46 protein-coding genes and 1 pseudogene (1 of these 47 running past the window's edge) are annotated in these 57671 nt (G+C 58.1%); 34 read left to right on the top strand and 13 right to left on the bottom strand.

Going from position 1 to position 57671, the window contains the following annotated elements:
* From ftsL to BMZ01_RS03820, 10 genes and pseudogenes are all read left to right on the top strand, one after another.
* Positions 1-131, top strand: the 3' end of a protein-coding gene (gene ftsL / locus BMZ01_RS03865; protein ID WP_177180048.1) for a cell division protein FtsL. 619 nt of this gene lie to the left of the window's left edge; only the last 131 of its 750 coding nucleotides appear in the window; its start codon lies beyond the left edge, outside the window; the stop codon is at positions 129-131.
* A 358-nt stretch (positions 132-489) separates the two neighbouring features.
* A complete protein-coding gene (locus BMZ01_RS03860; RefSeq protein ID WP_092284735.1) occupies positions 490-2346 on the top strand; it encodes a peptidoglycan D,D-transpeptidase FtsI family protein in 1857 nt (618 codons plus the stop codon).
* Between the two features lie 13 nt (positions 2347-2359).
* On the top strand, positions 2360-3838 hold the full coding sequence (locus BMZ01_RS03855; protein ID WP_092284611.1) for a UDP-N-acetylmuramoyl-L-alanyl-D-glutamate--2,6-diaminopimelate ligase: 1479 nt from the start codon (positions 2360-2362) through the stop codon (positions 3836-3838).
* Positions 3835-5301, top strand: coding sequence for a UDP-N-acetylmuramoyl-tripeptide--D-alanyl-D-alanine ligase (locus BMZ01_RS03850; RefSeq protein ID WP_092284609.1), 1467 nt, complete (start codon positions 3835-3837; stop codon positions 5299-5301). Before BMZ01_RS03855 ends, BMZ01_RS03850 begins: the two co-directional genes overlap by 4 nt.
* Complete coding sequence (gene mraY, locus BMZ01_RS03845; protein ID WP_092284607.1) at positions 5298-6395, top strand: phospho-N-acetylmuramoyl-pentapeptide-transferase; 1098 nt, start codon at positions 5298-5300, stop codon at positions 6393-6395. Before BMZ01_RS03850 ends, mraY begins: the two co-directional genes overlap by 4 nt.
* 12 nt (positions 6396-6407) lie before the next feature.
* Complete coding sequence (gene murD / locus BMZ01_RS03840) at positions 6408-7736, top strand: UDP-N-acetylmuramoyl-L-alanine--D-glutamate ligase (protein WP_092284605.1); 1329 nt, start codon at positions 6408-6410, stop codon at positions 7734-7736.
* Positions 7723-8946, top strand: a pseudogene (locus BMZ01_RS03835) (peptidoglycan glycosyltransferase FtsW); the annotation flags it as partial. The gene murD and the pseudogene BMZ01_RS03835, both read left to right, overlap by 14 nt.
* 83 nt (positions 8947-9029) lie before the next feature.
* Positions 9030-10115: an undecaprenyldiphospho-muramoylpentapeptide beta-N-acetylglucosaminyltransferase gene (gene murG, locus BMZ01_RS03830; protein ID WP_177180047.1), complete on the top strand. Its 1086-nt coding sequence runs from the start codon at positions 9030-9032 to the stop codon at positions 10113-10115.
* 30 nt (positions 10116-10145) lie between these two features.
* Complete coding sequence (gene murC, locus BMZ01_RS03825) at positions 10146-11597, top strand: UDP-N-acetylmuramate--L-alanine ligase (RefSeq protein ID WP_092284590.1); 1452 nt, start codon at positions 10146-10148, stop codon at positions 11595-11597.
* Positions 11594-12244 (top strand): cell division protein FtsQ/DivIB, encoded by a 651-nt coding sequence (locus BMZ01_RS03820; RefSeq protein ID WP_177180046.1) that lies wholly within the window; start codon positions 11594-11596, stop codon positions 12242-12244. Before murC ends, BMZ01_RS03820 begins: the two co-directional genes overlap by 4 nt.
* On the opposite strand, the gene BMZ01_RS03815 is transcribed toward BMZ01_RS03820, so the two are convergent.
* The gene (locus tag BMZ01_RS03815) at positions 12241-13482 is read right to left on the bottom strand and encodes an HNH endonuclease signature motif containing protein (protein WP_092284586.1); all 1242 of its coding nucleotides are present in this window, start codon (positions 13480-13482) and stop codon (positions 12241-12243) included. The two genes, BMZ01_RS03820 and BMZ01_RS03815, sit on opposite strands and share 4 nt — an antisense overlap.
* A gap of 412 nt (positions 13483-13894) precedes the next feature.
* On the opposite strand from BMZ01_RS03815, the gene ftsZ reads away from it, so the two are divergent.
* From ftsZ to BMZ01_RS03770, 10 genes are all read left to right on the top strand, one after another.
* Positions 13895-15061: a cell division protein FtsZ gene (gene ftsZ, locus BMZ01_RS03810; RefSeq protein ID WP_092284584.1), complete on the top strand. Its 1167-nt coding sequence runs from the start codon at positions 13895-13897 to the stop codon at positions 15059-15061.
* A 7-nt stretch (positions 15062-15068) separates the two neighbouring features.
* The gene (gene pgeF, locus BMZ01_RS03805; protein WP_395890773.1) at positions 15069-15782 is read left to right on the top strand and encodes a peptidoglycan editing factor PgeF; all 714 of its coding nucleotides are present in this window, start codon (positions 15069-15071) and stop codon (positions 15780-15782) included.
* On the top strand, positions 15770-16435 hold the full coding sequence (locus tag BMZ01_RS03800) for a YggS family pyridoxal phosphate-dependent enzyme (RefSeq protein WP_092284580.1): 666 nt from the start codon (positions 15770-15772) through the stop codon (positions 16433-16435). The genes pgeF and BMZ01_RS03800 overlap by 13 nt, the downstream gene beginning before the upstream one ends.
* A 44-nt stretch (positions 16436-16479) precedes the next feature.
* Positions 16480-16890, top strand: a complete 411-nt coding sequence (locus BMZ01_RS03795) for a cell division protein SepF (RefSeq protein WP_092284578.1) — start codon at positions 16480-16482, stop codon at positions 16888-16890.
* Positions 16891-16974: 84 nt separating this feature from the next.
* Positions 16975-17265: a YggT family protein gene (locus BMZ01_RS03790; protein WP_092284576.1), complete on the top strand. Its 291-nt coding sequence runs from the start codon at positions 16975-16977 to the stop codon at positions 17263-17265.
* Positions 17266-17502: 237 nt separating this feature from the next.
* On the top strand, positions 17503-18462 hold the full coding sequence (locus tag BMZ01_RS03785; RefSeq protein ID WP_092284574.1) for a DivIVA domain-containing protein: 960 nt from the start codon (positions 17503-17505) through the stop codon (positions 18460-18462).
* A gap of 68 nt (positions 18463-18530) precedes the next feature.
* On the top strand, positions 18531-18695 hold the full coding sequence (locus tag BMZ01_RS11120; protein ID WP_177180045.1) for a hypothetical protein: 165 nt from the start codon (positions 18531-18533) through the stop codon (positions 18693-18695).
* Positions 18696-18934: 239 nt separating this feature from the next.
* The gene (gene ileS / locus BMZ01_RS03780) at positions 18935-22132 is read left to right on the top strand and encodes an isoleucine--tRNA ligase (protein WP_092284572.1); all 3198 of its coding nucleotides are present in this window, start codon (positions 18935-18937) and stop codon (positions 22130-22132) included.
* The gene (locus tag BMZ01_RS03775; RefSeq protein ID WP_223845866.1) at positions 22133-23083 is read left to right on the top strand and encodes an EamA family transporter; all 951 of its coding nucleotides are present in this window, start codon (positions 22133-22135) and stop codon (positions 23081-23083) included.
* Positions 23080-24480 (top strand): DNA polymerase IV, encoded by a 1401-nt coding sequence (locus tag BMZ01_RS03770; RefSeq protein WP_092284570.1) that lies wholly within the window; start codon positions 23080-23082, stop codon positions 24478-24480. Before BMZ01_RS03775 ends, BMZ01_RS03770 begins: the two co-directional genes overlap by 4 nt.
* On the opposite strand, the gene BMZ01_RS03765 is transcribed toward BMZ01_RS03770, so the two are convergent.
* The gene (locus BMZ01_RS03765) at positions 24466-25365 is read right to left on the bottom strand and encodes an asparaginase (RefSeq protein WP_092284568.1); all 900 of its coding nucleotides are present in this window, start codon (positions 25363-25365) and stop codon (positions 24466-24468) included. The two genes, BMZ01_RS03770 and BMZ01_RS03765, sit on opposite strands and share 15 nt — an antisense overlap.
* Before the next feature lie 106 nt (positions 25366-25471).
* Here BMZ01_RS03765 and BMZ01_RS03760 point away from each other — a divergent pair, with 106 nt between their 5' ends.
* A complete protein-coding gene (locus BMZ01_RS03760) occupies positions 25472-26056 on the top strand; it encodes a WKL family lipoprotein (RefSeq protein WP_395890767.1) in 585 nt (194 codons plus the stop codon).
* A gap of 6 nt (positions 26057-26062) precedes the next feature.
* On the opposite strand, the gene BMZ01_RS03755 is transcribed toward BMZ01_RS03760, so the two are convergent.
* Positions 26063-27715, bottom strand: coding sequence for an ABC-F family ATP-binding cassette domain-containing protein (locus BMZ01_RS03755; protein ID WP_092284564.1), 1653 nt, complete (start codon positions 27713-27715; stop codon positions 26063-26065).
* Positions 27716-27833: 118 nt separating this feature from the next.
* On the opposite strand from BMZ01_RS03755, the gene lspA reads away from it, so the two are divergent.
* From lspA to BMZ01_RS03730, 5 genes are all read left to right on the top strand, one after another.
* Positions 27834-28331: a signal peptidase II gene (lspA, locus tag BMZ01_RS03750; protein WP_395890762.1), complete on the top strand. Its 498-nt coding sequence runs from the start codon at positions 27834-27836 to the stop codon at positions 28329-28331.
* Entirely contained in the window at positions 28328-29254 is a 927-nt protein-coding gene (locus tag BMZ01_RS03745; RefSeq protein ID WP_092284562.1) for an RluA family pseudouridine synthase, read from the top strand. Before lspA ends, BMZ01_RS03745 begins: the two co-directional genes overlap by 4 nt.
* 5 nt (positions 29255-29259) lie before the next feature.
* Positions 29260-29808: a hypothetical protein gene (locus BMZ01_RS03740; protein ID WP_177180044.1), complete on the top strand. Its 549-nt coding sequence runs from the start codon at positions 29260-29262 to the stop codon at positions 29806-29808.
* Positions 29809-29869: 61 nt separating this feature from the next.
* A complete protein-coding gene (locus BMZ01_RS03735; protein ID WP_092284729.1) occupies positions 29870-30841 on the top strand; it encodes a lactate/malate family dehydrogenase in 972 nt (323 codons plus the stop codon).
* Entirely contained in the window at positions 30838-32124 is a 1287-nt protein-coding gene (locus BMZ01_RS03730) for an alpha-amylase family protein (protein ID WP_092284558.1), read from the top strand. The genes BMZ01_RS03735 and BMZ01_RS03730 overlap by 4 nt, the downstream gene beginning before the upstream one ends.
* Here the strand turns inward: BMZ01_RS03730 and rarD are convergent.
* On the bottom strand, positions 32121-33044 hold the full coding sequence (rarD, locus tag BMZ01_RS03725; RefSeq protein ID WP_092284556.1) for an EamA family transporter RarD: 924 nt from the start codon (positions 33042-33044) through the stop codon (positions 32121-32123). The two genes, BMZ01_RS03730 and rarD, sit on opposite strands and share 4 nt — an antisense overlap.
* Positions 33045-33131: 87 nt before the next feature.
* Between rarD and dnaE the strand changes: the two genes are divergently transcribed.
* On the top strand, positions 33132-36689 hold the full coding sequence (dnaE, locus tag BMZ01_RS03720; protein ID WP_092284727.1) for a DNA polymerase III subunit alpha: 3558 nt from the start codon (positions 33132-33134) through the stop codon (positions 36687-36689).
* Here dnaE and BMZ01_RS03715 read toward each other — a convergent pair.
* The gene (locus BMZ01_RS03715) at positions 36686-37828 is read right to left on the bottom strand and encodes an ABC transporter substrate-binding protein (RefSeq protein WP_177180043.1); all 1143 of its coding nucleotides are present in this window, start codon (positions 37826-37828) and stop codon (positions 36686-36688) included. The genes dnaE and BMZ01_RS03715 overlap by 4 nt on opposite strands.
* Before the next feature lie 227 nt (positions 37829-38055).
* Between BMZ01_RS03715 and ilvA the strand changes: the two genes are divergently transcribed.
* Positions 38056-39375: a threonine ammonia-lyase IlvA gene (ilvA, locus tag BMZ01_RS03710; protein WP_092284552.1), complete on the top strand. Its 1320-nt coding sequence runs from the start codon at positions 38056-38058 to the stop codon at positions 39373-39375.
* Positions 39376-39386: 11 nt separating this feature from the next.
* On the opposite strand, the gene treZ is transcribed toward ilvA, so the two are convergent.
* Positions 39387-41156, bottom strand: coding sequence for a malto-oligosyltrehalose trehalohydrolase (gene treZ / locus BMZ01_RS03705; protein WP_092284550.1), 1770 nt, complete (start codon positions 41154-41156; stop codon positions 39387-39389).
* Between the two features lie 66 nt (positions 41157-41222).
* On the opposite strand from treZ, the gene BMZ01_RS03700 reads away from it, so the two are divergent.
* The 3 genes from BMZ01_RS03700 to BMZ01_RS03690 are packed head-to-tail and all read left to right on the top strand — an operon-like array spanning position 41223 to position 42514.
* Positions 41223-41861: a YigZ family protein gene (locus BMZ01_RS03700; protein ID WP_092284548.1), complete on the top strand. Its 639-nt coding sequence runs from the start codon at positions 41223-41225 to the stop codon at positions 41859-41861.
* 23 nt (positions 41862-41884) lie between these two features.
* Positions 41885-42118 (top strand): hypothetical protein, encoded by a 234-nt coding sequence (locus tag BMZ01_RS03695; RefSeq protein ID WP_092284546.1) that lies wholly within the window; start codon positions 41885-41887, stop codon positions 42116-42118.
* A gap of 6 nt (positions 42119-42124) precedes the next feature.
* Positions 42125-42514 (top strand): RNA-binding S4 domain-containing protein, encoded by a 390-nt coding sequence (locus BMZ01_RS03690; protein WP_092284544.1) that lies wholly within the window; start codon positions 42125-42127, stop codon positions 42512-42514.
* A gap of 215 nt (positions 42515-42729) precedes the next feature.
* On the opposite strand, the gene BMZ01_RS03685 is transcribed toward BMZ01_RS03690, so the two are convergent.
* The 4 genes from BMZ01_RS03685 to BMZ01_RS03670 all read right to left on the bottom strand — a co-directional run bounded on the left by BMZ01_RS03685 (position 42730) and on the right by BMZ01_RS03670 (position 48203).
* Positions 42730-43809: a GTP pyrophosphokinase gene (locus BMZ01_RS03685; protein ID WP_092284542.1), complete on the bottom strand. Its 1080-nt coding sequence runs from the start codon at positions 43807-43809 to the stop codon at positions 42730-42732.
* A gap of 13 nt (positions 43810-43822) precedes the next feature.
* A complete protein-coding gene (gene treY / locus BMZ01_RS03680) occupies positions 43823-46327 on the bottom strand; it encodes a malto-oligosyltrehalose synthase (protein WP_092284540.1) in 2505 nt (834 codons plus the stop codon).
* Positions 46328-46396: 69 nt separating this feature from the next.
* Positions 46397-46936: a hypothetical protein gene (locus tag BMZ01_RS03675; protein ID WP_092284538.1), complete on the bottom strand. Its 540-nt coding sequence runs from the start codon at positions 46934-46936 to the stop codon at positions 46397-46399.
* 85 nt (positions 46937-47021) lie between these two features.
* Positions 47022-48203, bottom strand: coding sequence for an MFS transporter (locus BMZ01_RS03670; RefSeq protein ID WP_177180042.1), 1182 nt, complete (start codon positions 48201-48203; stop codon positions 47022-47024).
* 64 nt (positions 48204-48267) lie between these two features.
* Here BMZ01_RS03670 and BMZ01_RS03665 point away from each other — a divergent pair, with 64 nt between their 5' ends.
* Positions 48268-50970, top strand: a complete 2703-nt coding sequence (locus BMZ01_RS03665) for a multicopper oxidase domain-containing protein (protein WP_092284534.1) — start codon at positions 48268-48270, stop codon at positions 50968-50970.
* 8 nt (positions 50971-50978) lie between these two features.
* Here BMZ01_RS03665 and BMZ01_RS03660 read toward each other — a convergent pair whose 3' ends face one another.
* The 3 genes from BMZ01_RS03660 to BMZ01_RS03650 all read right to left on the bottom strand — a co-directional run bounded on the left by BMZ01_RS03660 (position 50979) and on the right by BMZ01_RS03650 (position 55458).
* A complete protein-coding gene (locus tag BMZ01_RS03660; protein ID WP_092284532.1) occupies positions 50979-52376 on the bottom strand; it encodes a hypothetical protein in 1398 nt (465 codons plus the stop codon).
* A gap of 108 nt (positions 52377-52484) precedes the next feature.
* A complete protein-coding gene (gene glgX, locus BMZ01_RS03655) occupies positions 52485-54809 on the bottom strand; it encodes a glycogen debranching protein GlgX (protein ID WP_092284530.1) in 2325 nt (774 codons plus the stop codon).
* A gap of 67 nt (positions 54810-54876) precedes the next feature.
* Positions 54877-55458 carry a TetR family transcriptional regulator gene (locus BMZ01_RS03650; protein WP_092284528.1) on the bottom strand — a complete coding sequence of 194 codons (582 nt, stop codon included), beginning with the start codon at positions 55456-55458 and terminating at the stop codon, positions 54877-54879.
* Positions 55459-55649: 191 nt separating this feature from the next.
* Here BMZ01_RS03650 and BMZ01_RS03645 point away from each other — a divergent pair, with 191 nt between their 5' ends.
* Together BMZ01_RS03645 and BMZ01_RS03640 are read left to right on the top strand one after the other, a co-directional pair.
* Entirely contained in the window at positions 55650-56330 is a 681-nt protein-coding gene (locus tag BMZ01_RS03645) for an Rv0361 family membrane protein (protein WP_092284526.1), read from the top strand.
* Between the two features lie 382 nt (positions 56331-56712).
* Complete coding sequence (locus BMZ01_RS03640) at positions 56713-57366, top strand: hypothetical protein (RefSeq protein ID WP_092284524.1); 654 nt, start codon at positions 56713-56715, stop codon at positions 57364-57366.
* Positions 57367-57671 lie beyond the last annotated feature (305 nt).

Here is a 57671-nt window from a genome sequence, read left to right as displayed (position 1 = left end):
GTAACCCGGAGAAAACCCGGGAGCTCGATGGCAACGTCTCAGCGGTACCGCATCTGGGCATGCCGAACAATGATGCCGGGGTAGCGCCCTATGCCCCCAATGTTCCGGCCGCGCCCAGCCCTGGCCGATAACTGAGCAATCCCTGTGATTAGGCTCCGCATCGGCGGGGCATAGAAGCTCAACAGCCCCTGTCGCGGTAGCGTGTGACAGGGGCGCACTGCGCCTGTGAAAGCACTCGACACGAAAAGGATGGTGAGGATGTCCTCCTCGGGCCGCGCGAATAATCGTCGCGCACCTCGACGCCGTGTCAGCAGCGACCACCAGCCTGCCCCTCGAGGCAGCTCCTCGCGAAACTACCGCGCGCAACAAGCCAGAAGGCAACAAGTCACCAGGCCACACCCCACCCGCGAGCACCCTGCCCGCGAGCACCCCATCACACGGCCAGAACCCGCACCGCGGGAAACCCCCACCCAATTGCAGCGCAACACCATGCGCCGCCGCATCCAATGGATCGTGGTCGGGGCCATCGTCATCGCCGTGGCTCTCATTGCGCGCCTCGGTTGGGTACAGGTGGTGTGGGGCCCAGATCTTGCCGAAAAGGCCGAAGCCCAGCGCGCCCGCGTCTATGTGGACCCCGCCCGCCGCGGCACCATCTCTGATCGTGATGGCCGCGACCTCGCCTACACCATGCAGGCCCGCTCGCTGACCGTCTCCCCCATCCAGCTGCGCAAGGAACTTCGCCAGCAGCAGGAATATGAGGTCACCATCCGCGGCGATGAGGAAGCCCGCAACCGCGAGCTGGATAAACGCGTCGGCGCGATCCTCAAAGACATGTCCACCGGCATCCCACGGATGATCAAGGAACATGGCAACCCCACCGACGAGGTTGACCCCAAGGAAATCCTCGAGAAGCTCAAAGCCGATACACACTATGAGCTCCTAGTCCGCAATGTGGACCCAGACATTGCGGTAGAGATCGCCTCTACCTACCACGGTGTCGCCGCCGATCACCAAGACATCCGCCAATACCCCAATGGCGCGATTGCCGAAAATATTATTGGCAAGGTCTCCATGGATGGCCAAGGCCAATTCGGTTTCGAAGCCTCTGGTGATTCCGTCCTCGCCGGCATTAATGGCCGCTCCACCGAAGATGTCTCCACCAATGGCCAAGTCATCCCCGGCACCTTGCGCGACCAGGTCCCCGCAGTCAATGGCAAAAACGTCACGCTTACCCTCGACCTGGACACCCAAACCTTCGTCCAACAAAAAATCGAGCAAGCCAAAGCCAACTCCGGGGCACATAATGCTTCCGCGGTGGTACTAGACGCCAAAACCGGCGAGATCATCGCCATGGCCAATACCGGCACCATCGACCCCAATGGGGATATCGCTAAACAATTAGAAACCGGCCGCGACTTCGATAACCGCGCTGTCTCGCACCCCTTCGAACCCGGCTCGGTCGCCAAAATCATTACCGCCGCCGGCATCATCGAAGAAGGCCTGAGCACCCCCGATGAGGTCCTCACCGTCCCCGGCTCCATCCACATGTCCGGAGTGACGGTGCGCGATGCTTGGCAACACGGCGACCTCGCGCTTACCACCACCGGTATTTTCGGTAAATCCTCCAACGTGGGCACCCTCATGCTTGCCCAACGCCTCGGTGAGGATAAATACGCCGACTACCTGCGCCGCTTCGGCATTGGCCAACCCACCGGCGTGGAATTGCCCAATGAATCCGCAGGCCTACTTCCGCCGCGGGAACAATGGTCCGGCGGCACCTTCGCCAACCTGCCCATCGGCCAGGGCATGAGCTGGACGGCCCTGCAGCTGGCCAGTGTTTACCAAACCCTCGCCAATGGTGGGGAACGCATCGAACCCCGCATTATCTCCAAGGTCCAAAGCGCCGATGGTTCCTTAGAAGAACAACCCGCCCCGACCCGCACCCGCGTGGTCAGCGAACATACCGCCCGCACCATCGTCGATATGTTCCGCGGCGTCTTCCAAACCGATCCCACTGGCTTAAATTCCGGTACCGCCGCCGGTAATGGCATTGAGAGCTACCAGCTCGCCGGTAAAACCGGTACCGCGCAGCAGGTTGACCCCGATACCGGCGCGTATTCTAATTCCGATTATTGGATTACCTTCGGCGGCATCGCCCCCGCGGATGATCCGCGCTTTGTCATTGCCGTCATGTTGGACGCTCCGGAGCGCGGCCCCAACCCCGATGGTGGTGGGGGAGCTTCCGCCGCCCCGGTTTTCCACGATATTGCCTCCTGGCTGTTGGATCGACACAATGTGCCGCTCTCTCCACCCCAAGAAGGCCAACTCATCCTCCAGCACAACTAGCAAGGACGCGCGTATGAGCAGTACACTTCGCAGACTCTCGGAACTCGCCAACGGTACTCTGCATAACTCCAAGGACCTGGAGATTTCCGACATTGGTTTAAATTCTGCAGAGCTTCCCGAGAACGGGTTATTCGCTGCACTCCCCGGCACCCGTACGCACGGGGCAAGCTATGCCGCGGCAACTCCCGCCTCCGCTATTTTGACTGATAAAAACGGGTGGGAATACCTGCACAACCATGGTGAAACCCGGCCGGTCATTGAAGTTGAGGATGTACGCGCCATCCTCGGCCAGGTGTCCGCCGAGATCTATGGTCATGCCTCCAAAGAACTCACCCTCATCGGCGTGACCGGCACCGCCGGCAAAACCACCATCACCTACCTGCTGGAAGCTGGACTTGCCCATCTTGGGGTGCCTACCGGCGTGATTGGCACCACCGGCACCCACATCAAGGGCCAAAAAGTCGACACTCCCTTAACCACCCCGGAAGCCCCCATGCTTCAAGAGCTCTTCCGCGAGATGGTCAAGCAAGGAGTCAGCCATGTGGTGATGGAAGTCTCCTCCCATGCCTTAAGCCTGGGCCGCGTTAACGCCTGTGATTTTGATGTTGCTGGGTTTAGCAACCTCTCCCAAGACCACCTGGATTATCACCCCACCATGGAGGATTATTTCCAGGCCAAGGCCACCTTTTTCCGCCCTGGAAGCCCCGTGGAGGCACACCAATCCATCATCTGCATTGATGATAAATGGGGCCAACGCATGGCCACCGAGGTCGCCGAACACCCCATTACTGTCAGCATCGACGGCCACCCTGCCGATATCCAGGCCAGCGATATTCACGTGGATGAAGCCGGCATCCACCACGCCACCATCACCTTGCCGAATACCGCCCCCATCGACTTAAGCCTCGCCATCCCGGGCCGCTTCAATATCGCCAATGCCGCCATCGCCCTAGGCCTAGCCCAAGCAGCCGGCCTTAACCCAGTACAGGTCGCCGAGGGTATTGCCCAGGTCAATGTGCCAGGGCGCATGGAAAAAGTACAAGAAGGCCAAGATTTCCTTGCGGTGGTGGACTATGCCCATAAACCCGCCGCGGTAGCTGCCGTTTTAGATACCTTGCGCTCCCAGATCACTGGGCGCCTTGGGGTGGTCATTGGTGCTGGCGGTAACCGTGATCATTCCAAACGCCCCATTATGGGAGCTGAAGCGGCGAAGCGCTGCGAGCTGGTCATCATCACCGATGACAATCCCCGCGATGAAGATCCCGCCAGCATCCGCCAGGAACTACTAGCGGGTATTGATACCGACACCGAAGTCCGCGAAATTGCAGACCGCCGCGCAGCTATCCGCGCCGCAGTGGCCTGGGCCCAACCCGGGGATGCCATTGTGGTGGCCGGCAAGGGCCATGAAACCGGACAACTCATTGCAGGGGTCACGCACCCCTTTGATGATCGCGAGGAACTCCGCGCCGCCCTCAAGGAGCGTAAAGGATGATCCAGCTCAGCTTAAAAGAGATCGCCGAGATCACCGGCGGCAGCATCTACCATGCCGACCCGGACACCATCGTCAGCGGCAGCGTGGAATTTGATTCCCGCAAGATCAGCAACGGTGGGATCTTCCTCTGCCTACCCGGTGCCCGCGTGGATGGCCATGATTTCGCACAGACCGCCATTAATGCCGGCGCGGTAGCGGTGCTCGCCGCCCGCGATGTCGGGGTGCCCGCCATTGTGGTGCAACCCCAAGGTAAATCCGATTCCACCGGCTACGCCCTGGAATTCGATGATGAACACGGCAGCGGCGCCGCAGTACTCAAGGCCCTTTCCGCACTCGCGCATGCCGTAGCCACCCGCCTGGATATGCAGATCGTGGGCATTACCGGCTCCGCAGGAAAAACCTCCACCAAAGATCTAGCCGCCACGGTGCTGACCAAAGCCGGCGAAGTAATCGCCCCACCCGGAAGCTTCAATAATGAGATCGGGCACCCCTACACCGTGCTGCGCTGTAGCACATCCACCGATTTCCTAGTCGCCGAAATGTCGGCCCGCCGCATCGGCAATATCGCCGAGCTCGCCGCCATCGCCCCACCCACCGTCGGAGCGGTCTTAAATGTGGGCTCCGCGCACCTAGGGGAATTCGGTTCCCGCGAAGGCATTGCCCAAGCCAAAGGTGAGCTGGTTGAGGCACTCCCGCCGCAGGGCACTGCGATCCTCAACCTCGATAATGACCTGGTTGCGCCCATGAAGTCCCGCACCCACGCCAAGGTGCTCTACTTCTCCGCTGAACAACCAGCAGATATTTATGCCACCGATATTCACCTCGATGAACAAAGCCGCGCGCATTTCGCGCTGCACATAGGCGAAGACTCGAGAATGGTGAACCTGCAGGTTCATGGTGAACACCAAGTTCCCAACGCGTTGGCCGCAGCCGCCATTGGGCATGCAGTAGGCATCCCGATTGCTCAGATCGCAGCCGCACTATCAGAGCACACCGCTGCCTCCGCGCACCGCATGGATGTGCAAACGCGCCCCGATGGGGTGGTCATCATTGATGATGCCTATAACGCCAACCCGGAATCCATGCGCGCCGGGCTTAAGGCTTTAGGGGCCATGGCTCGTAGCCGCGGCACCACCGCATGGGCGGTGCTCGGGGAAATGGGTGAGATGGGGGATAATGCGGAAGCTGAACATGCCGCCATCGCGGAAGTGCTCCGCGCCCAAGAAATTGAGCAGCTTATTGTGGTGGATGTTTCCCCAGCCACCCGGGCAATGGTTGAGGCGGCAAGGGCACAGGGTATAACTACTCAGGTTGCGAAAGATTGTGTTGCGGCCGCGAAGCTGGTGCAGCCTCACCCCGGAGACTGCGTATTGGCGAAAGCCTCCAATGCCCAAAAACTCTGGGAAGTTGCCGAAGCTCTCCGCGCCGTTGATTGTGAGAAGAGGAAGAACCCTACACCGTGATTAATATTATTATCGCCGGAGCCGTCAGCTTCCTCGTCGCTGTTTTCATCACCCCGCTGCTAATCCGCTGGTTCTCCGCGGAAGGCCTCGGCCAAGAAATCCGCGAAGAAGGACCCAAGTCCCACCTGCGTAAACGCGGCACCCCCACCATGGGTGGCCTAGCGATCGTTGCGGGCATTATCGCCGCTTATGTCTCTACCAATATTTATGGAACCATCAGCGGCACCGGCGGCTTTACCGTCTCCGGTCTACTGGTCCTAGGGCTTACCTTAGGTCTGGGTGCTCTCGGCTTCGCAGATGACTTCATCAAACTATTCAAAGCCCGCAACCTGGGGCTGAATAAAACCGCGAAGCTGGTTGGGCAATTCGCCCTCGCCTTAATCTTCGGCGGACTCATTCTCTTCTTCCCGGACTCTGAGGGACTTACCCCGGGCAGTACGCACCTCAGCTTCATCCGCGATATCCCCACCGTCGACCTTGCTTTCGGCGGCGGCATCGGCATCATTATTTTCCTGCTTTTCATCTATATTTTGGTCTCCGCCTGGTCCAATGCCGTCAACCTCACCGATGGCCTCGATGGCCTAGCATCCGGCGCCACCGCCTTAGTGCTCGGCGCCTATGCCGGCATCACCTTCTGGCAATTCCGCAATAGCTGCTCCGAAGTCGCCACCGCCGGCTGCTACTCGGTACGCGACCCCCTCGATCTCGCCGTACTAGCCACCGCCGGGCTGGGTGCTTGCCTGGGCTTTTTATGGTGGAACGCCGCCCCCGCCAAAATCTTCATGGGCGATACCGGCTCCCTTGCCCTCGGCGGGCTTGTGGCCGGCCTCTCGGTTGCGTCGCGCACCGAGCTGCTGATGATCATCATTGGTGCACTCTTCGTTATGGAAGCCGCTTCCGTGGTGATCCAGGTGATCGTCTTCCGCACCACCGGTAAACGCTTCTTCCGCATGGCCCCCTTCCACCACCACTTCGAAAATGGTGGCTGGGCGGAAACCACCGTCGTCATCCGATTCTGGCTGATCGCCGCCATGGCAGTGCTCTTGGGCTGCTCCATGTTCTACGGCGAGTGGCTAACCTACTCATCACTTTAGGAGCTTAAAGCCATGTCAGAGCGCATCTTGGTCGCCGGTGCCGGAGTCTCCGGGCTAGGGGCATTACACATGCTGCGCGCCACCGACGCCCGCGTCGACATCGCCGATGATCGACCAGGGCACGGCGCCATCCCCGTCAACCAGGTGAACCTGGACAACTATGACATGGTGGTTACTTCCCCTGGGTGGCGTCCCGATTCGCCTTTGCTTTCCGAGAGCGTGCGCCGGGGCATCCCAGTTATTGGGGATGTGGAGTTGGCTTGGCGTTTGGATCGCGCGGAAGTCTTTGGGCGCGAGCGGCGTTGGTTGGTCGTTACTGGGACAAATGGCAAAACCACCACCACCGCGATGCTGGAAAAAATGATGCAAGCCGGTGGTTTCGCCGCCCGAGCTGTGGGGAATATTGGCTTAGCGGTGGGCGAAGCGCTGGCTGCGGAAGAACGCATTGATGTGATGGTCGCGGAGCTTTCCAGTTTTCAGCTGCATTGGGCACCTACGCTGACCCCAGATGCTGGGGTGTTGCTGAATCTTGCTGAAGACCATATTGATTGGCATGGCGGCTTCCAGGCCTATGCGGATGCGAAGGTGCGTGCGCTACGTGGGCCGGTGGCCATTGCTGGTACCGATGACCCGCATGTGCGTACTGCGCTGACCCGCGCTGGGATTGATGCGGTTGGCTTCGGGTTGGACTCTGCGACGCGCTACCACGTGGCCCAAGGCCAACTCATGGAAGGTGATACGCCACTAGCTAGTGCCGAAGGCATTGAACCTGCTGGGCCCGCCGGGGTATTAGATGCTCTGGCTGCCGCGGCAATGGCGCGTTCCCAAGGAGTAAGCGCGCAGGCCATACAAGAAGCCTTGAGCTCCTTCCATGTGGCTGGTCACCGCGGGCAGGTCGTAGGGGAGTGGGATGGTATTCGTGCTATCGATAATTCCAAAGCAACCAACCCGCATGCCACGGATGCGGCCATGAAGGGCCTTGGCCCGATTATTTGGGTTGCTGGTGGCCAACTAAAGGGAGCGGATATTACCGAACTAATCCGCTCGCACCGCGACCACATTAAAGCTGCGCTTATTCTCGGCCAGGATCGCCACATAATCTCGCAAGTAATGGACGTAGAGGCGCCGGAAGCCTTGGTGTACAGCACTCCCGAAACGGACCCTGCCGCCGCCATGGACGATCTCGTAAAGCAAGCAAAACAGTGGGCGAGCCCCGGCGACACCATTTTGCTAGCCCCAGCCGCCGCATCGCTGGACATGTATGAGGGGATGGGGCAACGTGGAGATATCTTCGCGGCCGCAATCAAGAAGCACTTAGGAGGCGAGCATGCGCGGGATTAAGGAAACCTGGAAGCGGGTGCACCAAAAACCGCTGCTGGATTACCTCGTGATCCGAATTTGCGTGTTTGTGCTCACCGCGCTGGGCATCGTGATGGTGATGTCCAGTTCTATGACCTGGTCCATTATTGAAGGCTCCAATGTGTGGGGGACGGCGCGACGCCAAGCGATCCTGGTGTTCCTCGGCCTGGTGGCCTTTTGGCTGGCGCTGAAGATTCGGCCCCGAACCATTCGGAAACTCTCCGGATGGGGGCTGCTCATTGCGATTATCCTGCTGATTCTGGTGCTGATCCCCGGGATTGGTACCGGTAAAGCGGAGGTGGGTTCGCAATCCTGGATTGTGCTGGGGCCGCTGCGCCTGCAGCCATCGGAGTTTGCGAAGGTTGCGCTGGCGATTTGGGGTGCCAGCCACCTGGCAGATCGTAACCCGCGCTTTAGTGGGGATAGCGACCTGCGACCCTGGGTGACCTTCTGCGTGGGTGCTTTCGCGGTGATCGCCTTGATCTTCGCGGAACATGACGTGGGTATGGCGCTGAACGTGGCCCTGATGGTGGGGCTGCTGCTCTTCTTCGCCGGCATTCCGACGCTGGCGGTGGCCGTGTTCTTTGGGCTCGGGTTGCTGCTGGTGATTATTGCGGGCATGGGAGATGGTTTCCGTTCGCACCGCATTAGCGTTTACCTGGATGCGCTTTTTGGGCACTTCGAAGACACCCAGGGCGCAGCCTTCCAGTCCTACCAGGGCTTCCTTTCGCTGGCGGATGGTTCCGCTGGCGGGGTGGGGCTGGGGCAATCGCGTGCCAAGTGGTTCTACCTGCCGGAAGCGAAAAATGACTTCATTTTCGCGGTGATTGGTGAGGAGCTGGGGCTTTGGGGTGGGGCCTTGGTGATCTGCCTCTTCCTGATTCTGGGGATCTATGGGCTGCGCACCGCGCTGCGGGCGGCTAATCAATTCCAATCGCTGATGGCGGCGACTATTACCGCTGGTGTGGTGTCACAGGCCTTCATCAATATTGGCTATGTGATTGGGTTGCTGCCCGTGACCGGTATCCAGCTGCCGATGATCTCTGCTGGTGGTACCTCAGCGATTATTACCTTGGGGTCCATGGGCATTCTTGCCAATATTGCGCGCCATGAACCCGAAGCGGTGTCCGCGATGCAAAGTTATGGTCGCCCCACCTTCGACCTGCTGCTCTTTATCCCGGAGCCGGAAGCTGAGGCGAAGGAGCCTGCCCCGCCGGCCGCCCCGAGTGGTAGCGTCAAATATCGCCCGCATTCCTACCAAAGGAGATAGTGATCGTGGCTTTGCCGAAAGTGATGTCCGTAGTCCTCGCAGGTGGCGGAACCGCCGGACATATCGAACCCGCCATGGCCGTAGCCGATGCACTACGCGATCGCTTAGGCGACCACGTTCGAATCACCGCGCTTGGCACCAGCCGAGGATTAGAAACCTCCGTGGTGCCCGCCCGCGGCTATGACCTCCGACTGATCTCACCGGTACCGATCCCACGCAAACCCACCCCGAAGCTTGCGACGTTGCCGCTGAAGATCCGCAAAGCAGTGATGGAAGCCCGCGATGTGCTGGCCGAAGTTGAAGCTGATGTGCTGATTGGGTTCGGTGGCTATGTGTCTGCCCCGGCTTATCTTGCTGCCCGCATGATCGGCATTCCCTTCTTTGTGCATGAAGCCAATGCGCGGGCCGGGATGGCCAATAAGTTGGGTGTAAAACTTGGCGGCACCGGGCTTAATGCAGTCCCCGATTCTGGGTTGGATGGGGAAGTGGTGGGCATTCCGATCCGCAAGGAACTCAATGACCCGGAGGCTAGGGAGCGCGGCCACGAACTATGGGGCTTGGATGAACAGCGCTCTACCTTGTTAGTAACCGGTGGATCGCAGGGCGCGAAGAGCCTCAATGAGGCTTTAGCTGAGGGCCTTGATGAGATCCTGGAGCGCGGCTACCAGGTTCTGCATGCCTATGGCAAAAAGAATGAGGCACCGAAGGCGCGTGAAGGGTATGTGCCGGTGCCCTATATCGAGGACATGGCCGCAGCCTATGGGGTAGCGGATATGATCATCTGCCGCTCTGGTGCCATGACGGTTGCCGAAGTTACTGCCGCTAGCGTGCCTGCGGTGTATGTGCCCTTGCCGCATGGCAATGGCGAACAAGGCCTAAACGCTGGCCCCGCTGTGGATGCTGGGGCCGCCCGAATTCTGGAAGATAAACAGCTCAGCGGTGAGGCGATGGTGCGCCAAGTTGATGAGATCCTAGGCAATGTGGCTACCTACAATGCGATGCGCCATGCGGCGAATCGCACCGGAGCTGGACATGTTGCGGATAATATCGCTGAACGCTTGATCATCGCGGTTCGCCGCGCTAACCACTAACTACAACGCCCGCACACAGGAGCCCCGGAAGTGAGTACAGCCATTAATTTCTCGCGTGTCCACCTCGTTGGCATCGGTGGCGCCGGAATGTCCGGCGTAGCCCGCATCCTTTTAGAACGCTCCGCCATTGTTACCGGCTCGGATGCCAAAGATTCGCGACCGGTACGCGCCCTGCGTTCCATGGGCGCCAAGGTGGCCCTGGGGCATGCCGCGGAGAACCTCCGGCTAGCTGGGGAACTACCCACCGTGGTGGTGACCTCCTTTGCCGCTATTCCTCAGGACAACCCCGAGCTGGTGGCCGCTAAGGAAAACGGCATCCCGGTGATTCGCCGCTCGGATCTGCTTGCTGAGCTGATGAAGGGCTCCCAGCAGATCCTGATTGCCGGTACCCACGGCAAAACCTCCACCACTTCCATGACGGTGGTGGCAATGCAGGCCGCCGGCTTAGACCCCAGCTTCGCTATTGGTGGCAACCTCAACCGTGCTGGTACGAATGCGCACCACGGCACCGGGGATGCTTTTGTGGCTGAGGCTGATGAATCCGATGCCTCCTTGTTGGGCTATAGCCCCACTATTGCGGTAATTACCAATATTGAGCCGGACCACCTGGACTTCTTCGAAACGGAAGAAAAGTACTTCCGCGTCTTTGAACAATTCGCTGCACTGGTGCCAGCAGATGGCAAGATCCTGGTGTGCCTGGATGATCCGCACGCCGCTGCTTTGGCTGAGTCCCTCGCTGAGACTGGCGCCCCAGTGATGGGCTATGGCAGCTCAGTGGCCTGTGCCGAGCACCCCACCGTTCCCCGTGGGGCCATGGTTACCGCGCAGGAGCCCACGGCCTGGGGGCGCAAAGCCACCATCGTAATTGATAAGCACGCCCTCGAGGTGGATCTGCAGATCCCTGGTTCGCACATGATCCTGAACGCCACTGCCGCGCTCTTGGCCGGCTACCATGCTGGCGGGGACCTGGAGAAGCTGGTGACCGGCATCAATGACTTCAATGGCGTGCGCCGCCGCTTCGAATACCACGGCACGGTGCACGGTGAGGGGCCCTATACCAATGTGCGGGTCTATGACGACTACGCTCACCACCCCACCGAGGTCACCGCGGTGCTGACCGCGGCCCGCGAACAGGTGGATGCCTTAGGCAAAGGCAAGGTCATTGCAGCCTTCCAACCGCACCTCTACTCCCGCACCATGGAATTCGCGGAAGATTTTGCGCGTGCCCTGAACCTTGCGGATGCGGCGGTGGTGCTCGATATCTATGGTGCCCGGGAGAAGACTGTGGAAGGTGTGGATTCGCGCATCATTACGCAGTACATGCTTCCCGATAGCACCGTGTTCGAACCCGATTTCTCCGCGGTTCCCGCTCGTGTTGCGGAATTCGCTGGCCCGGATGATCTGGTGCTGACCATTGGTGCCGGAAGTGTCACCATGTGTGCCCCGGAGATTCTTCACTACCTGCAGGATGCACAAAGTTGAAACGCTGGTTCCTAGGTACCCTCGCCACCGTCCTCGTCATCGCAGTATTAGGGGCCGTGGCGTGGTTCACCCCGCTCTTTTCGGTCCGCCAATTCGAGGTCGAAGGCCAAGAACACACCACCGAAGCTGAGATCATCGAAGCTAGTGGTATCCGCGGAGGCGAGAACCTGCTGCGCCTGGACTACAACAAAGCCGCCACCCAGGTTTATGAGTTGCCGTGGGTTAAGGAGGTCAAGGCGACGTATTCGCTGCCGAGTACCGTGCGCATTGCTGTGGAAGAGCGCACGCCTTTGGTGTGGATCGCACGCCCGGAAGGCATCGCTTTGGTGGATGAAAGCGGACAGCCTTTTGTGATCGCAGAACCGCCTATGGGCACGGTGGAAGTCAGCGGGGCAGCACAAGGTAGCCTGCCGGACCTCGCGAAGATTGTTGAGGTCGCCAAATCCCTCGGGGATCAACGTCCTTTGGTCGCCCGCATTGATGCGGCGAGCCCGCGGGACATCGTTCTGGAGCTTCATGATGGTCGCCGCGTCCGCTGGGGAGCAGCGGAAGATAACCATGACAAAGCCCGAGCACTGAAAGTAGTGCTTTCCCAGGAGGGCCAGGAGTGGGATATTTCAGACCCCACCTTGGTCACTGTGCGTTAGCGAGCTGACCAGTCCTTCCAGCTTTTGCCCCAGTGCGCGTCTTTGACTTCCGCGAGCGGCCCCTCGGGGACTGTCACTACAACCTCCATGCCGGGGTAGTGCCAATAGCAGCGCCCATGCTGGTCCATGAATACCCGCACGCGGCCATCGGTCGTTTGGTTATGGTGCTTGCGGCATAGGGCCTGCAGGTTACCCACCGTGGTGGGGCCGCCAAGTCCGTACTCAATGACATGGTCGATATCGCAGTACCTGGCCTTGACCGTGCAGCCCGGGGCCCGGCAATGGGCATCACGCCCACGCACGATCGCCTTCTGGCCTTCCCGGGGGTCATGGCCTTCGACCATGAAGTCTTTCAGCTCAGGTAGGTCACGCACCTTATCCACGCGCTGGGCCCAGTATTGGCGGCGAGCTTTGCACAACCAGATATCGCCTTCAAGGCATGCCGGGGATTCTGCATCCGGGCCGTAGATATTGAGGATCGTGGTGGCTGTGGTTTGTTGTCGCATCAGCATCAAGAAAGCATCAGGAAGCTCAATGCCTTCTCGTTTGGCGACACTCTCGATAGCAGCGAGGACCTCTCGAGCTTCATCGGCTTCTAGGCCGATCTTGAGTACGGTGCCGCCGCGCGGGGTGTCAGCGGTTTTGAGATAGCGCGCCGGCGGATCAATCTCTTCTTCTTCCTCATCGGATTCGAGGACGCTGATCTTTAGGCGGCGGAGGCGATTGGTGACTCGGCGTTTACTCGGCACCTCTTGGGCTTGGGTAAAAGGCGAGAACATCTCGATAAGGGCTTCTTCAAATTCAGCGAGTTTTTCCTTGGGTACATCTCTAAGCTCGCGGTAGATATGCGCGAGCATCGCCTGGTTGATGTGGCCGAAGTCTAAGGCCAGCTCCTTAAAGCGCGGCATCTCGCGCATCAGCAGGGCGGCATGAAGATGAGTGCGGACATCGCCGATACCGAAGGCGCCATAGGCGGCATAGGTTTGGAGGAGGTGGTGCATATCAATGTCCTCATCCTCGTCAGGCAGGATCTGCTCCCAGACTGTGATGTCATTGCGGTTGCGTTCGCGGATCCATGCGCTCAACGGGTGTCGGGCAGCAGATGAAGCCCAAAAGGCATTGAGTTTTACGTCATTGAGGTTGTTATGTTCCCAGGGGTGTTCGGGAATGGGGCCTCTTCGCCAGGCTTCTTGCTTTTCGGAGGGTGCGGAGTTGGGGTGGGTTTCTTGGGTGTTCATGCTCTAAAACTTTCTTCGCTGTCTTTGCTATTGGGATAGAACATACACGCCATTGAGAACACGCCTGAGCGGCGATTCGAAGTTAGTTTCGATAGAGCGATAAAGCTAAAGTAGCTGGTCAAACTAGGGAACCGATTGGGGTATTGGTGACGTCTAAATATGGGATGCGTTGTCGGTTACGTACGCGTATTCGAGAGAATTCGCTAAAGTGGTGGGAGGCTGAGAAAAGTGCGCTGGCGAGGGGGCTACGTAACCCTAAAGTGCAGGTTGAGACTATCGACACGCCCGCGAATGTCCGACACTCAACCGCTTTTTTCGAGAATGATGAATACATCACGCGGGAACCATTCCCAGCGCATCAGATTTCTTAACCTCGCGAATATCCCCTCCTAGGAAAGGCCAGCACCAGAACATGACCTCCTCGACCAACTATCTCGCCGTCATCAAGGTCGTCGGCGTCGGCGGCGGTGGCGCCAACGCCGTGAACCGGATGATCGAAGAGGGCCTTAAAGGTGTCGAGTTCATCGCCGTGAACACCGACTCCCAGGCCCTCATGTTCTCGCTAGCTGACGTGAAGCTCGATATTGGACGTGAAGCCACCCGCGGACTGGGTGCTGGCGCCAACCCCGAGGTTGGCCGCACCTCCGCAGAAGACCACAAGTCGGAAATCGAAGAAACCCTGCAGGGTGCCGACATGGTCTTCGTTACCGCAGGTGAAGGTGGTGGCACTGGTACTGGTGCTGCGCCGGTGGTGGCCAGCATCGCTAAGAAGCTGGGCGCTTTGACCGTTGGTGTTGTTACCAAGCCTTTCAAGTTCGAAGGCGCTCAGCGCACCCGCAAGGCCGAAGAGGGCATCCAAGCCCTGAAGGAAGTCTGCGACACACTCATCGTTATTCCAAATGATCGCCTGCTGCAGCTAGGCGATATGAACCTCTCCATGATGGACGCCTTCAGCGCCGCTGATGAAGTGCTCCACAATGGTGTGCAGGGCATTACCAACCTGATCACCACTGCTGGTGTGGTGAACGTGGACTTCGCGGATGTTCGCGCCGTGATGGCGGATGCTGGTTCCGCACTGATGGGTGTGGGCCGGGCAACCGGTGAGAACCGTTGCCTCAGCGCTGCTGAGCAGGCCATTAACTCGCCGCTACTGGAGGCCACCATGGAAGGTGCCCGCGGCGTGCTGCTGAGCTTCGCTGGTGGCTCTGACCTGGGCCTGATGGAAGTTAATGAAGCGGCCAGCCTGGTGGCTGAAAAGGCTGACCCGGATGTGAACCTGATTTGGGGCACCATCATTGATGACAACCTTGGTGATGAGGTTCGCGTGACCATCATTGCTACCGGCTTTGATGTCGAGGCACAGAACAAGGCCAAGGAAGAAAAGAAGAGCTCCATCTTCGACAATGATGCTGAGCCGGTGAAGGAAGAACCGCGTCCTTCCTTCACTCGCGAAGAGGCCCCGCGCCACCGCAATGAGCCGACCCGCGGCGGGCTTTTCACCAACAACGCCAATGACAGCTTTGATTATGACCGCGATGACCGCGGTGATGATCTAGATGTCCCCAGCTTCCTACGCTAGGACCACAGTGAGCGAACGCCGCCCGGTGCATAAGGTTTTTACCTCCCGCAAAGGTGGGGTATCGGAAGGGGCCTATGCCTCCTTCAATTTGGCTGATCGTGTGGGCGATGACCCGGCCCATGTGAAGGCCAATCGTGAACGCCTCGCCCAAGTGCTGGGCTTAGAGGCTTCGCGCTTTGTGTGGATGGAACAAATCCATTCACCCACCGTCACGGTGGTGGAGGGCCCCAGTGAAGACCCCATTGCCGCAACCGATGCTGTGGTGACCACCCAGCGAGGATTGGCGCTATGCGTACTCGTGGCTGATTGCGTGCCTGTGTTGCTCAGTGATCATGAGGCAGGGGTTATTGCCGCTGTACATGCTGGGCGCATGGGGGCACGCAATGGGATCCTGCGCAACACCATTGAGAAAATGGTGGAGTTAGGAGCTAGGCCGCATGCCATCCACGTGCTGATGGGCCCCGCCGCATCCGGTGAAAGGTACGAAGTCCCCCGTGACTTGGCTAGTGATGTGGAAACGCACCTGCCTGGTAGCCGCAGCACAACTGCGAAGGGAACCCCCGGTCTCGATATTCGCTCAGGCCTGCTTCGGCAATGCCTCAGTAAGGGAGTAACCGCGGTGGATGCGGACCCGCGCTGCACCATTGAGGATGAGGATTTCTTCTCCTATCGGCGTGAGGGAACCACGGGACGTCAGGCAGGTGTGATTTGGCTCGACTAGAAGAATTGCGCAGCAATTTAGCGGCGGTGCGGCGATCGGTGGGGGATCGAGTGGAGATCCTGCCGGTGACGAAATTCCACCCTGCCTCGGACCTGGAGCTGCTCTATGAGCTTGGGGTGCGGGCAGTGGGGGAGAATCGCGAGCAAGAAGCGCGCGAGAAAGCTGCTGCTTGCCCGCAAATGGATGTGTGGATGATTGGGCAGATTCAGTCCAAGAAGTGCAACTCCATTGCGCGCTGGGCGGCGGGTGTGCAATCCGTGGACACCCTGAAAATTGTGCATGGGTTGGAACGCGGAATGCGCAATGCCGAGGGAACTCGGACGAAGGGCGATACGTTGCCCTGTTATATCCAATTAAGTTTTGATGGCGACCCGAATCGGGGCGGCTGCAGCGAAGAAAATCTTGGCGAGCTGGTCGCGGCGGTCCGGGAAAGCGAGCACCTCGAGCTCGTCGGTTTTATGGTTGTCCCACCGCTGGGAACCGACGCCACAGAAGTTTTTCGGTGGGCACATGCTCTATGCCAGGAGTACTCCACGGAGCAACCGCTGAAGCTTTCGGCGGGGATGAGTGGGGATATGCACGAGGCAATTGCGGCCGGCTCAGATGTTGTGCGTGTCGGTACCGCGATCCTCGGTTCACGCCCGGTAGCCTGAGCTCAATCGCAGTTTTCACACACTTACCTGAAGGGGAGTAATCGGTGTCGATCATTAATAGCGCCAAGGAATTCTTCGGCCTCACCCCGGCCGATATGGATCACGATGACGCCTACTACGACGAGCAGCCGCGCTATAACGGCTCCGCTGCCTACGCACCGCAGCGCGAATACTATGAGCCGCGCCGCCTGCCCGCCACCGTTGTGCCGGTGGAACTGCGAGGCTATGAACAGTGCACCGAAATTGGAGAGCCCTTCCGCGATGGCGATGCCGTGGTCTTTGATCTTTCCCGCATGGACTCCGCTGACGCCAAGCGTGTTGTCGACTTTGCTGCCGGCCTGTGCTTCGCGCTGCGTGGCTCCATGACCAAGCTGGATGGCCGCGTATTTGCGATCATCCCGGATGGTGCCGATATTTCCATTGTTGAGCTGGAGCGAGCAGCTCGTCTGCGTTAAAGCACACTAAACGCTTCAGGTAAACGCCGCGCACACGCATACCGCTGTGCGCGGCTTTGTGCATTCTCCGCTAGAGTCCAACACGTGGAATCGATAGGTCTTATCCTGCTCGTTATTGTCCGTATCTTCACGTGGGTGCTCATCGCCCGCCTCATCATTGAGATGGTGCAATCCTTCTCGCGTACCTTCCGCCCGCCGCGGTGGTTCGCGCTGATCGCCGAGCCGCTTTTCTTAATCACCGACCCGCCGGTGAAGCTCTTGCGCAAACTCATTCCGCCGCTTCCCATGGGCGGGGTCCGACTGGATGTCTCAGTGCTTGTTTTATTCTTCATCTGCGCCATCCTGCAGTCGGCACTTTTAGCCTGGATCCGCTAGCGGGGGTAGCTGTACCCCCTGGTTGCCAGCGGGGTGTGTCGGGTGATGTGATCGAAAGTGATCTAAACAGGTAATCTAAATCCAGGATCTTTCGTTTCAAGTAGCCTCAATAGATAACTCCGTGGTTACATTTCCTTGAACGACAACGTAGGATGAAATGAAAATCACGTCGCGGGACCTTCCCGCGTGGCAGTCCTGTACTGCAGGGCGCGTAAACAAATCTCGAAGGGAACGCCAATGCCGCTGACACCAGCTGAAGTGCACAATGTTGCTTTCAATAAGCCGCCGATCGGCAAGCGGGGCTATAACGAAGACGAGGTCGACCAGTTCCTCGACATTGTCGAAGACACTCTCGCCCAACTCATGGACGAGAATGACTTCCTTCGTCAGCGAGTAGAAGAGCTAGAAGCTGGTGGCGGAGCCCCCGCTGCCGCTCCTGCTTCCGTCGATGAAGGCCAGCTCCGCAAGGAAATTGAAGCGAAGGTGCGCGGCGAGTACGAAGCTAAGCTCGCTGAAGCTAAGAAGGCCACCGCTAAGGCCGAAGCTGATGTGAAGGCTGCCCGCGAAGAAGCCGAGCGTGCCCGCAAGGAAGCTGCCGCTAAGCCGGCCGCCGCCAAGCAAGGCCTGGTCCAACAGCAGCCGGCCGCCGCCGCTGAAGGTGGCGTCGCCACCGCTGAGACCCACATGCAGGCCGCCAAGGTCCTGGGCCTGGCCCAGGAGATGGCTGATCGTTTGACCAGCGAAGCCCAGGCTGAGTCCAAGTCCATGCTGGATGAGGCTCGCACTGCTGCTGAGAAGCAGGTCAACGAGGCCAATAGCAAGTCTCAGGCTACCCTGGCTGATGCCAAGCAGCGCGCCGAGAAGCAGCTCTCTGAAGCTGACCAGAAGGCTAAGACCCTGGTTGCAGATGCGGAGCGCCACTCCGAGAAGACCATTAGCGAAGCCAATGAGCGCGCCCAGGCCCAGGTCAAGGAAGCTCAAGAAAAGGCTCAGGCCCTGCAGGCTGATGCTGAGAAGAAGCACACCGAGATCATGGCCACAGTCAAGCAGCAGCAGACCGCCCTGGAAGCTCGCATTGCTGAACTGCGCACCTTCGAGCGCGAGTACCGCACTCGCCTGAAGACCCTGCTGCAGTCCCAGCTGGAAGAGTTGGAGTCCCGCGGTTCCTCCGCGCCGAACGCCAACCCTGAGCGCTAAAACTCTACAGCCCTGATTCCCTCATCTACCTCGCGTAGGTGAGGGATTTCTTCTAGAAAGGTGTTGACATGCTCGTCGCCGCCCTCGTGCTCGCCTTCATCGGCTTCTTGCTCCTGGTTGCCAGCATCTACACCGGGAAAATCATCTTCACCTTCGCGCTCATCGCCGTGGTGATCGTGGGCCTGATCTTGGTGCTCATCGATATGATCCGCGGGCGCGGGCGGCGCAGCTAGCGGGGTGCTTTAAGGTTTTTGCACCACTAGCGATATAATGCAGCACAGCATGCGCAATGATCTTGGCCATCACCAGGGGAGTGCTCCGGAAGAACAGCTACGGCCTAGTAGAACCGGACGGGTAGGGACCGTCATCTCCTTTTCATGACAACGAAGCGGGGTTGCCACGGCAACCCAAGCAGGGTGGTACCGCGTCTTTAGGCGTCCCTGCAGAACCTCATGAGAAGGAGATTATTTTTATGTCCAAAGACAATGTCGGTGGCGTCTATCCCCGCAAAGACCTCTCCGGCGGATCCACTCGCTTCCCGGAAATGGAAATCCCGGTCCTGAAGTACTGGGAAGAAGATAAAACCTTCCAAGCCTCCATCGACCAACGCGAAGGCGCCGAAGAATATATCTTCTACGATGGCCCGCCCTTCGCCAATGGTCTGCCGCACTATGGGCACCTGCTCACCGGCTACGTCAAGGACATCATCCCGCGTTATCGCACCATGCGCGGCAACCGCGTGCCCCGCGTCTTCGGCTGGGACTGCCACGGCCTACCCGCCGAACTTGAAGCCGAAAAGCAGCTCGGCATTAAAGACAAGGGCGAAATCCAAGAAATGGGTTTGGCGAAGTTCAATGAATACTGCGCCGAATCGGTGCTGCGCTACACCCAGGAATGGAAAGAATATGTCACCCGTCAGGCCCGCTGGGTGGACTTCGATAATGGCTATAAGACCATGGACCTGGACTTCATGGAGTCCGTCATGTGGGCCTTCAAGCAGCTCTATGACAAGGGCCTGATCTACCAAGGCTTCCGCGTGCTGCCTTATTCCTGGGCCGAGCACACGCCGCTGAGTAACCAAGAAACCCGCCTGGACGACTCCTATAAGATGCGCCAGGACCCCACCTTGACGGTCACCATGCCCATCGTTGGGGCAGATGAGGATTCCGCTGGTGCCAGCACCCTCGCAGCGCACCCGGAATTACAAGAAGCCGCCGCCATCGCCTGGACCACCACGCCCTGGACGCTGCCCTCCAACCTGGCGCTCGCCGTCAACCCTGAGGTCAGCTACGTGCTGGTGAAGGTAGGGGAGAAGGGCGCCGCTGACTTTGTGGGCGCCTCGCTATTGCTCGCCGAACCCCTGGTGGGCGCCTACGCCAAGGAATTGGGCAAGGACCATGAGGTGCTGGCCACCTTCACCGGCAAGGAACTCGAAGGCCTGCGCTACACCCCGGTCTTCGACTACTTCGCTGATCAGCCCAATGCTTTCCGCATCCTGCTGGCGGACTATGTCACCACCGAAGATGGCACCGGCGTGGTGCACCAAGCCCCCGCCTTCGGTGAAGACGATATGTTCATCTGCCAGGAAAACAATATTGAGCTGGTCATCCCCGTGGATATGGATGGCAAGTTCACCTCGCAGGTGCCGGAATATGAAGGCCAGCTTGTCTTCGACGCCAATAAAGACATCATCCGCGACCTCAAAGCCAAGGGCCGCGTGCTGCGCCACCAAACCATCGAGCACTCCTACCCGCACTCCTGGCGCTCCGGGGAACCGCTGATCTACATGGCGCTGCCCAGCTGGTTCGTGGCAGTCACCAAGTTCCGCGACCGCATGGTGGAACTCAACCAAGAGATCACCTGGATGCCGGAACATATCCGCGATGGCCAATTCGGTAAATGGCTCGAAGGTGCCCGCGATTGGAATATTTCCCGTAACCGCTATTGGGGTTCGCCCATCCCGGTGTGGGTTTCCGATAATGATGAGTACCCGCGCGTTGATGTGTATGGCTCGCTTGATGAACTCGAGCGCGACTTCGGGGTACGCCCCACCTCCTTGCACCGCCCGGAGATCGACGAACTGACCCGCCCCAACCCGGATGACCCCACCGGGAAATCCACCATGCGCCGCGTGCCGGAGGTCCTGGACTGCTGGTTTGAATCCGGCTCCATGCCCTTTGCCCAAAAGCACTATCCCTTTGAGAACAAGGAATGGTTCGACACGCACTCGCCGGCGGACTTCATCGTGGAGTACATCGGCCAATCCCGCGGCTGGTTCTACACCCTGCATGTGCTAGCCACCGCGCTCTTTGATCGCCCCGCCTTCAAGGAAGTTGTAGCCCACGGCATTGTGCTGGGCTCCGATGGCCTGAAGATGAGTAAGTCCAAGGGCAACTACCCGAATGTCAATGAGGTCTTCGACCGCGATGGTTCCGATGCCATGCGATGGTTCCTCATGAGCTCGCCCATCCTGCGCGGCGGCAACCTCATCGTCACCGAGCAGGGCATCCGCGAAGGTGTGCGCCAAGCGCTGCTGCCCATGTGGAATGCTTATAGCTTCTTGAAGCTCTACTCGGCTAAGGAAGCCACCTGGTCCACTGATTCCGAGCATGTGCTGGACCGCTATATCCTCGCCAAGCTGCATGACTTGGTCAAGGGTGTGCGCGAAAGCCTCGACCACACCGATATTGCTTCAGCCTGTGACCAGGTGCGCTGGTTCTGCGATGCGCTCACCAACTGGTATGTGCGCCGCTCCCGCGATCGCTTCTGGGCCGGTGATAGCGAGCACCCGGAGGCCTTCAACACCCTTTATACGGTGCTAGAAACCCTCACCCGCGTTGCCGCCCCGCTGCTGCCCTTCATCACCGAAGTGATCTGGACCGGGCTTACCGGTGGGCGCTCCGTGCACCTAGCTGACTACCCAGAAGCCAGCGACTTTCCCGAAGACGCTGAACTGGTCTCCGCCATGGATGCGGTGCGCGCGGTCTGCTCCTCGGCCAGCTCCGTACGCAAGGCCCACACCCTGCGCAATCGCCTGCCACTACCCAAGCTCACCGTCGCACTGGCTGATTCCGCGGCACTCAAGCCCTTCGTGGATATCATCCGCGAAGAGGTCAATGTCAAGGAAGTCCTACTCACCGATGATGTGGACTCGGTTGGCTCCTTCGATGTGGTGGTCAACGCCAAGGTTGCCGGCCCCCGCCTGGGCAAGGATGTCCAACGCGCCATTAAGGCCGTTAAGGCCGGCAACTATGAGCGCCAGGGCGAACTCGTGATCGCCGATGGCATTGAACTCCAACCGGAGGAATATAGCGACCGCCTGGTTGCCGCTGACCCGGATTCCACCGCCCGCATTGATGGCCTCGATGGCCTGGTGGTGTTGGATATGACCCTCACTGAGGAACTCGAAGCCGAAGGCTGGGCCGCCGATGTGATCCGGGGCCTGCAGGATGCCCGCAAGGCCGCTGACCTGGAGGTGTCCGACCGCATTGCAGTGAAGCTTAGCGTTCCAGAAGACAAGCTGGAGTGGGCCACCCGCCACCGCGATCTCATCGCCGGGGAAGTGCTCGCCACCTCCATGGATATCAGCACCGACGCACTGCCCGAAGGCACCGAAGTGCTCAAGGGCGTGAACGCCACGGTAGAGAAGAACAGCAAGAACGAAGGTTAAATGAACCGTTGGGCACCGCTGCTGATGATGCTCGCGGGCGTCTCGGTATATACCGGGGCGGCCCTTGCCATCGGCCTGTTCAATGTTGCACCACCCTCCTTAGTGGCGTGGTTACGCATCGCCACCGCAGCGGTGCTCATGGTGATTATCCTGCGCCCACACCCACGCTACTGGTTGGGACGTAGCGGAGCCACCGCCTGCCTCTTCGGGATAGCAACCTTAGCGATGAACCTCACCTTCTATGAGGCCATCGCGCGTATCCCGCTGGGCACCGCCGTGGCCATCGAGTTTTTCGGACCAGTTGCCGTAGCCGCCATTGGTGCGACTGGGTTCCGGCGCCGCATCGCCCCCATCATTGCCTTTATTGGGGTGGTGATTATCTCCGGCGCCACCTGGGCCACCTCGCATACCGGGGTGTTGCTCGCTTGTCTGACCGCCTTCTTCTGGGCCTGCTATGTCATCCTCGGGGCCAAAGTCTCTGCCTCCGCCAAAGTCGGCCTCCCAGTGGCCATGAGCTGGGCCGCCATCCTCTTCCTGCCACTAGCCATCTGGTGGTGGCCCGCCGATATCAGCCCGGTACTTGATGTCTACCCAGGCTTCATCGCCGCCTTCCCGCAGCTGGCACACCCCTGGCTACTGCTTATCGGCATGGCCTTTTGCCTCGGCATTCTCTCGGCCATTATCCCCTATACCTCGGACCAAATTATCCTCAAAATGGCTGGTCCAGCGGCTTTCTCCCTACTCCTGGCGCTCTCCCCGGTGATGGCAGCGATTATGGATACCATCTTGTTCCACCACATCCCTTCCATCTGGGAATTCCTCGGCATTGCCTTGGTGGTCTTCGCCGTCGCCCTCGGCAGCGACTTCACGCCACGAAGGCCACGCACCCCAAAAACAACCCGCCGAACCCGCCGCACCCCAAAAACAACCCGCTGCAAGCAGTTGCAATGATTGACCACACCTCCCCACGCTGGGTGCTGCACATCGACATGGATGCCTTCTACGCCTCCTGCGAGCAGCTCACCCGCCCCACCCTCAAAGGCCGCCCCGTGCTGGTGGCCGGGGTCTCCGGGCGTGGGGTAGTGGCCGGTGCTAGCTACGAGGCCCGCGCTTTCGGCGCGCACTCCGCCATGCCCACGCACCGCGCCGCCCGCCTCATTGGCTACTCCGCGGTGTTGGTCGCCCCGCGCCGCATTATCTACACCACCGCCTCGCGCCGCGTCTTCCAGGTCATCGAAGAACACGTCGGCTTGGTGGAAAAACTCTCCATCGACGAAGGCTTTATGGAACCTGCGGAACTAGCCGGCGCCAAAGCCAGCGAGGTGCACGCCTGGGCAGAGCAGCTGCGCAGCGCTATCCGCGAGGAAACCGGACTGCCAGCCTCCATTGGTGCGGGTGCCGGCAAACAATACGCCAAAATCTCCAGCGGCCTGGCTAAACCCGATGGCGTCTTCGTCATGCCACCCCAAGAACACCAGGCCCTCCTGAACCCCTTAAACGTCAATAAACTGTGGGGCGTGGGCCCGGTCACCGAATCCAAGCTGCACCAACTCGGTGTAGAAACCATTGGTGACCTCGCCGAACTCAATGAAAAAGACGTCCGTATCCTCCTTGGCGACACCATTGGCCCCTCGCTTCACCAACTCGCCCGCGGACTGGATGAACGCTCCGTCGCTCCACGCGCCATCGCCAAATCCGTGGGCGCTGAACACACCTACCCCCAAGACCTCCTGGCCCGCGCGGATGTCGATACCGCTCTGGAACGTTCCTTTAAGGATGCGCACCGTCGCCTCCGCCGCGATGGCCGAGGTGCCCGCACCGTATCGGTGAAACTCCGCATGAGCGACTTCCACATCGAGTCCCGCTCTTTCACCCTTCCCTATGCCACCGACGATCCCGAAACCCTCAAAGCCACCGCGTTCCGTCTGCTGCGTTACCCCGATGAGGTCGGCCCCATTCGCCTGGTAGGGGTGTCTTTCTCCGGCTTGGAATCTGCTCGCCAGGATGTTCTTTTCCCGGAACTCGACCAGCTCGCCCAACCTGCCGGCCCCAGCAATAATGACTATGAGGTGGGGGTCTCCGATGGCACTCTGATTGACCGCGTGGACCGCGAGGAATCCCGCATTTTCGGCCCCAAGCCGCGCTGGACCGCCACCCAGGATGTCCACCACCCCGAACATGGCCACGGTTGGGTCCAAGGCGCTGGCCGCGGCGTGGTCACCATCCGTTTCGAAACCCGCACCACCGGCCCCGGCCGCGCCCGCACTTTCCCCGCCGATGACCCCGCCCTCCGCGAGGCCGACCCCCTCGATAGCCTCGATTGGGATGAGTGGCTAGCGCAGAACTGAAAACACCTCCCGCGGCCTCGCCCCTGCAGCCAGCGCGGCAATCAAGAGCATGCGTGCTTGCGCGGGCTTTAAAGCTCCACTCGAGATCGTTCCCTCGCGTTGCAATTGCGCACCCCCGCCGGCTCCTCCGTAGGTTGCCCGCACGCTCCCGCGACACACGCGAGTAGAAATCACCACCGGTATCCCCACACTCAAGGCATAGCGCACCCCAGCAGCTAATTGCGGGCCCATATTCCCAGCACCTAAAGCCGCAATCACCACACCACCCACGCCACGGGCAATTGCATCGAGTATCAGCTCTTTAGGTGCGCCCGGCCAGGCATAAATGATCTCCACATTCGGTGCATCCGCTAATTGCGCCTCCGCTAAAAGAGGCAGCTCACCGGCATCTTCACCAGCAAAACCCTGCAGCTCATCGGTATGCACCTTGTGCGCCCCCACCGCATTAATTATCTGCCCACCAAAAGCAATACACACCCCATGGTGGCTGCGTGCCACCTCAATGGCCTGAGCCAAATTGGGGGGCCCATCACTTTCTGGATGATCCCAATGCCGTTGGGCACCAGTTAGCACCACGGGGCGCTCATCATGGTGGAAAGCCGCCAAAGCCATGGCCGTATCTTCCATGGAATCGGTGCCATGAGTAATCACCACCCCAGCTACCTCAGGATCAGCCAACTCCTCTTTAATCGCAGCGCGGATCCCATCAATATCCCGCAAACTCATCGCGGAAGAATCGAGCAGCGATAATTCCCTCACCTTCACCCCCTCATGCCCAGCAGCTAATTGGGTACCAGAAAGAGTGGGCTTTAAATCCCCACGGGCATCAGCAGTGCAGGCAATGGTGCCGCCAGTGGTTATTAAAACGATCTGTGGAGGAGTCATAAAAAAAGAGTGCCACAAAACAGCACAATAGTGTCACCTGAGTTCGCGACTGATCGTTATCAAGGTGTAACATTCTGGGATTAGGTTTAGACACTGAGGAGATATGTTGAAGCTGTCCCACACCCTAACGGCCACCGGCGTTGCCGCCGTGCTCGCGCTGAGCTTAAGCGCCTGCGGTAATGATGCGGACAAAGATTCGGCCACCACCTCCAGCACCACCACGAGCACCTCCACCAGCGTGGCCGCCCCGGTCGCCACCCTGCCCACCGCCGATGACCTCAACCAGGTCCTCGCCAAGGCCACTGACCCCAACCTCCCGGTTGAAGAAAAGGTCAAGAGCGTGCAATCCGGGGAAACCGCACCGGAACTCTTTGAGACCATGACGGCCTCCAAGCAAGAATCCGGCGCCGATTTTCAGGTCGTTGACCCCGTGCTCCCCGGCTACACCCCAGATTCCGTGCTGGCCAAGGTGAATTTCACCCTCCCGGATCGCCCCGCACAGGCCGCCGATAACGTGGAGTTCATCTATCAAGACGGCATGTGGAAGCTCTCCCAATCCTGGGCCTGCACGCTGATCACCAACACCGTGCCCCCGGAGCAAGTACCGGCCATGTGCACCGAAGGTGGCGCCCCCGCACCTGCTGAAGAGGCACCGGTTGCACCACCTGCTGAAGAAGCCCCCGCCCAATAACCTTCTTTAGCTTTCCGCACGCGCGCTGAGAGTCATCATCTTGGCCCGCGGGCGGCCGCGCCAGCGGCGGCGAATCCAACGATCATGGGTTGCCAACACCACCGTGCCCGGGAAATCATCCAAAGCCTTTTCCAACTCCTCCGCCAACGCTAAGGAGAGATGATTGGTGGGTTCATCCAGCAGCAAAATATCTGGCGGGGAAGCCAAAATAATGCCCAAAGACACGCGGCGCCGCTGCCCCAAAGATAAACGCTCCAAGGGCAAGTCGGCAGTCTCTTTGCTCATCAAGCCCATCGTCACCAGATCCGGCACACCAGCGGGGGTGTGGGCCTCAAAAATTTCCGCCGCAGTCAAGCTCAGATCATCCCAGGCATCATCCTGATTCAGCTTAGAGATCGTTACCTCCTCCGGAATCCGAATCTCTCCAGAATCAGGTTCCACCTGCCCATTAATCACCTGCAGCAGCGTAGATTTACCCGAACCATTCGGGCCCTCAATCAACCACTGTTCACCGGGTTGCACCTTCAGCGTCAAGGGATCTAAACGATCCTGCACCGAAATGCGGCGCGCGTGAATCGCCGGTTCTCCCAAAGAACTGAGCTTGCTGTGCTCCGGGATCCCATGGAAACGCAGCCGCCCAGGTGGCGCCGGAAGAGCATTACGCTCCAAATCTTCCAGCCGATTACGCGCCGAACGCAAGCGATTGCCTAAGGTTTTCGCCGCACGATCAGCATGGAACTTCTTACTCGCCCCAGTATCACCCTTGGATTCATGATGATGGAACACATCATCTTCGGTTACCGAAGCCTGGTTTGCGAGCCGGCGGCGTTCTTGTTCCTGTGCGTTATATAGCTCCTGCCAGCGGGTGCGTACTTTCTCGCGATAACGCAGGTATTCACTAAAGGACCCGGAAAACACCGTACCTTGTTTGGTGTCCATACCATGGCCACCTTCTTCACCCAGACCAGCATCCAAATCAACTAATTGATCCGCCACCGAATCAAGGAAGAAACGGTCGTGGCTAGCGACCAACACCGGGCCACTAAAGTTCTTCAACTCCTCAATCAAGAAGTCCACGCCCTCATCATCAAGATGGTTCGTCGGTTCATCCAAAACCAAGGCATCAACCGGGCGCAACAATAAGGCAGCCAGCGCAAAACGACGCCGCTGACCACCCGACATTTCCCCTAAAGGGGTGCTGAGATCAACATCGGCCAATCCCAACCCAGCCAACACCGTGGCGATTCGGGAATCTAACTCCCACACCCCAGATTCCTGGGCACGCGCCAATGCCTGATCAAAACGCACCGCCGATTTTTCTTCATCCAAATGCGCCGAAAGCTCAGTGATCTGCTTTTCAATGGCACGTAGCTCCGCCACCGCATCATCAATGAGCCGTTTCGCTGGTTCAGAGAAGGGCAGCTGAACTTCCTGCGCAATAAACCCGGTGATCGGTGGGGTAGTGATCTCCCCAACATCCGGCTCGAGGGTGCCGGCAATCAAACTGAGCAAAGTGGATTTACCAGAACCATTTTCACCGATCAGACCGGTGACACGCCCTGCGGGAACCGCAAAGGTGACGTCAGTGAGTACCCGGTGATCAGGGTAAGAAAAACTCACCGCGTCCAGCTTGATGTGGTGAGCAGACTGTGTACTCATTCGGGGCGCACGACTCCTAAGACGGTGGGGGTGAGATCAGTGATTTCTTCATCTCATAGTTTAAAGTGTCGCTGCAGCGGTGTGCGTTTCCTGGCCTTCGTGGGGGAAGATAGGGAACGTGACTTTGAAACAGCGCAGCTTCCTAACCACCTTCGCACTGCTAGGCCTCGGGGTCGTAGCCATCGACCAAGCAAGCAAAGCCCTGGTCCTTAATACCCTTAGCGAAGGGGAGATCCTCCCCATCATCGGTGATTGGTTCCGCTTCAAACTCCTCTTCAACCCAGGCGCCGCATTCTCCTTCGGTACCAGCTACACCTGGGTATTTACCTGCATCCAAATAATCTTCATCCTGGGTGCAACCCTGGCGGCCCGAAAACTCAAAGACCCCTGGCAGATCTGTGCGCTCGCCCTGGTCGCCGGAGGAGCTGCCGGTAACCTCCTTGACCGGCTCTTCCGCGCACCCGCCTTCTTCATCGGACATGTCGTAGATTTCATCTCGGTCGGCTCCTTCGCTGTTTTCAATCTCGCCGACTCCGCCATCACCTGCGGTGTGGTGCTCTACATCCTGGCGGTACTCACCGAATACCGCCGCGGCTACCAGGAGGTGTCAGCATGAGTCGGGAAATCAGGCAACTACCAGTGCCCGAAGGACTCGAAGGACTCCGCGCTGATGCTGCCTTAGCGAAACTTCTTGGTATCTCCCGTACCCGCGCAGCCGATCTCGCCGAAGATGGCGATGTCCTCATCGACGGCCAAGCAATCGGTAAATCCGAGCGCCTGCGCGCCGGGACCTGGCTATTAGTCACCCTCCCAGAGGTAGAACAATCCCTCACCCCAGTAGCCGAGCACGTCGAAGGAATGGACATTCTCTATTCCGATGCTGACCTGGTGGCGGTAAATAAACCCGTCGGTGTGGCCGCACACCCCACCGTCGGATGGGATGGGCCCACCGTCATCGGCGGGCTCGCAGCCGCTGGGTTTAGGATCTCCACTTCTGGGCCTCCGGAACGCAAAGGCATTGTGCAGCGCCTTGATGTTGGCACCTCCGGGGTGATGGTGGTGGCCTGCTCCGAGCGCGGCTATACCGCCTTAAAACGAGCCTTTAAAGAACGCACCGTCACCAAGACCTACCACGCCCTAGTCCAGGGCCACCCCGATCCCTTTAGCGGCACCATTGAGGCACCCATCGGAAGGCACCCTTCAGCAGGCTGGCGCTTTGCCGTCACCACTGATGGCAAACACGCGGTGACGCACTATGAAACCATCGAAGCCTTCCGCGAAGCCACCTTATTAAAGGTGCATCTTGAAACCGGACGCACCCACCAAATCCGTGTGCATATGTCTGCTATCCACCATCCATGCTGTGGGGACCCGATGTATGGCTCCGACCCGCAGCTAGCTGAACGCCTCGGATTGATCCGCCAATGGTTACACGCCGTAGAACTGGGCTTCCATCACCCAGAAGATGGCCGCTGGATGGAAATCACCGCGCCTTATCCCGATGACCTTGCACACGCTTTGGAGGTCCTCAAACAATGAAGCAAATGAAGAACACCCTGGCGGCGTTGCTAGTACTTGCCGTCCTGGCCGCTGGCTTTGCTTGGTTGGCCCAAGACGACCGCGTTTCTAAACCCATGCACACCAACGGTGATGTGGTGGGCCCAGACCTGCACGAAAGCGCCCAAGACTACCAAGCCCGCACCCAAGAAACCCTCGATCAGGCACCAGCTGATGAGCCCGGCTATGCACTTATCGCTTTTCGTCAACCCATGGATGCTGAAGCTGCCGGGAAGACCCTCGAATCTTTGAAGCGCGTCAATGCCATTGTTCCGGCTAATGCCGCGCCAATCCCATTGCCTGAACCCACTGAAGGTGTTTCGCGAGGCCAGGTCCTGGAACGGGAGTGGGCGCGCGTGGGGTTAGAACCCCCAGCCCAGATCGAAGCACTCATGGTTTATGACACCGGGGATGCCTTGCGGGCACTGGCTACAAGCCCCGATGTTTTCAGCATTGAGGTGCTCGCCCCGGATGCTGCCTGGGGTCGCTTCGGCATTCGCCCACCTGCCCGCGCGGGGCTCCCCAGCGTGCCCTAAAGCGGCCTACAGTTAAAGAAGATACGCACCTTATTTTCTGCAGAAAGGCTTGAGCACCACCGTGCTACAAGGACATTCCTTAGCAATTATCGGTTGTGGCCACGTGGGCAGCTATGTCCTCACCGAAGCCATGGCCTCCGGACTTTTCGCCAAAGTCGTGGTCGTCGACAAAGATAGCTCCGTCGCCTATGGCGAAGCTCTCGACCACCACCACGGCACCGGCGCCCCCGCTCGCCGCAACACCACCGTCATCGACGGCAACTATGAAGACTGCCGCGATATCGACCTCACCATTATCGCCGCCGGGCCTTCCATGCTTCCCACCGAAGGAGAAGAGCGCCCGGACCGCGCTGCCTTAGCACCACACAATGCCGAGGTGATTCGCCAAGTGATGGGGGATCTCTCGAAGGTTGCTCCCGACGCCATCGTCATTGTCATCACCAACCCCTTAGACACCATGGCGCATATCGCAGCCACGGAATTCGGTTACCCCGAAGGTCGCGTATTTGGCACCGGCACCATGCTGGATTCCTCTCGCATGCGCCGACTCATCGCCGATCGCCACAATATTGACCCCGCCAGTGTCCAAGGATTCATGGTCGGCGAGCATGGGCTATCTGCAGTGCCGGCCTTAAGTTGCGTGAGCGTCGCCGGCTTTAGCAATGATCAGCTCGGCGAAGCCTTTGGTGGGCAACCCTATGAGCTTGAAGAGCTCGCCGATGCGGTTGTCGGAGCAGCCTACGAAGTCTTCAATGGCAAGGGCTGGACCAACGCCGGTATCGCTAAATCCGCCATTGAATTAGCTACCTGCGTGCTTCTTGATGAACGCAGCGTCTACTCAGTATCGCTACCGCTTAACGGACTTTTTGGCATTGATGATGTGAGCTTGTCTTTGCCCTGTGTGATTGGTGCCAACGGGGTAGAAGCACGCCTTGAGCCGCCACTTAATGAAACCGAAATCACCAAGCTTCATGAATCTGCCGACGCTATCCGCGATGCCATGCGCAAAGCGAAAGTAGGGAATTTCGCATGAGTCAACACAGCACCCCGGATTGGGTAAGCCACCTAATTGGCTGGCATATTTACCCACTCGGTTTTTGCGGCGCACCCACCCGCGGTGACCATGCCTGGGTAGATAAGCACGATGAAGATGGTGCTGAGAGAGTCACGCACCGCCTGCGCCACCTCTTAGCCTGGCTGGACTATGTCCAAGAACTCGGCTTCAACGCCATCCAATTAGGCCCGATCTTCGACTCTGCCTCCCACGGCTATGACACCGTCGACTTCTTCCGTATCGACCCACGCCTAGGCGATGAAGAAGACTTCTTGGCCTTTACCCGCGCCGCACATGAACGTGGCATCAAGGTGCTCGCTGATGGTGTGTTCAACCATGTCTCTGAACACCACCCCAGCTTCATCCGGGCTTTGGAAGATCAGAACTGCGAAGAAGCACAACTCTTCCGCATCGACTACGCGCAGGACCCGCCGCAGGCAGAATGCTTTGAAGGCCATGGTGCGCTGGTTAACCTCAACCACGATTCCCCTGAGGTCGCTAAGCACATTAGCGAAGTGATGATCTACTGGGGCTATCGCGGCATTGACGGGTGGCGCTTAGATGCCGCCTATGCGGTGCCCCCGGTTTTTTGGTCCAAGGTGCTGCCGCAGGTTCGCGATGAACACCCTGAAGTCTTCGTCTACGGCGAAGTCATTCATGGTGATTACGCCGCCATCGCTGAAGAATCCGGCATGGATTCGGTGACCCAATATGAGCTGTGGAAAGCCCTGTGGTCCTCCCTGAAGGAAAAGAATTTTTTCGAACTTCAGTGGAACTTAGACCGCCACAACGCCTTCCTCGACTCCTTTGTCCCGGTGACTTTCATCGGCAACCATGACGTCACCCGCATCGCCACCCAGATTGGCGCAGAAAAGGCGCTATTGGCAGCGGTAGTGCTTTTTACCGTCGGTGGTGTCCCGCTGGTGTACTACGGCGATGAACAGGGCTATACCGGGCTGAAAGAAGAACGCGAAGGCGGGGACGATCAAATCCGTCCCGCGATGCCTGACTCCCCGGAGGAGCTTTCCCCGCTAGGCGAGCATGCGTGCCGCATCTATCACCAACTCATTGCCCTGCGCCGAACCTACCCCTGGCTGCATATTGCGCGTACCGAGATTGATGTGCTGGAAAATGAGCACCTTGTCTATCGCAGCATCAACCAAGAAGGTGAAGGCCACCTACAGGTGGAATTGGATATTCGCGACACCCCGCGCGCGGTGGTACGCGATGCCACCGGTACAGAGATTCTGAGCATCTCCTAATGGGTTGCTGGTGGCGGGGGAGTAGGTTGCTCCGCCACCGCACCGGTATCGCGGCGCCGCCGGCGTTTTTCTCCTCGCCTCTGTAAAAACAGGTCAAAGAGGAAGATGACCACCGCGGTCCAAATAATCACAAAGCCCACCCAGCGGGCTGGTTCAACCTGCTCGTGGTTAATAAATAGCGCCCACAGCATCTGGATACTCGGGGTCATATACTGCAGCATGCCGATGGTCGCCAAGGGCAAAAGCTTCGCGCCCTTGCCGAAGAAGAGCAGCGGCAACGCAGTCACCACACCAGAAGAAATCAGCAGCACAGTGTGGTCAACACCTTCGCTTAAGAAGGTGCTTTCCCCGGTATAGCTCAGATACCCCAGATAGGCCACGGCCACTGGGGAAATAATCAGGGTTTCGGCAGTTAAACTTGCCGTCGCGGATACCGCCACCTGTTTCTTGATCAGCCCATAGAAACCAAAACTAAAGGCCAAAGCCAAGCCAATAAGTGGGGGATGGCCAGCTAAGAAGGTCAGCAACAACACTGCGACCGTGGCGATACCAACCGATGTTAATTGCAAGGGGCGGAGACGTTCACGTAGGAACACCATCCCCAACACCACACTGACCAGTGGGTTCATAAAGTATCCGAGGGCAGCGTCAGCAACGTGGGTGGAGTTGACCGCAATCACATAGATCAACCAGTTAATCGACACCACCGCACCGGCAGTACCCATACGCAGCCAGGCTCCCAGGGAGGCTTCCCGGAGCTCCCGCCAACCACCGCGGCTAAAGCTCAACACAATAATCATGACCACAGCGGTCCACACCACACGGTGCGCAAGAATCTCCAGCGGACTAGCTGGAAGCAACAGCGGGAAATATGCCGGGAATAGACCCCACATAAGATACGCAAGGACGCCATAGATCATGTCGTATCAATCTAGTGCGCCCCTACCTACCAGCTTTCAACTGGGGCTCATGGCTCTGTGGAAGCACGCGCGCTATGCTTGCCCATCATGGGCGGCTCATCTTTCGTACACCTGCATAATCACACCGAATACTCCATGCTCGACGGCATGGCCAAGATCGACATGATGGCGGAGGAAGTCCTCCGCCAGGGCATGCCTGCAGTGGGAATCACCGACCACGGCAATATGTTTGGCTCCAATGCCTTCTACCGCAAGATGAAAGAATGCGGCATCAAACCCATCATCGGTATTGAGGCCTATATCGCCCCCGAAAGCCGCTTCAATAAACAACGCGTGCGCTGGGGTGAGCCGCACCAAAAATCCGATGACGTTTCAGCCTCCGGTGCCTACCTGCACCAAACCATGCTCGCTGAAAACGCCACCGGGCTGCACAACCTCTTCTATCTCTCCTCCATGGCCAGCTATGAAGGCCAACTCGGCAAATGGCCGCGCATGGATGCCGAGCTGATTGCCGAACACGCCGAAGGCATTATCGGCACCACCGGTTGCCCTTCCGGAGATGTCCAAACCCGCCTGCGCCTTGGCCAATTCAATGAGGCCCTCGAAGCCGCCGCCATGTGGCAGGACATTTATGGCAAGGACAATTATTTCCTCGAACTCATGGACCATGGCCTGCATATTGAGCAGCGCGTCCGCAATGAGCTCCTAGAAATCGGCAAGAAACTCAACCTCCCGCCGGTGGTCACCAATGACTGCCACTATGTGCTGGAATCCCAGGCCAAAGCCCACGAAGCGATGCTGTGTGTGCAGACCGGTAAAACCCTGCACGATACCGACCGCTTCAAATTCGACGGCACCGGTTACTACCTCAAAACCGCCGAGCAGATGCGCGAGATCTGGGACAACATGGTCCCCAAGGGTTGCGATAACACCCTGTGGATCGCCGAGCGCGTCGGCGACTATGACGAAATCTGGGAATCGCACCCACATGACCGCATGCCAATCGCGGATGTGCCAGAAGGCCACACCCCCACCAGTTGGCTACACCACCAGGTGATGGAAGGCCTCCAAGAGCGCTTCCCCGGCCAGGAAGTCCCACAGGACTATATTGATCGCGCCGAATATGAGATCTCCGTGATCGATATGAAGGGTTATCCCTCCTACTTCCTCATCGTGGCCGAGCTCATCAAACACGCCCGCTCGGTGGGCATCCGCGTTGGGCCGGGCCGTGGCTCAGCCGCTGGTGCCCTGGTGGCCTACGCCCTTACGATCACCAATATCGATCCCATGGAATATGGGTTGCTCTTCGAACGTTTCTTGAACCCCGAGCGCCCCTCCGCACCCGATATTGATATAGACTTCGACGATCGCCGGCGTGGTGAAATGATCCGCTATGCCGCGGACCGTTGGGGTGAAGACAAGATCGCCCAGGTGATCACCTTCGGCACCGTGAAAACCAAGCAGGCGCTCAAGGACTCCGCACGCGTGCAATTCGGGCAACCCGGCTACCAAATCGCGGATCGCATCACCAAGGCTTTGCCCCCGGCGATTATGGCTAAAGACATTCCGCTTTCCGGCATCATGGATCCCGAACACGAGCGCTACGCCGAAGCCGGTGAGGTCCGCAACCTCATTGAAACCGACCCCGACGTGCAACGCATCTATGAAACCGCACTCGGCCTAGAAGGCGTGGTCCGCCAAGCCGGTGTGCACGCCTGCGCGGTGATTATGGCGTCGGTGCCGCTGCTTAACCACATCCCCATGTGGAAGCGCCCCAATGACGGTGCCTTGATCACCGGCTGGGATTACCCAGCTTGTGAAGCTATCGGTCTGCTAAAGATGGACTTCCTGGGGCTTCGTAACCTCACCGTCATTGGTGACGCCCTGGAAAATATTAAGAAGAACCGCGGCATTGATCTGGACCTGGAAAATCTTTCCGTCGAAGATGAGGAAACCTACCAGCTGCTGTCCCGCGGTGAAACCCTTGGTGTTTTCCAGCTGGACTCCGGCGGTATGCAGGACCTGCTGAAACGCATGCGCCCCACCGGCTTCAATGACATTGTTGCCGCCTTGGCGCTTTACCGCCCAGGTCCGATGGGTGTGAAAGCCCACGAGGCTTACGCGGATCGTAAGAATGGCCGTAAACCCATTGAAGGTATCCACCCGGAACTTGAGGAACCGCTACGCGAAATCCTCGATGAAACCTATGGCCTGATCGTGTACCAGGAGCAGATCATGAAGATCTCTCAAAAGGTTGCGAACTACACCGCCGGCCAAGCAGATGGTTTCCGTAAAGCTATGGGTAAGAAGAAACCCGAAGTACTGGAAAAGGAATACGCCACCTTCGAAGCCGGCATGGTGTCTAATGGCTTCTCCAAGGACGCCATTAAAACCCTGTGGGATACGATCCTGCCCTTCGCGGGCTACGCGTTTAATAAGTCGCACGCCGCCGGCTATGGCCTGGTCTCCTTCTGGACCGCCTACCTCAAGGCACACTATGCGCCTGAATACATGGCAGCCTTGCTGACCTCAGTGGCTGATAACAAGGATAAATCCGCTCTCTACCTGGCAGATTGCCGTCACCTAGGAATCCGGGTGCTCAGCCCGGATGTCAATGAATCCGAACAGGACTTCATGGCCGTGGGCTCGGATATCCGCTTCGGTTTAGGCGCTATCCGCAATGTCGGTGCCGATGTGGTCAGCTCCATTGTGGCTACCCGTAAAGAAAAGGGCAGTTTCCGCGACTTCACGGACTACCTTGACAAGATCGACACCGCACCGTGCTCCAAGCGGGTAACCGAATCCCTCATTAAAGCCGGGGCTTTTGATTCCATGAATCACCCACGCAAGGGGCTCATGCTGATCCACGAAGATGCCGTGGACGCGGTGATTGCCACCAAGAAGGCCGCCGATAAGGGGCAATTCGATCTCTTCGCCGCTTTCGGTGGGGAAGAGGAAGAAAGTGCTGCGGTCTTTAATGTCGATATCCCTGATGCCACCTGGGATCGCAAACATGAGCTCGCTCTCGAAAGAGAAATGCTGGGACTCTATGTTTCCGGACACCCACTCGATGGCTTCGGCGAAGCCTTGGAAGCCCAAACGGATACGCCTTTAACCAAGGTGATCTCTGGGGAACTGCCTGATAAAACCGAAATCACCATCGGCGGCATTATCTCCGGTGTGGACCGCCGCTTCTCTAAGAAGGATGGTTCCCCCTGGGCGATTGTCACCATCGAGGACCACAACGGCGCCCAGGTGGAATTGCTGGTCTTCAACAAGGTGTATGCCCTGGTCAGCTCCCTGATCGTGGAAGACAATATTGTGCTGGTCAAAGCCCATGTCTCCATCCGTGATGAACGCACCAGCCTCTTCTGCGATGACATGCGGGTACCGGATCTAGGACCCGGTGGCGGCAATGGGGTACCACTGCGTCTGACCATGCGCACGGATCAATGCTCACCGCAAAACATTGCACGCTTAAAGTCCGTGCTGGTGGCCAATAAGGGCGAGTCGGATGTGTATCTGCGACTTACCCACGGTGAGGATTCCACCGTCATGATCTTGGGTGAACACCTCAGGGTTGATCGCTCTGGCGGCATCCTTGGTGACCTCAAGGCCACCATGGGCCCAGGTATTTTAGGTTAGTTAGCAGCCGGGGTGCTTGTCGGGGCTTGTACAGCTGCGGAGCTAAAACGGTCCGCATAACGCTGCGCGAAAGCCTCAGCAAGCACCTGGGAGCGCGCATAGAGCTCCTCACGTGGCGTATCGACGGCTAGCTGCTTGATCACCCCATAGGGTTCGCCATAGAGGTTCTCCCACCCTTGTCGCGCCGGCAAAGTGAAATTGCGCTGCACAATATCCTGGCCCTCATCAGAAAGCATGAAATCCACAAAGGCCTTCGCCGCCTCCGGATTATCACTATTCTTCGCCACCGCTAAGGCATGCGGGCTCACCACTGAACCACCATCCGGGATGATGGTGTCCAAGGGGCTCCCCCCAGGATGCGGCAGCCGACCTTCATAATCTGGCAACCCCAGTGCAATGCTGCGCTCTTCGCTCAGCACATCATTAAGCGCTTGGAAATCTGAGCCCACCACACGCATCTTCCCGCCGGAAAGCTGGTCGAAGAACTCCCAGAACTTCTCCTCACCCCACTCATCAGCCATGCTTGCCAATAGCATCGCGGTCATGGAATCACGACGCGGATCCACCATCACGATGCGCTGAAAATACTCCGGACGATCCACCAAGTGCTGCCAGTCCCCAGGAATCGTAGGCAAGGTGCTATAGGCCACGAGCAGCGAAGCGATGCTGGCATCGCGCGCCACCAGGGGGCCTTCGCTAAACCCTTCACGGAGTTTGCTCCCGGGGTGTAACTCCACTTTGTCCCACAGCTCATTAAATTGCGCTGCGGCACCCCAATCATCCAAGTAGATCAGGTCCATATCCCCCAAGCGGGCTGCTTCGAGATCATCCACAATCCGCGCCACCGTGGTATCCCGCAGATTCACCTTCACCCCACTGATTTCGGTGAAGCGCTTGGCTAAAGCCTCATTTAATTGGGTACTCCCAGATGCCCAAAAATCAATCTCACCACTAAGCCCCTCTGGTGCTTTCCAGGGGTTGGCTTCTGCTTTTTCACCCCGAACACTCACATCCGGGTAGGGCGGGGCAGTGCGCAGCGTTGATTCACTAGCGCAGCCCGAAAGCCCTAAAGCAGTGGCCACTGCTAAGCCAAGAACACCGAGTCGCAAGAAGCGCGGAGAGAGCTTGGGCTGGGTCATCCTGGACAAATCGTCACATTCCTTCATGCACGTGAGGGTGCGGGTTGTGCGTTGAGGCTGAAATCAATCGGTTTAAGTTTAGGTCAGCGCAGCTAAGCCCAGGCCACCAACACACTCCTTCCATCTCACTTGGTGGGATGATTATGACTATCTTTGTCCCCCACGTGAGATTAAAGGTAGGCCTTCTGCTTAGCGCTTACACCCTTAGCGACTAGAATCTTCAGACCATGACCTTCAGCGGATCTTCTAGCCCGGACCTTGACCAGCTCCATGATGATTTCGTTCCCGTGCGCGCTGCCGATATTCAGCTCGCACAGGCTCGAATTTCTGCGGTCATTGCTCCCACCCCGCTGCAACGCTGTCCCCGGCTTTGCGAGGCCACCGGCGCTGAGGTGTACCTCAAACGCGAAGATCTCCAAGACGTACGCAGCTACAAGATCCGTGGCGCCTATAACGCGGTGTCCCAACTCACCGAAGAACAACGCACCGCCGGTATTGTTGCCGCATCTGCCGGCAACCACGCCCAAGGCGTGGCCTACGCTTGCCGCACCCTCGGCATCCAGGGGAAAATCTTTGTTCCTTCCCGCACCCCTAAGCAAAAACGCGACCGCATCCGCGTCCATGGTGGCGACATGGTGGAACTGGTTGTCACCGGCGATAGCTTCGACGAAGCTGCCGCGGCAGCACGCGCAGATGCCGCCGAACGTGGCGCCACTGTGGTGGAACCTTTTGATTCCCTCGATACCGTCGTAGGCCAGGGCACTGTTGCCGCAGAAATCCTGAGCCAACTGACAGGCATGGGTAAATCCCTCGATACGGTTGTTGTGCCCAGCGGTGGCTCCGGTCTGCTGTCCGGCGTGATCAGCTACGTGGCCGATATGTCGCCACATACCCGCGTCGTCGCGGTGGAACCCAAGGGCGCACCCTCTTTGCAAGCAGCCTTAGATGCTGGCCACCCGGTCACCTTAGATTCGGTGGATAGCTTCGTTGATGGCGCTGCCGTTAAGCGCACCGGTGATGTGAACTTTGAGATCATCTCCCATAACACCGAGCGCCTTAAGGTGCTGAATGTTTCCGAAGGTGCGGTATGCACCGAGTTGCTGGCGCTTTACCAAAATGAGGGCATCATCGCTGAGCCTGCCGGTGCTCTTTCGGTCACCGGCCTAGAAAGGCTGGAATTCGAGCCTGGTGAGGTAGTGGTCTGCATTATCTCCGGTGGCAATAACGATGTGCTCCGCTACTCCGAGATCATGGAGCGCTCTTTGGTGCACCGCGGCCTCAAGCACTACTTCTTGGTGAACTTCCCCCAAAAACCAGGGCAGCTGCGCCACTTCCTTACTGACGTGCTTGGCCCGGATGATGACATAACGCTCTTTGAGTACCTCAAGCGCAATAACCGCGAAACCGGTACTGCACTGGTCGGTGTGGAGCTTCGTCATGCTGAGGATCTTCAAACCCTGCTGAAGTCCATGGATGATTCACCCTTGGATGCCCGTCAGCTCAAGCCGGGCACCCCGGAGTATGAATTCATTGTCTCCGGGGTCTAACTTCGCCCCATCTACGGCCTCAGCAGCGCAAAGGACCACGGCCCTAATACCGTGCCCTCAGCTGCCACCTGCACCTTCTCCGGGGTGAAGCTATATATCAGCTCACCACCATAAGGCAGCTCCTGCTTTTCCCCGGAAAGGTTCGCCACCAGGCGGATATCCTCAAACCCATAGGCAACCCAGCCGCGCTTCGCGGCTGGGTCCTGCTGCCCAATATCCACCTGGAACTCACTCATCCGCGGCCGCGTTAAATTCAATTGTTTACGCAAGCGGATCAAATGCCGATACGCCCGCAGGATCTCCACCTGCTCCGGTTCAAAATCCCACACCAACTTCGCCGACTCAAAGGTCTGCGCACACGCGGGGTCCGGCACCTCATCCTGGGACCACCCGGAGTGCCGAAACTCCCGGAAACGCCCCTCCCGGGTCGCCTCATTCAGGCCCTCATCCCCATGGGAACAAAAGAAGGGGAAAGGTGTTTTCGCCCCAAACTCTTCACCCATAAAAAGCATCGGGGTATAAGGCGAACACAACACCAGTGCTGCTTTGAGCACCTGCTTCTCAGCACTTAAATTCTGGCTCGGGCGATCCCCCTTCGCGCGATTCCCCGTCTGATCATGGGTCGTCGTATAGGTCACCAGGCGATAGGCGGGGGTCAACTCGCGATTAATCCGGCGCCCATGCCGGCGCCCACGATACGTCGAGTAATTCCCACTAAATAAAAACCCTTCACGCAGCGTTTTCTCCAACACCCCGAGGCTGCCAAAATCCGCGTAGTAGGCGTGGTGCTCCCCAGACACCAAGGTGTGAATCGCATGGTGAATATCATCCACCCACTGCCCGGCCAAGCCATATCCACCAGCTTCACGGGCACTAATTAAGCGCGGATCATTCAGGTCCGATTCCGCAATCACAATGCGCTGCACCCCAGTTGCGGCACCTACTTCCTCAGCAATCAGCTCAATTTCTTCCATAATGGAATACGCCCCGGTGTCCACGAAGGCATGCACCGCATCCAGGCGCAACCCATCAATGTGGTAGTCCTCAAACCACATCCGCACCGCATCCAAAATATATGCGCGCACTTCATCAGATTGCGGCCCGCACATATTCACCACCTCACCCCACCCGGTGGAACCTCCAGCGGTATAGGGCCCAAACATGCCCACATAATTTCCATCGGGGCCGAAGTGGTTATACACCACATCCACAATCACACCCATACCAGCGGCATGCGCGGCATCCACCAGGCGCTTTAACCCAGCCGGCCCACCATAGGCGGCATGCACCGCATGCCAACCCACCCCGTCATAACCCCAATTCCTTTTCCCACCAAAGGGGTTAATGGGCATCAGTTGAATCGAGGTCACCCCAATATCTCGCAAATAGCTCAGCTTCTGCGCCACCCCATCAAAGGTCCCGGCCTCACTAAAAGTCCCCACATGGAGCTCATAAAGGATCTGCCCAGCCAACGCCCGCCCGGTCCAATCCTGGTCTCGCCACACATGCTTATCCGCCGGGATCTGGCTTAACCCATGCGGCCCATCCGGTTGGGCTAAAGACCGTGGATCCGGCAGCGTTTTGGACCACTGCCCATCCTCACCTTGAATCTGAAACCCATAGCGCAGCCCAGGGCTTGCCGGCACCTCTGATCGCCACCAATCGCCTGCCCCACGGGTCATCGGATAGGTGTTGTCACCTCCAGCACCCCGGGTAATCAGGCGTAGGTCATGGGCATAGGGTGCCCACACGGATATCAGTGGTGGCTGTTGAGTGTCCATAAACCCCAGGGTAGGGGGCCAAGAACTATTCAGCTAGCTACCAGGCACCAAGTAGCATGGTTAAACATGTATGAATTGCCGCGCGCCGATGACATCGTGCAAACCGAATGGGAGATTAAACGCTCCCGGTTTATTAGCTTCATTAGCCGCGTGCGCAATGAAGAAGAAGCCCGGCAATTCATTAGCGACATTAAACACGCCTACCCAGATGCCCGCCACCATTGCAGCGCCTATCTATATCACGTCGATAATTCCAACCCCGTGGAACGCTCCAGCGATGATGGCGAACCTTCCGGTACGGCAGGCGCCCCCATTTTGGATGTTCTCCGCGGCTCCGGAATGCTCGATATCGCCTGTGTTGTGGTGCGTTACTTTGGGGGAATCAAATTAGGTGCCGGCGGATTAGTACACGCCTATTCGCATTCCGCGTCCCTGGCGTTAGCGGAAGTTAAGCGCATGCAGCGTTCCCGCCAACAATTAATTGCGGTGGAATTACCACCTGCGGATGCCGGCCGCACCGAATCCCAATTACGCGCCAAAGGCTTCCACGTGCACGATATCGCCTATGGCCAACAGGTCACCTTAACTTTGGCGGTGGATCCCAAAAAGGAAGAATCCCTCATCGCGCAGCTCGCAGCGCTTACCGCCGGGGCGGCAAAACCCAAGCGCGCCGGGGAGTCCTGGGTGGAGAGCCCCGCCCCCTAAATTCCCAACCTATACTGTGCCCTATGAGCATCCAGCCCTATCCGCGTAACCCCATCGAAAAACGCAAAGCCGAGGTCCGCCGTTATTCCCGCAATGCCGTAGCCTCCGTGGGCGGCGGTGTCGCACTCGCCCTGGCTGGATTTGTGCTTTTCCACAGCAGCTTCGTGATTGTCCTTGGGTTCCTCCTCGCCGTTATTGGCGGCGGCATGAACGCCCTGAAGGTCAAAAAAATCGTTGATCACAAGGACAATTACTAGCCCGCCATGGCAGCACCAACTCCCAGCACCGCTAGTGTGCGCATCGACGTGTGGGTGTGGGCAGTTCGCCTAATCAAAACCCGTTCCCTCGCCGCCGAGGCCTGCCGCGCCGGGCATGTGAAGATCAATGGTGAGCGCGTGAAACCTTCCCAGCAGGTGGTGCCGGGGGATCGCGTGCGGGTGTGGGTCAATCACCGCGAGCTGGATGTTGAGGTCACCGGCACCGTCAAGAAGCGGGTGGGCGCTGCGATTGCTACAACCTGTTATATCGACCATTCCCCGCCGCCACCCCCGAAGGAGATTCTCGCCTCCATTCCGCGGCGTGATCCAGGTGCTGGGCGCCCAACAAAGCGCGACCGCCGCGAGCTAGAAAAGCTGCGGGGTCGCGTGCGCTAGGATCGTGGGGGCTTTACCCGAGATCGGGTGCCTGGGGTCTAGAATAATCCCCAGCTAGGTGGGGGGAAATCTATGCCGAGCGGTCGCAAATAATCGGCGATTGCGAGTGCCCAGACGTGGATGATATCGGCCAGGATAGGGAAGTTTTCTCGGATGCTCGATCCCATTTAAAAAGGATCTCCTTCCATTGTTTGAGGGTGTGCGTCTGCCTTAGCTTAGTTGTTTTTATTACGCCGCCGCTTATTCTTCTCCTCCACCTTCGCCGCCGTAGAGGGGAAGAAGCTCAACGCACTATCCATCATCCCGGCGCGTTGTAGCTGCCCGAGGCGCCCTTGAAGACGACTTGGTCGCTGGTGGGCACGCTCCCCGGTATCCCCGGTGCGGCTAATATGCTGCTCCCCAAAGCGCAGCAATAATAGGTCATCAATCAGGCGCACCTGGCCGGGGCAGAAGCGATACTTCATGGCTTTGTGCACCGCCTCAATCGCCGGTTCACTGAGCAATTCCTTCAAAGCAGTCACAGTGCTGATGCCATTAGCGCTTAAAAGCTCATCCAACCAGCGATAATGCTCCGAACGTGAGCGCGGGAAACGATTCCCCAAGAGTACCGCCAACACTCCGGGCAGGGTTTCGGCACTCAGTTCCACATCATCAGCGGGTTTTTGATCCGAGGCTTTAATCGCCGCAATCTGGTCGAATTGTTGGTCCGCCAGCTCAATAAGCCCCGCGGCAAGAGTAAAGGCGCGATCCACTTGGGGATCCAGTGCCGCACCACCACGCTTATAGCGAATATCGTGTTCGAACTCCGCCCAGGCGTGCTGCAGCACGGTGCGAACCTGGACTTCAAAGACTTGGCCGCGGTGCATGGCCAGGTCCTCAACCTCATCGGTGACCTCTAATACCAGGTGGTGGGAGCCATAACCGAAGCTCCCGGTCACCTGCATTTCTTTGGTTTTATCCACGCTGCGCCGCACCCGGAAGGATTCGCGCAGCACCTTAATGGCTTCCGGGATCTCCGTGGAGTGGAAGGTGGTGACCCGGACTCCTACGATGTCATGGATATCTTCCCAGGGGTTGGGGTAGACCAGAGAACCATCGCTGCGCCGCTTCTTCGCTTTGGCTTTCAGCGAAGGCCAGCTTTTAATGCGTGCAGAAACACGGTCGAAGGAGACACCAGCGTCGCTGAGTAATTCTTCGATGGCTTCGCCGAAGGTGCGGTCCGCTTCGGGATGGGTGCGCACCCATTCGTGGTAGCGATTAGCCAGCGCAGAGATCGGGTTGGTCGTTTCACTCATGATGGGCAAAAGATTACCCTGCGAGCATCAGTGCGGCGGGGAAGATCTCAAAAAGTTCTTCCGCCGGCACATCCACGGGGCCTTCCCACTGCCTTCCGGTGAGGCGATCCACCCAGTGGCCTTCCGGCAAGGTGATGGTGGTTTCTTCCCAGCCGCGGGGATCATCCATTAAGGCCAGTGGGCGGCGCACCCCCACAGCGATGACATCAATCTCATTGTCTTTGAGCCCACGAGCTAAGCCCACTACATGTGCCTCAGCTGGGCCCACCGCGAACACAGCTTGGTAGTGTCCCTTTTCAAAAAGTTCGGGGTGTTCGCGGCGCACGTGGAGTGCTTGGTGCACAAGCGAGAGCTTCGCTCGATCAGCCAAGGTATCAAGGTGCCGGTACCAGCGCGGGCTGCCTTCTTCATCAGTGTCGCGAAGCTTCGCAGCTTCGCTTGCCCAATCCACCCCGGAGTTAATCAGTTCCAGGGTTTGTTGGCGGGCGGTGTAGTCCACAAAGCGGCGGTTATCCGGATCCACGAGGGAGTCATCGAAGAATTCGGTGCCCTGGTAGACATCGGGGATACCCGGTCCGATGAGTTGAAGCAGCTTACGGGTTAAGGAGATTTGCCGTGCCCCGGGGGCTAGGTAGCGGGCTAGTTCGGTGATCAGTGGGGAGACCGGCCCGTCAATGAGCGCATCGACCCAATTGGAGATAGCATTTTCAAAACCTTCATCGGGGTCCACCCAGGTGGTGTGCACCCCAGCTTCGCGCACCGTTTTCATCGCATAGTCGCGGAAGCGTTGGGCGAGACTACTGCTGACCTCCCCATCAGAAGGCCAAATGCCGAGGAGGTTTTGGAGCAGGAAATGCCCGGTGGCGGCATCCGGGGCCGGCACAATGGCGCTCACGCTGCGGGAAAGTTCCGCGAAACGATCCGGGCATTCGCTGAGCTCAATGATGCGGGCACGCACATCTTCGCTACGTTTGGTGTCATGGGTGCTTAGCGTGGTCATGGTGTGCGGCCAGAGGCGGGCACGTTCTTGTTGGAGCAGGTGGAATTCTGCGGCCGATACCCCAAAGCGACCAGGCGCACCACCTACTTCTTGGAGTGCCACCAGGCGGCAGGCACGGTAGAAGGTGGTGTCTTCAACACCCTTGGCCATCACCGCGCCGCAGACTTGGGCGAAGCGAACCTTGGCTTCCCCTTCGGCGATTAATGCGGCCGATACGAGGTCCAGGGCGCGGCGGCGGGTGGGGAAGCGCCGGGACATATCGGCGATAACACTGGCGGTCACCCGGGAAAGGGAAAGGTAGTCAGCACGGTAGACCGGCATTTCGGCAACCAGGTCGACGATGGTGTCGATGAGTTCTTCTTCGCTGACTAGGGCGCCGGCGGTGGAGAAATTATCGTGGCGGATAGCGCGGGCAAGGCGGCGGACTTCCACCATGAGTTCCTCGCGGGCTACTTGGGCTTTAAGTTGTTGCTCGGTGGCATCAATGGCTGCTTGATCCCAGGTGGAGCCGGATTGTTCCAACGCCAGCATGGATAGTGGGGCTTCAGCAGCGCGGGCCAGGAAAACACCATCGAGTTCGCGCAGCGCGTCATAACCGGTGGTGCCATCCACGGCGAGGCGGGGATCAAGGGGTTCATCTACGCTGAGGATCTTTTCGATCACCAACCAACGATCCGGGCCAATGAGCTCGCGCAGTTGCTTGAGGTACCTAAAGGGGTTGGATAGCCCATCGGGGTGGTCCACGCGCACCCCATCGATGAGGTCTTCTTCTAAGAGTTCTTTTAATACGCGGTGGGTGTGCTCAAAAACGGTGGGGTCTTCCTGGCGTACCCCGGCTAACCCATTGACGGAGAAGAAGCGCCGATAGGAGTTCACACCATCGCGCCAATACATGAGGCGATAATGCTGTTGGGCGTGGGTGGCTACTGGGTCATCTTCGATGAGGGTGCCGGGGGCGATGGGGAAGTAGGTGTCATAGTAGGCCAGCACCTTGGTGCCGGCGGTGACTGCGGGATAGTCCTGGGGTGCGGGGATGATGCGCAGTTGGTGGATATCTTCTTCAGAGCCCAAGATGGGTAGACCTAGGCGACCATCAGCACCATTGTCTTCATGCCAGTCAATATCGAAGTAGGGCTCATAGGTGGAGTCGCGGCCTAGTTTGAGTACATCCCACCACCAGGGGTTTAAGGTGGGGTCATCGACACCGAGGTGGTTGGGAACAATGTCGATGATGATGCCCATGTTGAGTTCGCGGGCGGCGCGGGCGAGCACGCAAAAACCTTCGGCACCGCCTAGTTCTGGGTTGATGGCGGTGGGGTTGGTGACATCGTAGTTGTGGGCGGAATGTGGTGGTGCTTGGAGGATGGGGGAGAGGTAAATGTGGCTGATGCCGAGATCATTGAGGTAGGGCAGTAACTCGGCAGCGTCATAAAAGGTGAAGCTGCGCTGTTGTTCATCGGCGTGAGGGCCACGCAATTGGAGGCGATAGGTGGCAGTAATGGGGCGTCGATGTGACATAGCGTGAAGAAGATTCATCCCTCTCGGATTATTCGGTGTTGTTTCCCCACCCTAGCCAGTTGCTTGAGCTTAGGCGGCATGCACCAGGCTGAAATGGGCCTTGGGAAAGCCATGCTCATAGATTAAAGGCACCGGGGATAGCCAGCGGCTGACCATAATCAGCTCGGACCAGAAGGGAAGTTTTTCCCGCGGAATGGCATAAAGGCGATGCGGGGAAGCTAAAAGATACGCCAATTCCTGGCACCCGGTGCGCCTGATGAGGGTGTGTTCAAGCAGGTGGAAACACCGTGGGTGAGCCAGCCAGCCGGCGACTTCTACCTGCGGGGAGCTTAAAACCCAGCCATCTGGGCTGCTACTACCGCCTGGGTCGAAAATAATGGCTTCGCTGCGGATTTCTTGGTGGCTAAGGTGCAAGAAATTATGTGCCGCAAGCTCCCAGGCAGCATGCAGGCTTAAGGATTCTTTGCCGAGCTCCTCATAGGAAAGTAGCTGGCCTGAGGTGCTGAGGTGCACATTAAGGTCACGGTTTAAAGCTAAAGAAACAAGTTGTGCTTTAGCGGGTTCACGGCGACGAATGGTGGGAAGAATATGGTGTTCGGTGCTGATCATGGTCTGTGTTGCTGCTCCTAGTTAAAGAGGTGTCCCTTAAAGTCCTTAGACGTCAGCAACAACACAGGTGGTTCCCTGCCGAGGTTTAGATTTTCTTACTCGCGCCAAACCACCCAAGCAGTGCGGCACACACCATGCCCACTGCGGCCGTCATAAGTACGGAAGCTGAGCCGCGGGTCTCGATCATGCCGCCAGCGAAAGCCCCACACGCGATACCGATATTGAAAGCGGCGGAATTCAAACCGCTGGCGGGTTCGGTGAGGCGCCCGGCGGAGCTCATTACCCAGCCAAGGGAGATGACGCTCATGCCGCCGCCGAAGGTGCCCCAGAGTGCCATGGCCAGTGCTGCGGGGAGTGCTCCGTGGGTGGTGGCGAGGGTGAGCATACCGGTGAGTAGGCCGATGGGCAGGAGGATGACGGCGAAGCGGATGCTGCGGTTCAGTAGTGGGGCGGCGAGGAAATTGCCGATGAGTCCGGCAAGACCATAGATAAGGAGCATGGTTCCCACCGCCGCGGCGGAGATGCCGGCGAGATCCTGGAGGATGGGGGAGGCGTAGGTATATGCCAGGAAATGGGAGGTGACCAGAACTAAGGTGAAGATCACGCCATAGCGCACCCCGGGGATGCTTAAAGCACGGCGAAGATCATGGAGGCTGGCTTCCCCGGTGGCGGGTACAGGTGGGAGGACAAAAAGGAGGGTGAAGCCCACTAGTGCGGCGATTACCGCGCCGCTAAGAAACGCGCCTTGCCAACCCAAAAGTGCACCTACCCAGGTGGAAAGTGGGACACCTAGGACCACGGCACCGGCGGCACCGGAGAAGGCGAGGGTGAGTGCTTTGGAGAGCTCACCGGGGGCGGCGATAGCGGAGGCGGTGGAACCCAATAATGCCCAGAACACGCCAATGGCGAAGCCGACGATGATCCGCGAGCCTAAAAACAGTGCGGGACTGGGGGCGAAAGCGGAGGCGGTGGCGGAGATCGCGGCGGCGAACATGGCGCTGGCCATGACGATGCGGCGATCGAGTTGGCCGCTGAGTCTGGGAACAAAAGCGGCACAGAGCCCAGCTAAAATGCCGGGGATGGTGACTCCTAAACCAATGGTGGCGTCGCTGGTGGCCAGCCCGGTGGAGATGAGGGTGAGCACCCCGATGGGGAGTTGTTCGAGGGTAACGATGGTGAAAATGCCCAGCGCGAGGGTCACAACTGCCGCCCAAGGGGTGCGGGTGGGGCGGGAAGTTGTGGAGCTGGGGTGGGAATCAGTGGTCACTAGGAGGATTCTAGAAGCCCACGATCTTGAACCGGAGTAGGGGAGCAGGTCTACGCTGGAGACTATGACTGATCACCCCGGCAACGCCCCTACTTTCAGCACACCTGCGGGAAAGCCCGCGGAGCGGTCGACGCGGAAGAAACCTCGCAGCTCCTGGCATAGGCGGGCCGGCAAGCCTGTGCGTTTTTGGATGGCGATGATTGTGGTGGCCGCACTGGTACACCCCTTCGTGCCAGAGGGACGCTGGCTTATGGTGCACCTGTTTACCTTGGGTGCGGCCACTAACTCGGTGCTGGTATGGGGCCAGCACTTTGCTGAACGCCTGCTTAAATTAAAGCTGCCAGCGGATTTCCGGAAGTGGCAGTTATTGCGCATCTCTATCTTGAATGCGGGCATTGTGGTGACCATTGTTGGCAAGCTCAGTGATATCTGGCAAATAACCACTGTGGGTGCGGCGATTATTGGTTCGGCGGTGGCCTGGCATGCGCTGGTGATTTTGCGGCAGGTGATTACGCATCGCGATAGCACCTATGCGGTGGTGGGCTGGCATTATGTGGCTTCCGCCTGCTTATTGCCCATTGGTGCGGTTTTTGGGGCGTTGTTGGCCTCCCCGGTAGGGGAGGATTTCCATGATCGGCTGGTGTTAGCCCATGAGCTGGTGAACCTGGTTGGGTTTATTGGTTTGGCGGCCAGCGGCACCTTGGTGACCATGTTCCCCGCCATGTGGCGGACCCGCATGTCGCGCTTCTCGCGGCCCTTCTGGGCCTTAGGATTCCAGCTTGCGGGCATTATCTTGGGCGCGGTATCAGCGCTGCTGGGATTCTGGTTGGGGGCCTCCCTAGGGTTTGCCTTGGTAGCGGTCGGATGGGTTATCTCCGCGATACCGTGGGCACACAACATTATTGATGTGCTCAAAGACCCCCGTGATCGGGTGATTTATCCAGCACTTTCCGCAGCCGGGGCGGTGGCATGGTTAATCGGTTCCTTGCTTGCGGCAGTACCCTTGGCCAGCCATCCAGCATTTAGCATGACGGACCTGACCTTGCCCTTGGTGATTGGGTTTGCTGCGCAATTGCTCTTGGGGGTGTTGAGCTGGATATTGCCCTCCACGATTGGTGGTGGTTCGGCGGCCATGAATGCGGGCCTAAGGGAAGCGAATCGGGCGGGGGCATTCCGCTTCGCGATTATTAATCTTGGGTTGATGCTGTGGTTATTGCCGCTGGCCTCCTGGACCAAGGTGGCGGTATCCGCGGCGGTCGGACTGGCTTTGGTGACATATTTGCCGTTGACGGTGCGTTCAACCAAAGCCCAGCTGCAGATACTGAAAAATCGCGCGCGGATGGCAGCAGAGGCGAAAGCGGCGGGGGCTAAAGAGGACACTGGCAAAGGAAAGAAGAGGCCGGCAGTGGCTGAGGTGCCCATGCAACAACCTGATAAACGACCTTCTAGGGTAGGCACACAATTCGCCGCCGCGCTGGGAGTAATGGCATTGATTGTGGCCCTCAGCGGACAATTAGTTGGCGGCGGTGGCAGCAGCAGCCCCGCAGCTGAGGTGGACCCAGAAATTGTGGCGACCGGTAATACCGTGGAAGCCACCATCGAAACCGATGACATGCACTTCGTGCCGAATGTGGTGGTGGCAAATGTGGGTGACCGCGTGCTGCTGCACGTCAATAACACCGACGCGCAGGTTCATGACCTGCGCTTAGCTACCGGCGCGCACACTGGGCGCATGGCCCCCGGAAGCTCTACGACCCTGGAAATTCCGATGCTGCCGGGCACCGTGGAAGGCTGGTGCACCATCGCAGGGCACCGCCAAATGGGCATGACCATGAGCATTCAGGCACTGGGTAAGGCCAGCGATATCCCGCCGGCCCCTGGTCATGAAGGTGATATTCATGCTGCGCATGGTGCGAATATGGTGCCTGACCCGGACCCAGATTCGCCCACAATTGACCCGGTGTTAGCGCCGGCAGAAGATAGCACCCTGCATAAGGTGACTTTAAGGGCCAGTGAAATGCGCGGCTATATTGCACCCGGGGTGGAACAAAACTTGTGGACCTTTAATGGCGGCCCAGTTGGTCCCACCTTGCGCGGCCGCGTGGGTGATGAATTTGAAGTCACCTTAATTAATGACGGCACTATGTCGCATTCTTTGGATTTCCACGCCGGCATGGTTAGCCCCGATGAACCGATGCGCCAACTAGCGCCCGGTGAATCCCTGGTCTATCGTTTCCGCGCAGAACACGCCGGAATTTGGCTTTATCATTGCAGCACCATGCCCATGAGTAATCACATTTCCGCTGGCATGCATGGTGCGGTAGTTATTGATCCCCCGGATTTAGCCCCTGTTGATCATGAATTCGTGATGGTGCAATCCGAAGGCTATTGGGGTGAAGATGGCCCCGACCCGGATAAAGTCGCGGCCGAAACCCCAGATGCTTATCGATTCAACGGTTACCCAGCCCAATACGTGGCACACCCGATCCACCTGAAAGCTGGGGAAACAGCTCGTTTTTGGGTGCTCGCCGCCGGCCCCAATAAGGGCACGAGTTTCCACATTGTGGGCACCCAATTCCACCGCGTCTATAAAGAAGGCGCGCTGCGTTTAGATGATTCCGTTGGTGGCGGCCAGGCTCTTGATTTATCGGCCGCGCAAGGCGGATATGTTGAAGCCCGCTTTATTGAGCCCGGCACCTATAACTTTGTGGATCACCAAATGGTGCACGCCGAATTAGGTGCCCGCGGCAAAATTATTGTGGAATGACCTGCGGCCTAGAAAGGCGGCTCTTCGGATAACCCCAATTCCTCATAGAGCCGCTTTTCATCCCAAATTTGGATGTCTTGGCCCTGAGATTGTAATTCCTCGGCGCGTTTATGCTTGGTGGTTTTACCCTTCCACGGCCCAGCAATAAACACCGTGGTTTTCTTGGTGACATTCTTTTGCACCAACCCGCCCTTATGCGCAATCCCATCCCATAATTGTTCTTTATCATAGGGCGCAAAATCCCCGGATAAGGCCACATGCTGCTGGAATAACGCACCCTCGGGGTTCGCATCCAGGTTCGGTTCCGGGATTTCATCAGGGGTTGCTACCCGAGACCAGGGGGCAGGGTCACGAGAAGATTGCGGCTTGGACTGCGCTGCAGCTTTGCCGCTGCTCTTTTCCGATTGGCCCGAGTCTGCAGAAAGCGCACCCCAATCTAAGGAAAGCTGCCCACCTTCTTCATTCTTCGCCCGCCGCGCCACCAACAAGGCATCAAGCTCAGGCACAGCTGCGTGATAGTCCGCTTCATTCAGCATGGGCACATAGCCCTCAGCACCTAAAACACCGGCGTGGAAGCCACAGCTTTGGGCATAATCCTCCGCACTGCCTTCCCACTGATCCATCCGTGCTAGCTCGACAAACACCGCGCCAGTACTGCGGTCTTTAAGATCCAAGGCTTCCGCGAGTCCGGTTAAGCTATTGGTCTTTTGGCCAAGGTCTTTCTCGCGGGCTAGACCGTAGCTGCAGATCGCCTGCATCTGGGTGGGCAGTACAAACTCCGCTGCTTTCGCAGAATGCACCAGGGTGCGCATCACCGCGTCCACATTATGCGCCACCACCGTGGTGTTCGTACCACCAAGGAACTCAAAGAACCCGCTGAGCAGCTCTGCGCAATGCGGGGCCTTCTCCCACTTCTTCTTCGATACCTCCGCAGAAGAGGGGGCAGAATCATCAAGTTTCTGGGTAGCTGGTTGGCACCACATCTCAAAGGATTCCTTGGTGCGGCGCCCATGCTCAAATTTCGTGGCCACCAGATGGCATAGCGAAGAAGCCTGCGAGCTTGCAGTCTCCGCACGTAACTCCACAAAATCTAAGCCCACCACGGGACTATCAGCAGCTAAATCACCACTGGCCGCACGGTGAACCTCACGCAGGAAAGCATTAAAATCCTTCGCACTATTCGGGGCGAAGGCAATCTCGTAGCTACGGGATGTATCATCACCGAAGCTCAGGCGCACAAACCCTGGGTTGGCGTTTGTGGGGACCTGGGATTCTAGGGTGCTATTAAGACCTTCAAGATCAATGGTGACCTGGTCTTCACCATGCAAAGCAGCAGCAAGTGGGCTGCGTTTGAGGGTGAGACTGCGGTTGCCAAACACCACTTCAGCGCCATGAGCGGAGGTCACGATGGAGCCCTAATCCTTTCCTTGGCTTGATCACTAGCTTCCCTCAAGGATAGGACAAAGCAGCACAAAAGCGCCGCGGTGATACGCCGCGGCGCTTGTGCTTAGTGCTTAGTATTCCTCATCCTCAGCAGCGTGATCCTTGGCATTTTTGCCATCACCAGCGATCCCACTGGCAGCAGCCTCATTATGGCCAACCGCACCGGTGGAACGCCCCGGGGAGGGAAGATGCTCTGGGGCACCGCAGCTGCAGGTGCATTCCCCATCTTCTTCATCCTCATAGCACGGCGGTTCCGTTTGCTTCAGCAACATGGTGGAGCGAGCCGGCACCTCAATGGTGCCATTATGTTCCACTACTTCCTTATGCAGCGGATAACCGGTTTCCTCGGTGGTATCCACAATCAGCTCCCATTTGCAGCCGAAGTTCTTGCCCGGCAAGGTGAACTCGATGGGCTCGTGGTAGGCGTTGAACATCATGATGAAGGAATCATCTTTGACCTGCTGGCCGCGGGAATCCGGTTCCGCAATAGCATCGCCATTGAGGTACACCATCAAGGAACGACCGAAGGCAAAGCCCCAATCATCTTGGGTCATGAGCTTGCCGCTGGGCACGAGCCAGGCGATATCACGATCACGCACATTCGTGCCCAAAGGACCACCGGCGAGGAAGCTGCGGCGGCGGAAGACCGGGTGCTTTGCCCGGATGCGGGCCAGTCGGCGGGTGAAGGCCACCAGCCCGGAGTTTTCTTCCGCTAAACTCCAATCCACCCAGGCGGTCTCATTGTCCTGGCAATACACATTGTTATTGCCGTTTTGGGTGCGGCCCATCTCATCACCATGGGAGATCATGGGCGTGCCTTGGCTGAGCATCAAGGTGGTCAGGAAATTCCGGCGCTGGCGTTCGCGCAAAGCGATGATCTCTGGATCATCAGTGGGGCCTTCTACACCGCAATTCCAGGAGCGGTTATGGGATTCCCCGTCGCGGTTACCTTCCTCATTGGCCTCATTGTGCTTCTCGTTATAGCTCACCAGGTCATTAAGGGTGAAGCCATCATGAGCGGTGATGAAGTTAATGCTGGCGGTCGGGCGGCGCCCATTATTGGCATAAAGATCCGAAGAGCCAGTAATGCGGGAAGCGAACTCGCCTAAGGTAGCGGGCTCACCGCGCCAAAAGTCGCGGACGGTGTCGCGGTATTTACCATTCCACTCAGTCCATAGCGGCGGGAAGTTACCCACCTGGTAGCCACCTTCACCCACATCCCAGGGCTCGGCAATGAGCTTGACCTGGGAGACCACTGGGTCTTGTTGCACCAGGTCAAAGAAGGTAGCCAGGCGATCCACATCATGGAATTCGCGGGCGAGGGTAGAGGCAAGGTCGAAGCGGAAACCATCGACGTGCATCTCAGTGACCCAATAGCGCAGTGAATCCATGATCAGCTGCAGGGAGTGCGGGTGGCGCACATTAAAGGAGTTACCGGTACCGGTGTAGTCCATGTAATGGAAGGGGTCACCATCGACCAGGCGGTAGTAGGCCGCATTGTCAATGCCACGGAAACAAATGGTGGGGCCGAGGTGGTTGCCTTCAGCGGTGTGGTTATACACCACATCCAGGATCACTTCCATGCCGGCTTCATGGTAGGCACGCACCATGCCCTTAAACTCGCTGACCGCGGCACCAGGGCGGGTTGAGGAAGCATAATCCTGCTGCGGGGCGAAGAACCCGAAGGTGTTATAGCCCCAGTAGTTCCTGAGGCCTAAGTCGCGGAGGCGATCATCTTGGAGGAATTGGTGCACCGGCATGAGCTCCACCGCGGTAACACCAAGGTCCTTCAAATAATCAATGACCGCAGGGTGAGCCAAGCCAGCGTAGGTACCGCGAAGCGATTCTGGTACCTCGGGATGGGTCATCGTCATGCCTTTGACATGGGTCTCGTAGATGACGGTCTCGTGGTACGGGATCTTCGGTGCGCGATCGGAACCCCAATCGAAGAAGGGGTTGATCACCACCGAGGTCATGGTGTGGCCCAAGCTGTCTTCGGTATTGCGACCATCCGGGTTTTCCGGATCGTTGATGTCATAGCTAAATAGCGAGGCATCACCATCGAATTCCCCATCAAAGGCTCGCGCATAGGGGTCAACGAGCAGCTTGGAGGGATCGCAGCGTTGCCCTTCGCGGGGGTTATAGGGGCCATGAACGCGGTAACCATAGCGCTGCCCGGGTTGGATGCCGGGCAGGTAGCAGTGCCACACGTGGGCATCTACTTCGGTTAATGGGATGCGTACTTCTTGGCAGTCCTCATCAATTAAGCACAAATCGACGCGTTCAGCTGCGTCGGAGAATAAGGCAAAGTTAGTTCCGGCTCCGTCATAGGTGGACCCCAGGGGGTAGGCCTCTCCAGGCCAAACCGGGTACGGGTAGTCAGACGAAGAATTCATGAGGTCCCATCATAGGCGAGGCAGTTAATCGGTTAGTTCAATGGCGCGCAACAGAAGCTATTGGAATTCATTTCATATTGCAGGTTTCAAAACCCCTTAAAATCAGAGCGACCCCACGGCTAAAGGATTCCTCAAAGTGGACTTCGGTATCCTCCGGTGCCTCTTCGCCGGTGAGCTCAGCACGCTGCAAGGTGGACTGCTCTAGGGTGCAGGCACCCAAAATGAAGTGCAATAAAGTGCCCGCGGCGATGCTTAAGTCTTTAGTATCCGAGCCCGGGTGCTGTGCCCCTAAAGACTGTGCAAGGTGCTCTTCTACGCGGGCTCTTAAAGCGTAATCAGTTAATGCAGCGGAGACGACCTCAGCACCATCACGGTGAGCCAGTAGGTGAGTCCTTAACTGCTGAGCCACAGTTGCCGGATCCACTGATGAGGAGGCCGGTTCTTCCTCTCTTAGCGTAGGTACCACCGGATGGATCATCTCAATAGCAATAGCGGCGATAAGCTGCTGCTTATTCTTGAAATGCCAATAAAGGGCTCCCGGGACAACACCGAGATGCGTGGCCACTCGCCGCATCGTCATATCGGCGAGGCCATAGCGATCGAGGATCTCAATCGCGGCCTTCATAATTGCTTCCGGGGATAATTGCACAAGCTCTACTCTAGCTAGCTTCTTACAGCCCAGCTGTGGGCAGGAGCACATTCAGCGAGTACTGCCACCCCCTAGCCCAACGACGGCTGGTACTCTGTGGCCTATTCTGTGCTCGCTTTCTTACCCGGGCATGGCTTCATGATGCCTGGCACATGATGATCTCGCCCAAAAATCAAGGAGTCTTTTTACTCGTGCGTAACACATATTCTTTCCGCGCCGCAGCCGTCGCCACCCTATTGGCAGCACCGCTGATGCTTGCTGGCTGTGGCTCCAAAGATAGCGACGCCACCAGCACCTCCACCACGACTTCTACTTCGGTGACTAGCTCTAGTTCTAAGAGCAGCTCCTCCCATCCGGTGATCACCACCACCGTGGAAACCACCGTTGATGAAAAACCAGAGGATAAGCCGAAGGAAGAGCAGCAGGCCGATCAGCCGCAGGCGGAAGCGCCCGCGCCTGCGCCCGCACCGGGTGTCCCAGTGCAAGAGGTTTTCCCAGATGTACAGCAGCCGGATCCGGTTGATGGTGCTGCCGCTAGTGCCCAGGATGAGCAGGAAATCACCAACCTGGTGACAGGTATTTTGAATGCCTCTACTGTCCGTGAGTGGTCCACCTACATCCCGAATAATTCCTGTGCTGCGGTGCGTCAGGAGTTCGATGCTCAGGGACTCGATGCCGCTAACCTGCCCGATATGCCGCTTGACCAGATGCCTGGTTGGGCTGAAGCGGCCCCGCGTATTGACGCCGTTAATGACATCCGTGTCAATGGCGATCAAGCCTCCGCTCAGGTGACTTCCACCTCTCGTGGTGAAACCACCACCGGCACGATGCGCTTTAGCCGTGAAGGTGGCCGCTGGCTCTTCTGCCGTTAGGTTTTCTCTACTTTTAAGACCCCGAGAGAGGTGCTCCTTCGGGGTCTTATTCATGCCGCGACAAGGCAGTGGGGGATATGAGCGGGGGTACTCGATTCAAGTTTCTAGGGTGCCTTTGGCAATCGCTTAGCATCTTCTTTAAGTATTTCTAGCAAAATATTTCGCTAAAAATATGATGAGCGATTAAGAGACGATGTGCATAGCTGTTTCGGCCGAATTGGGTCGAATTATCTGTCTGATCTATTCCGCAATCGGTAGGGTTTAATTTCGTTGGTGAACGCCTCGGCATTTCTTGCTAGTTAAGCGTTCGGAGGCGAAATTTGACTCCTCGACACCCGTGAGAGGAGCAAACTCTTTTGTCCAAACTTATGGGAGATTGCAAGTGATTAACAGAAAGTCCTTAAAAACGCCCGTTGTTGCGGCGCTCATGGTCTTGCCCCTAGCACTTAGCGGGTGTGGGGATAAGAAAGCTGATCCCTATAGCAGCATGCCCGGTGCTGTTGTAGCCCCTCTAAAAGACGGCACGAAGGAAAAAGACGCCAAGGAGTACGTGGCTCAATATATGGAGAGTAAGCAGGAGCCGATGCTTACGGAGGAGGGCCCGGTGCCGCCCTTCTATTCCCCTGACACTGCCGGTGGAAAAGCGGCGTCGAAGAAGACCAAAAAGAAGATATTCCAGGCCTTTGATGAGATTTTTGCTGCGCGGACAGCTGAAGAAATGGGTCGCGGAATTTTGCTCAATTCTTGCCAGGATAATCTTTATTCCCCAGAGGGGAAGCCCCTGGAGGACGCCGAGCAAGCGCAGGACATGATCCGGCAGGGAAACGTCCCTGTAACCAGTTCACCTCTCGGCGCACTGACCGGGGGCAAAACAGCGGCTTTGGAGGCTGTGAGTGTGACTGAAAATGGCGACTGGGCCTCGATGATGCTGCGTCCTGCAGACCCGCTTTTACGTTCCAAGGTACCTAATGATGATGACGTGCACATCGTGTTCTTCAAGAAGGAAGACAAGCAGTGGAAGTTCTGCGACAAATAACTCCATTTCTAACGCAGACGCTCGAAAATTATTTCTTGAACTAGGGAAGTCAACATGAATATTAAAACGAAGCTGGGCCGTTCCCTGCTAGCAATAACTCTCATTGCACCATTGGCATTAACAGGGTGCGGTAAATCGGATCCTGCACTTGACGCTATTTCGGTTAAGGAGCGGAACTGGGAGAAAAAGCCAAGGGCCTAGAAGGTGATGAGAAGGAAATTCAAAGCCTGATCTATAAGGCGTGGGATCTTAAGGATCGTGAGGAAGTGATGAAGTATCTGATCGAGAACTCCTGTGCTCCTCTC

This window comes from Corynebacterium spheniscorum (assembly GCF_900113445.1).
Taxonomy (GTDB): domain Bacteria; phylum Actinomycetota; class Actinomycetes; order Mycobacteriales; family Mycobacteriaceae; genus Corynebacterium; species Corynebacterium spheniscorum.
Note: the sequence above shows the minus strand (reverse complement) of the source record. Positions and strands in the feature narration are given on the sequence as shown.

Bases quoted from the DNA above. Each gene is read 5' to 3' on its own strand.
- BMZ01_RS03860 (WP_092284735.1), top strand. From the start codon at position 490: ATGCGCCGCCGCATCCAATGGATCGTGGTCGGGGCCATCGTCATCGCC.
- BMZ01_RS03855 (WP_092284611.1), top strand. From the start codon at position 2,360: ATGAGCAGTACACTTCGCAGACTCTCGGAACTCGCCAACGGTACTCTG.
- BMZ01_RS03850 (WP_092284609.1), top strand. From the start codon at position 3,835: ATGATCCAGCTCAGCTTAAAAGAGATCGCCGAGATCACCGGCGGCAGC.
- murD (WP_092284605.1), top strand. From the start codon at position 6,408: ATGTCAGAGCGCATCTTGGTCGCCGGTGCCGGAGTCTCCGGGCTAGGG.
- BMZ01_RS03815 (WP_092284586.1), bottom strand. From the start codon at position 13,482: ATGAACACCCAAGAAACCCACCCCAACTCCGCACCCTCCGAAAAGCAA.
- ftsZ (WP_092284584.1), top strand. From the start codon at position 13,895: ATGACCTCCTCGACCAACTATCTCGCCGTCATCAAGGTCGTCGGCGTC.
- BMZ01_RS03785 (WP_092284574.1), top strand. From the start codon at position 17,503: ATGCCGCTGACACCAGCTGAAGTGCACAATGTTGCTTTCAATAAGCCG.
- BMZ01_RS11120 (WP_177180045.1), top strand. From the start codon at position 18,531: ATGCTCGTCGCCGCCCTCGTGCTCGCCTTCATCGGCTTCTTGCTCCTG.
- ileS (WP_092284572.1), top strand. From the start codon at position 18,935: ATGTCCAAAGACAATGTCGGTGGCGTCTATCCCCGCAAAGACCTCTCC.
- BMZ01_RS03775 (WP_223845866.1), top strand. From the start codon at position 22,133: ATGAACCGTTGGGCACCGCTGCTGATGATGCTCGCGGGCGTCTCGGTA.
- BMZ01_RS03770 (WP_092284570.1), top strand. From the start codon at position 23,080: ATGATTGACCACACCTCCCCACGCTGGGTGCTGCACATCGACATGGAT.
- BMZ01_RS03765 (WP_092284568.1), bottom strand. From the start codon at position 25,365: ATGACTCCTCCACAGATCGTTTTAATAACCACTGGCGGCACCATTGCC.
- BMZ01_RS03755 (WP_092284564.1), bottom strand. From the start codon at position 27,715: ATGAGTACACAGTCTGCTCACCACATCAAGCTGGACGCGGTGAGTTTT.
- BMZ01_RS03745 (WP_092284562.1), top strand. From the start codon at position 28,328: ATGAGTCGGGAAATCAGGCAACTACCAGTGCCCGAAGGACTCGAAGGA.
- BMZ01_RS03740 (WP_177180044.1), top strand. From the start codon at position 29,260: ATGAAGAACACCCTGGCGGCGTTGCTAGTACTTGCCGTCCTGGCCGCT.
- BMZ01_RS03730 (WP_092284558.1), top strand. From the start codon at position 30,838: ATGAGTCAACACAGCACCCCGGATTGGGTAAGCCACCTAATTGGCTGG.
- rarD (WP_092284556.1), bottom strand. From the start codon at position 33,044: ATGATCTATGGCGTCCTTGCGTATCTTATGTGGGGTCTATTCCCGGCA.
- dnaE (WP_092284727.1), top strand. From the start codon at position 33,132: ATGGGCGGCTCATCTTTCGTACACCTGCATAATCACACCGAATACTCC.
- BMZ01_RS03715 (WP_177180043.1), bottom strand. From the start codon at position 37,828: ATGACCCAGCCCAAGCTCTCTCCGCGCTTCTTGCGACTCGGTGTTCTT.
- ilvA (WP_092284552.1), top strand. From the start codon at position 38,056: ATGACCTTCAGCGGATCTTCTAGCCCGGACCTTGACCAGCTCCATGAT.
- treZ (WP_092284550.1), bottom strand. From the start codon at position 41,156: ATGGACACTCAACAGCCACCACTGATATCCGTGTGGGCACCCTATGCC.
- BMZ01_RS03700 (WP_092284548.1), top strand. From the start codon at position 41,223: ATGTATGAATTGCCGCGCGCCGATGACATCGTGCAAACCGAATGGGAG.
- BMZ01_RS03695 (WP_092284546.1), top strand. From the start codon at position 41,885: ATGAGCATCCAGCCCTATCCGCGTAACCCCATCGAAAAACGCAAAGCC.
- BMZ01_RS03690 (WP_092284544.1), top strand. From the start codon at position 42,125: ATGGCAGCACCAACTCCCAGCACCGCTAGTGTGCGCATCGACGTGTGG.
- BMZ01_RS03685 (WP_092284542.1), bottom strand. From the start codon at position 43,809: ATGAGTGAAACGACCAACCCGATCTCTGCGCTGGCTAATCGCTACCAC.
- treY (WP_092284540.1), bottom strand. From the start codon at position 46,327: ATGTCACATCGACGCCCCATTACTGCCACCTATCGCCTCCAATTGCGT.
- BMZ01_RS03675 (WP_092284538.1), bottom strand. From the start codon at position 46,936: ATGATCAGCACCGAACACCATATTCTTCCCACCATTCGTCGCCGTGAA.
- BMZ01_RS03665 (WP_092284534.1), top strand. From the start codon at position 48,268: ATGACTGATCACCCCGGCAACGCCCCTACTTTCAGCACACCTGCGGGA.
- glgX (WP_092284530.1), bottom strand. From the start codon at position 54,809: ATGAATTCTTCGTCTGACTACCCGTACCCGGTTTGGCCTGGAGAGGCC.